The sequence below is a fragment of the Microbacterium alcoholitolerans genome (genome assembly GCF_050408615.1).
GTDB lineage: Bacteria > Actinomycetota > Actinomycetes > Actinomycetales > Microbacteriaceae > Microbacterium.
Map to the genome: position 1 here is coordinate 168,061 of NZ_JBNTKD010000002.1, position 45,048 is coordinate 213,108.

Here is a 45,048-nt window from a genome sequence, read left to right on the forward strand (position 1 = left end):
GACGCAGGTCGCCAGCCTCTCCAACGGCCTGCAGGATGCCGCGATGAACGCGGGCGCCGGCATCCCGATGCTCGTCAGCACCGATCAGGAGCAGGGGCTGGTGACGCGCATCGCCTCGCCGGCCACCCTCTTCCCGGGAAACATGGCCCTGGGCGCCGGACGCAGCGCGAAGGACGCCCGCAAGGCCGCGGCCATCACCGGCCAGGAGCTGCTGGCGATGGGCATCCACCAGAACAACGCACCCGTCGCCGACGTGAACGTCAATCCCGACAACCCGGTGATCGGCGTGCGCAGCTTCTCGTCCGACCCGGCGCTCGTCGCAGAGCTCACCGCGGCTTCCGTGAAGGGCTACCAGAAGGATGCCGGAATCGTCGCCACGGCCAAGCACTTCCCCGGGCACGGCGACACGGCCACCGACTCGCACACCGGTCTTCCGGTGATCACCCACACGCTCGAGGAATGGCAGCAGATCGACGCGCCGCCGTTCGAGGCGGCGATCGCGGCAGGTGTGGATTCGATCATGACCGCCCACATCGTGGTGCCGGCACTCGATGACAGCGGCGATCCCGCGACCCTGTCGCACGAGATCATCACCGGTCAGCTGCGCGAGGCGCTCGGGTTCGATGGCGTCATCGTCACCGACGGACTCGAGATGGCGGCGGTCCGCCAGGAGTACGGCGACGGCGAGGTCGCCGTCCGCGCTCTGGAAGCCGGCGTCGACCAGCTGCTGCTGCCTGCAGACCCGCAGGAGGCGTACGAGGCGATCGACGTGGCGCTCGACTCCGGACGGCTCACCGAGGAGCGCATCGATGAGTCCGTCGAGCGGATCCTGAAGATGAAGTACCACCAGGGCGTGATCAAGCACCCGACCGTCTCGGTCGACAAGGTCATGAAGACGGTCGGCAAGAAGTCGAACCTCCGCGCCGCCGAGAAGATCACCGACCGGACCACCACTCTGATCCGCAACGATGCCGGGGCTCTCCCCGTCGCGGTGGACGGCAAGAAGGTGCTGGTCACGGGCTACGGCGAGGTCACCGGTCGCACTCTGGCCGCCGAGCTGACGGCCAGAGGCGCCGAGGTGACGGCACTTCCCACCGGCACGTCCCCGTCCGCTGCCGCGATCGCGCAGGCGACCGCCGCCGCGACCGCGAGCGATGTCACCGTCGTGCTCACCAACGGCGTCACCGCCACCAGCCCTCAGAAGGGCCTCGTCGCGGCGTTGAATGCCACGAGCACCCACCTCGTGGTCGCCGGCGTCCGCAACCCGTACGACATCAACCAGCTGCCCGGGGTCGACAACTTCATCGCGACGTACTCGTACGCGACCCCCGCGCTGCAGTCGCTCGCCAAGGTCATCACCGGCGAGATCACCCCGCAGGGTGCGCTGCCGGTCGACATCTACACCGGCGATGACTCGGGCGAGATCCTCTACCCCTTCGGCCACGGACTGGGGTGGTGAGGTCATGAGCATCAGCAGAAGAGGAGTCTTCCGCGCGGCCGGTGTGGCCGCCGCCACGGCCGCCGGTGTCGCCGCGAGCGGAGGCGCCGCCTTCGCGGGCGGTGGGATCGCAGCATCCGGTGGTCGGGGCCGCAGCCTGCGCACCGGCGCCGACATCGCCGCTGCAGACGGCTGGCGCATGTTCGCCGGGCGCAAGGTCGGTGTCATCACCAACCCCACCGGCGTGCTGCACGACTTCACCAGCATCGTCGATGACATGCATGCGAAGGGCGTCGGCCTCGCGGCGGTGTTCGGTCCGGAGCATGGCTTCCGCGGCACCGCGCAGGCCGGCGAGGCCGAGGAGACGTTCACCGACCCGCGCACTGGCGTGACCGTGTACGACGCTTACGGTGCGAACGTGGCGAAGATGGCCGGGTTCTTCACGACCGCCGGCGTCGACACGATCGTGTTCGACATCCGGGATGTCGGCGTGCGCTTCTACACCTACATCTGGACGATGTGGACCGCGATGCAGGCGGCGGCTCAGGTCGGCGATCTGCGCTTCGTGGTTCTCGATCGTCCGAACCCGCTCGGCGGCCGCGCCCGCGGCCCCGTGCTGCAGCAGGGGTACACATCAGGTGTCGGGCTGCTGGAGATCTCGCAGCAGCACGGCATGACCGTGGGTGAGCTGGCGCGATTCTTCAACGCGACGTTCATGGAGCGCGCGGGGCAGCAGAAGCTCAGCGATCTGCAGGTCGTGCAGGTCAAGGGATGGCGGCGCGAGATGGTCGGACCGGACCAGGCCGACCGGTGGATCCCGCCGTCGCCGAACATGCCGACGCCGCAGACGGCGGTCCTGTACCCGGGCACCGGCCTGGTCGAGGCGACGGACTGGTCGGAGGGGCGCGGAACCACTCGCCCGTTCGAGCTGATCGGCGCGCCGTATCTCGATCACCGATGGGCTGAGGCGCTCAACGCGAAGAAGCTCGCGGGAGTGGAGTTCCGCGAGGCGTACTTCACACCGACGTTCTCGAAGAACGCCGGCGAGGTCTGCGCGGGCGTCCAGGTGCACATCATGGATGCGGAGAAGGTCGACGCCATCGAGGTCGCCACGCACATGCTCGTGGAGGCGCGCAGGATCTATCCCGAGTTCTCCTGGCGTGGCGACGGCGGGCGCTGGATCGGGCTTCTGACCGGCTCCGGCCGGTTCCAGGAGCAGCTCGAGGCGGGCGTGTCCGCCGAGGAGATCATCGCGGCGTGGCAGCCCGAGTTGAAGAAGTTCGTGCGCGATACCCGCCCGCACCTGCTATACGGCGGACCCCGGCAGTGAGTGCCGTGCGGGCGCCGGTCGGATCGCCGGCGCCCGCACGAAGCCTCACTGGTTGCTGAAGGCTGCGTCGAAGGACGCCGCAGGTGCCGGCCACAGCAGCGACCGCACGTACGTCACGGCCTCGGCGGCGCCGTGCAGCCGGTCCATGCCGGCATCCTCCCACTCGATCGAGATGGGGCCGGCGTATCCGATCGCGTCCAGGGCGCGGAAGGCGTCCTCCCAGGGCACGTCGCCGTGCCCCGTCGAGACGAAGTCCCAGCCGCGCCGAGGGTCTCCCCAGGGCAGGTGGGAGCCGAGCACCCCGGCCCGGCCGTTCTGCGGGCGCATCCGGGTGTCCTTGCAATCCACGTGATAGATGCGGTCCTTGAAGTCCCAGATGAACCCCACCGGATCGATGTTCTGCCACATCATGTGCGAGGGGTCCCAATTGAATCCGAACGCCTCGCGGTGGTCGACGGCCTCCAGCGCGCGCACCGAGCTCCAGTAGTCGTAGGCGATCTCGCTGGGATGCACCTCGTGCGCGAAGCGCACACCCTCGCCGTCGAACACGTCGAGGATCGGGTTCCAGCGTGCGGCGAAGTCCTCGAAGCCGGCCTCGATCACCGAGGCCGGCACCGGCGGGAACATCGCGACGTACTGCCAGATCGACGACCCGGTGAAGCCGACGACGGTGTCGACGCCGAGCTTGCGGGCGACGCGTGCGGCGCGCTTCATGTCGTCAGCGGCACGCCCCCGCACTCCCTCGGCGTCGCCGTCGCCCCACACGTAGTCGCGCAGGATCGCCTGGTGCCGGAAATCGATCGGGGCATCGCATACGGCTTGGCCGGCGAGGTGGTTCGAGATCGCGAAGATCTGCAGACCGTGCCGGTCGAGGATCTCCTTGCGGGATGCCAGATAGGCGTCGTCCTCGTCGGCGCGGCGCAGGTCGAGATGGTCGCCCGATGCGGCGATCTCGAGGCCGTCGTAGCCCCAGGAGGCCGCGAGTCGCGCAACCTCCTCGAAGGGCAGATCGGCCCACTGGCCGGTGAACAGGGTGACGGGGTGGTGTGCCATGTCGCTCCTTCGTCGGGGTGCGGGGTCAGGCGCCGAAGGCGCGCAGGGCTCGGATGCTGCGCTCGGCCAGTTCGTCTTGAGAGGCGGCCAGCGGTCGCCACACCGAAGCAGCGACGGCGATGGTCGCGTTCTCGCCGGTGAAGCTCTCCAGGCCGAGTATGCCGGTGTAGCCCGCGTCGTCCAAGGCTCGCAGCATCGTCGGCCAGTCGGTGTGATCATCGCCGACCGCGCCGCGGTCGCTGCCGCACACCTGCACGTGGGCGATGGCAGCCCCGGCGGCGCGCACGGCATCGGCCGGGCTCTTCTCCTCGATGTTCAGATGGTAAGTATCCAGCGCCAGGCCGAGGCCGGCGCCCAGCAGCGGATCGAGCGCCTCCAGGCACTGCTCGACCGTGTTGATCAGGCTGGTCTCGTAGCGGTTCAGGGGCTCGACGGCGAGCGCGATCCCGCGGTGCGACGCTGCGTCGACCAGCGGCGCGAGATTCTCGCGCAGCTCGCTGATCGCTGCGATGCGCTCGGCGGCATCCATGCGCCAGGTGGTGCCGGTCGGGGCGTAGAAGGGACCTGCGACGACCGGTGATCCCACGACCTCCGCGGCGGCGATGCACGCGCGCAGGTAGTCCTGTGTCGCGGCGATGTCGCCGGCCCGTGCGACCAGCGATCGCCCTGGACCCATCGCGCCCACCACGACCGCCTGCAGGCCGTGCGCGTCGAGCACATCGCGCGTACGCGCTGGGTCCCAGTCGCCGACGCTCTCCAGCGGCAACTCCAGGGCGTCGTACCCCATGCCGGCCGCCTTGCGGGCCAGCGGTTCCAGCGATTCGTCGGTCAGCGGCGAGGTCCACACCCAGGTGTTGACGGCCAGCGCGTGCATCGGAACTGCTCTCCTGTCAGGTGACGGTCGGGGTCGCACCGGTCCGGCAGCCGCTCCCCTGTGCTGCCGGACCGGTGCGGCAGGTCACGGGATGACCCGGTCCTGCCAGACCTGCGGGTAGCCGGGCAGGTTCTCTCCGCCGAACTTCGCGTAGTGGCCGTCGGGCATGCCCTCGTTGGCGGCGAGGTAATCGTCGAGCTCGGCCGCGGTGATGGGCGTCTGCGGCAGCACCCACTCCTTCGGGATCTCCTCGCCGGCGAAGATCTTCTGCGCGGCGAGCAGCGGCGTGCGCCACTGGAAGTTCGAGTACACCGGCGCGAGCGCGGTCATCCCGGTCTCCTTCCACTTGCGCAGGAAGCTCATCTCGTCTTCACCGGTCATCACCGGGTAGTCGACGCCCGCGTCCTCGAATGCCTCGATGGCGGCGACGGCGCCGTCACCGGCATCCATCCACACGCCGTCGACGTCGCCCTTGGCGAGCTCGTCGGTGATGATGTTCTTGATCTCGGCCGGGTCGGCACCGGTGAAGTGGTCGACGGCCTCGATGCCCGCCTCGGCGAACAGCTTCTTCGCGCCGGCCCAGCGGTGCTCGAGCACGTCGACACCGGGCAGGATGCGCAGCGCCACGACCTTGTCGCCCTCCTCGAGGTTGTCGATGAGGAACTCGGCGGTGTCGATGCCCCAGGCGAAGCCGCCGATCGGGTGGATGAACGTCACCTGGCAGTCGGTGTTCACACCGCGGTCGAAGACGATCACCGGCTTGCCGGTCTCGCAGGCGCGCTCGACGGCCGGGGTCATGGCCGCCGTGCTGTTGGGCGAGATCAGGAAGACGTCGCAGCCGCCTTCGGCGATGAAGTAGTCGATGTCGGCGATCTGGGTGTCATCGGAGTCCTGCGCATCGCGGGTCTCCATCTCGCTGATGACGCCGTCCTCCTGCAGTACCTTGAGCTGCTCGTTCATCGTGATCCAGCCGGTCTGGCGCCACGGGTTCGAGATCGACGCGTTCGCGAAGCATGCCTTCTTCGCGCCCTCGCTCGCGAACTCCGAGGTGTCGACCATCTCGGCGTTGATGTGCTGCAGGTACGGCTCGGTACTCGGGCCCTCGGGCTGCACATCGCGCTCGGCGAACTGCTTGTCGAACAGGGCCTGGTCGAACCATTCATCGTTCGACTCGGGCGCTTCGGACTCCTCGGTCTCGGGCGGCGCGACAGACGGGTCGGTGGTGCACCCGGCCAACGCGATGAGACCGAAGACGGCCACCGTGGCGGTGGCGATCTTCATTGATCGACGCATTACTGTTCTCCTCTGATCTGTGTGGCGCCCTCCGTGGCGAGAGCAGGTGTCGCGGACTGGCGAGCCGGGTCGTCGGGAGACGGATCCGGCTCCTTCCCCTGGTCGGGAGAAGACGGTGCGGCCGGACCGTTCCGGCGGCGCGCCCGGAAGGCGACCGCGGAGTAGGCGACGGCGGCGATGATGATGACGCCCTGCACGGCGTCGCGCAGTGTCGATGGGACGCCGAGGATGTTCAGCAGCATGAACAGCGCCTCGAGCACGAAGGCGCCCGCGACGGCGGCGACCACCCAGCCGCGTCCGCCGCCGAGCACCACGCCGCCGAGGACCACGGCGGTGATCGAGATGAACTCGTAGCCCTGGCCGACCGAGGGATGCACGCCCGCGTAGCCCACCAGCAGCACAGCCGAGAGGGTGGCGGAGACCGACGAGATCACGAAGGCCTGCGTGGTGACCCAGGCCCGCCGTCCGCCGGCGTAGTCGACCGACCGGGCGTTGTCGCCGATCGCGATGAGCAGCTTGCCCAGCGGGCGCTTGGTCACCCAGATCGCCAGTGCCAGCCAACCGATCAGGATCAGCGACGACCATGGGATGAAGTCGAGCACCGGCACGTCGCGGATACCGCCGCGTCCGATCTGCCGGAAGCTGTCGGCGGGGTTGCCGGTGGCTGCCCCGCCCGTCCACCACATCGCGCCGCCGAGCAGCGCGAGCATCATGCCCAGCGTCACGATGAAAGAGGGCACCTTGAGCAGGGTGGTGAGGATGCCGTTGGCCAGGCCGACCAGGATGCCGAACGCCAGCATGAGCAGCAGTACCGGCACCGTCTTCGCGTCGTCGTTCCCGACGAGGTTGCCGGCGATGATGACCTGAGCGGTGATGAGCGAGCCCTGGGAGAGGTCGAACTCGCCGGCGACGATGACGAAGTACTGGCCGATGGCCACGATCGCGATCGGGGCGACGCGCTGGATGAAGCGCATCAGCTGGCCCGGTTCGGCGAAGTTCGGGTTCATGATCATCACGGCGATCAGCAGCAGCACGAGCAGCAGGAAAACCGCACCGCGGGGGCTCACCAGAGTGCGCAGAAAGCTCATCGTGCGCCTCCTTCCGTGGTGTCATTCGCAAGGTCCGCCGCGGCAGCGGCCATCGCCGGCTCGGCGGCGCGCGCGTCGGCATCCGAGCTGCTGCGTATGCCGCCGGGGCCGAAGCGGGTGCGCCGCCGGATGACTGCCCGACGGCTGTACACGGCGACGGCGGCGATGATGACGATGCCGCGCACCACGTCCTTCAGGAACGGGTTGACCTGCATCACGCTCATCACGCTGTCGACGACCGCGAGGATCGCGACGCCGCCGATGCTGCCCCAGATCGAGCCGCGACCGCCCAGCAGCAGCGTGCCGCCGAGCACCACGGCCGCGATCGAGAGCAGGTCGTAACCGCCCTGCTGACCGACGGTCGGCGTGCCCACGCCCAGCCGGCTGGCCAGCAGCAGGCCCGCGAGCCCGGCGAACAGCGAGCACAGGGTATGCGCCACGATCAGCGGTGGTCGAGTGCGCACGCCCGAGAGCCGGGCGATCTCGGGATCGCCTCCGACAGCGAAGAGGTGGGCGCCGGTGCGCGTGCGTCCGAGCAGGAACCACACCGCCGCGGCGAGCGCGATCATGATCACGGTCGACAGCGGCACGGGGCCGATCCCCGTCGCACCGAGCAGCTGGAACTCCCACGGCACCTTGCCTGCCGAGCCCTGGAACCCCGTGTTCAGGATGCCCTGCAGGATGAGTCCGACGCCGAGTGTGGTGATGAAGCCGTTGACCTTCAGCACGGTGACGATCAGGCCGTTGACCAGGCCGATGCCCGCGCACACGAGCAGCGTCAGCGCCACGGCGTAGGGGATGTTGGCGGGGTTTCCGTCCATGGTGATCGCGGCGATGAGACTCGCCATGCTCACCACGTAGACGACCGAGAGGTCGAGCGAGGCGCCGACGATCACCAGCGTCTGGCCGATGGCGACCAGTCCCAGCACGCTCATGCCGGTGAGGATGTCGCGGATGCTGCCGTCGCTGAAGAAGTTGCGGCCGACGCTCGCGGTGAGCACGGCGCCGACGATGAGCACGAGCACGAGGATCGCGAGCACGATGATGGGTGCGTCGATGCGGATCTTCTTCATCGGGTCCCTCCCGTGGCCGGGTCCTGCTGCGGTGCGCCGGTCGCGGCGGCGAGGATCTCGTGCTCGGCCGACCCCGCGGGCAGCTCCGCGGTGAGCTCGCCGTCGTGCATGACGAGGATGCGGTCGCTCATGCCGATCACCTCGGGCAGCTCGCTGGAGACCATCAGCACGGCCTTGCCTTCGGCCGCGAGCTGGCGCATCAGGGTGTAGACGGCGTACTTCGCGCCGACGTCGATCCCTCTGGTGGGCTCGTCGAACAGCACGATCTGGGGCTCGGTGAGCAGCCACTTGGCCAGCACGACCTTCTGCTGGTTGCCGCCGGAGAGGAATCGCACCTCCTGAGCGGTGCCGCGCGAGCTGATCTCGAGAGCACTGAGGATGCCGGGTGCGCGCGATGCCGCGCCGCGGGTCCGCCCGGCGAAGACGCTGCGCATCACGAGCAGCGTGTTGTCGAGCACCGACTGGCCGAGGGCGAGCCCCTGTGCCTTGCGGTCTTCGGTGACCAGGGCGAGCCCCGCCCGCACGGCCGCGCGGGCGCTGCGGAAGCGCACAGTGTCTCCGTCGATGCGCATCGCTCCGCGGGTGAACGGCTGCACGCCGAAGATGCCCTCGACCAGCTCGGTGCGTCCGGAGCCCTGAAGCCCTGCCACACCGACGATCTCACCGGCGCGCAGGGTCAGCGAGACGCCGTCGACGAAGGCATTGCCGCTGCCGTCGAGCTCGAGCCGCGCGGCGCCCGGGCGGGCGCCGTCGACAGGCTCGGGGAAGTACGACTGGATGGGTCTGCCGACCATGCGGCGCACCAGTTCGTCGGTGGTCAGGTCGTCAGCGGCACCGGTCGACACGCGCCGGCCGTCCTTGAGGATGGTGATGCGGTCGCAGAGGTCGAAGATCTCCTTGAGACGGTGCGAGACGTAGATCACGGCGACGCCGCGAGAGGTGAGCCGTCGAACGATGGCGTAGAGCAGCTCGACCTCGCGATCGCTGAGAGCGGCGGTCGGCTCGTCCATCGAGATCACCTGGGCGTCGAACGAAAGCGCCTTGACGATCTCGACGATCTGCTGCTCGGCGACGGTGAGCGAGCGCACGCGCTCCTGCGGGTCGATGAAGTCGACGCCGAGCTCCTCGAGCAGCTCCCTGGTGCGGGCCGCCATGGCGCGGTTGTCGATGAAGCCGCCGCGTCGCGGCTCGCGGCCGAGGAACACGTTCTGCGCGACCGTGCGCTCAGGCAGCAGCGTGAACTCCTGGAAGACGGTCACGATGCCGGCATCCATCGCCTGCCTCGGGTGCGAGTAGTGCACCTCGCGCCCGCCGTACTCGATCTCACCGGCATCCGGCGGCTGCACCCCGGCGATGATCTTCATGAGCGTGGACTTGCCGGCGCCGTTCTCGCCGACGAGCCCATGCACCTCGCCGCGACGCACATCGAAGTCGATGCCTTCGAGCACGTCCACGCCGAAGAACGACTTGCCCACGCCGCGCACGACCAGCACCTGCTCGCCGATCTCGCCCTCGGCCTCGGTGGTCGCATCCAGCGCCTCGCTCACGCCGCCACCTCCACCCAGCGTCCGTCTTCGGCGGCCGAGCGCAGCACCGCATCGGTGAGCACGGCGGCACGCAGCCCGTCAGCGAAGGTGGGCAGCCCTTCCGGCTGCTCCCCCGCGATCGCCGCATGCACATCGGCGACAAAGGCGTCGAACGCGTCCTGGTAGCCCATCGGATGCCCGGCGGGCACCCGCTGCAGCCGCGCGGAATCCGGCGCTGCGGTGGCCGGGTCGCGGGCGAGCATCCTGGATGCCTCGCGTGCCCCCAGCCACAGCTCGTCCGGCCGTTCCTGCTCGAAGCGCAGGGCCTGATGCGATCCATGCAGCTCGATCACGAGCGCGTTCTTCCGGCCCGCGGCCATCTGCGAGATCAGCAGGGTGCCCAGCGCCCCCGACTCGGTCTCGACGAGCAGCGCCGCGATGTCCTCGTTGTCCACGGCGTGTCCGGCACGCTCGTCGTACACGGTGCGGGTGCGGGCACTCAGGCGCCACATGCGCTCGCCGGTGATGAACTCGATCAAGTCGCACAGGTGCGATCCGATGTCGGCGAAGGCGCGCGACCCGCCGCCCGCTGACGTGGTCCGCCAGTCGTCGTCGCTGGGCAGCAGCATCCAGTCCTGCAGGTATGAGCAGTCCAGGGTGAGCAGCGCGCCGAGCTCGCCGCGCTGCACCCTGGCGCGCGCTTCGCGCACCATCGGGTGGTAGCGGTAGACGAACGGCACCGCCGCGATGAGATCGGATGCTGCCGCCAGCGCGGCCAGCTCACGGGCGTCTCCGACGTTGGTCGCCAGCGGCTTCTCGCACACGACGTGCTTGCCGGCGCGCAGTGCGTCCAGCGCGAGCGACGCGTGACTGTCGTTGGGAGTGCAGATGTGCACCAGGTCGACGTCGTCGGTCTGCAGCAGCGTGTCCGCGTCGGGTGCCGAGCGCTCGGCCCCCAGGGCGACGGCGGCGCGCTCGGAGCCCGCGGCGGTCGATGTCGCCACGGCGACCAGCCGCCCGCCCGCGTCGCGGGACGCTGCGCGGTGCACGCGCGCCATGAATCCTCCGCCGAGGATGCCGGTTCGGATCGTTCCGATGCCGGTGTGAGTGACATCCGTTGTCATGTCGGTGAGTCTGACACAGTTTCGCGACTTCTGCCACTGTTTAAGCAAAAGCTTTGTGCTGCACGCGCAGAAGATGTTTGGTGATGCACTGAAAGGGTGTGCTTTACTGGCGAAATGGTCGATGTGATGCGCTCCGCCCCAGCGAGCACGGCGGGCGCCGGGGAGATCTTCCAGCTCTTCCTCGACGGTCGCGCGCGCACCAAGGCCGAGATCGCCGCCTCCACGGGGCTGTCGCGGTCGACGGTGGCCGCGCGCATCGACGCACTGCTCGCCGCGGGACTGATCCAGGGCGCCGGAGAGGCGGTCTCCACCGGCGGGCGCCCTCCCGCGCGGCTCGCGTTCAATCCGCACGCCGGCGTCACACTGGCGATCGACCTGGGCGCGACGCACGCCACCGTCGCGATCGCCGATCTCGCCGGCAGCATCCTCGACGCTCTCACCCGGCGCATCGACATCGGCGACGGCCCCGAGCCGCTGCTGGATCGACTGCTCGATGACGGGGGCGCACTGCTCGCCGGCACAGGACTGCCGCTGCTCGGCGTCGGGATCGGGGTCCCCGGGCCGGTCGAGCACTCCACCGGCCGCCCCACGAACCCGCCGATCATGCCCGGGTGGGACCGCTTCGACGTGCCAGGCTACGTGCAGCGCCGCTTCGATGTTCCTGTGCTCGTCGACAACGATGTGAACATCCTCGCCGTCGGCGAGCAGGCCACGTCGTGGCCGCACACCCGCGATCTGATCTTCATCAAGGTCGCCACCGGCATCGGCGCCGGCCTGATCAGCGGCGGACAGCTGCAGCGCGGCGCCCAGGGATCAGCGGGCGATCTGGGTCACGTGCAGGTGCCCCGGTCCGCCGACAGCGCGCGTCCCCTCGACGACGACCGTGACCTGGAGGCGATCGCGAGCGGCACGGCGATCGCCGCCGTGCTGCGCGCACAGGGCATCGAGGCCGCCGGAAGCGCCGACGTCGCCGACCTCGTCCGCGCCGGCAACCCTGCCGCGATCGAGGCGACCAGGCAGGCGGGACGCGATGTCGGCGAGGTGCTCGCGACGGTCGTGAACCTGCTGAACCCGTCGGTCATCGTACTGGGCGGCATCGTGGCACGTGCCGGAGAGCATCTTCTCGCCGGCGTGCGAGAAGTCGTCTACCGTCGCTCCATCCCCCTGGCCACGCAGCATCTGACCATCGTGCAGAGCCAGGCCGGTGAGCACTCCGGCGTGCTGGGCGCCGCGATCATGGTCGCGCGCCACGTGCTCTCGCCCGCGAGTGTCGACGCGCGCATCGCCGCCGTCGGCTGAGCCGACGGCCGCGGCCGCAGTGACGACAGCGCTTCGGGGATAGTCTCGAAGTGTGGAACACGTCCCGCATTCCCCCTATCTGAGAGCGCTGGGCGGACAGCGCGCACAGCTGCATCCGGCACTGCGCACCTACTTCTCGGCCGTGCCCTCCGGGCAGGTGGGCGTCGGCGAGGGCACCTTCTCACGCATCGGCACGCCGCGCCGCTGGCTGTGGCCGGTGCTGCGGTGGCTGCAGAAACACGGCGTCGTGTACGCGGGCTGGCATGAGAACGTGCCGTTCACCGTGCGCAACGTCAGCGTCGCGAGCCGCGTGATCGGCGAGCGCACCCTGCATCTGCCCGACGAGGATTGGACGATGCGCGACTCGGCGGGCTCCACCGCACACGGCCGCGTGCTCGATCAGCTCGGAGAGCCGGTCACCGTCGCCGTCGTCTTCGACGTCACCGTCGACGGCGACGCGCTCGCTCTGCGCAGCAGATCGGTGGGCATCCGCCTGGGCCGCTTCAGGCTCCTGGTGCCGCGGCCGCTCGCACCCATCGTGCGGCTGTGCGAGAGCGCCGAAAGGCAGGCCGGCCGTCAGCGTGTGGCGCTCACGATCGATGTTCCGCTGCTCGGGCGCGTCTACGAGTACGAGGGCGTGTTCACCTACCGGCTGGAAGACGTGTCGTGAGCCGGGTCGTGATCGGCGGATCGACCGGGTTCATCGGACGCCACCTGCAGCGGAAGTATCTCGCCGAAGGGCGGGAGGTGGTCACGATCTCGCGCTCGGATGCCGACCTGGGCTGGCACGAGCAGTCCGGCATAGATGCGGCCGTCGACGGCGCGGCGCTGGTCGTGGGCCTGGCGGGAAAGAGCGTCAACTGCCGCTACACGCGGGCGAACCGTGCCGAGATCTTCCGTTCGCGGCTGGAGACCACGGCGGCACTGAGCGCGGCCATTGCCCGGGCATCCTCTCCCCCGCCGCTGTGGATCAACTCCTCGACCGCGACCATCTACGGGCACGCCGAGGATCACCCCATGACCGAGACCGCGGGCGAGATCGGCACCGGTTTCTCCGTGGAGGTCGCCAAGGCGTGGGAGCGCGCGCTGTACGAACCCGACCTGCCGCACACCCGCCGCGTCGCCCTGCGCACGGCCATCGTGCTCGGCGATGCCGGGGTGCTCGGCCCGCTGCGCACGCTCGCGAGGCTGGGGCTCGGCGGAACGCAGCTCGACGGCCGCTGGCCGGTGTCGGCTGCGCGGCGTGCCGCGGGAACCGCGCACCTGCCGGGAGCCCGGGGCGGACGTCAGCGTTTCAGCTGGATCTACGTCGACGACGTGCTCGGCATCATCGACTTCCTCGAGCGGCATCCGCATCTTGAGGGCCCGATAAACGCCGCCGCACCGAACCCCGTCGACAACCGCACGTTCATGGCGGCGGTGCGACGCGCTCTGGGCGTGCGGTTCGGCCCGCCGACACCGCGATGGATGCTCGAGATCGGCGCCATGGGAATCCGCACCGAGACCGAGCTGATTCTGAAGAGCAGATGGGTGCTGCCCGAACGGCTCGTCGACGCGGGGTACGAGTTCCAGCATCCGGAGCTCGAGGAGGCGCTGCGCGCCGCGTTCACGGAGCCGGCCACGGCCTGATCGCGCCGCTCAGGACGTCGCGACGGCCTCGCCGCCGCGCTCCTGCTTCAGCGCGGGCAGGTAGCCGAGTGCACCGACGATGCTGAACGCTCCCGCCGCGACCATCGCGACGACCGGGCTCGTGACCTGGGCGAGCGGCATGAGCACGAGCAGCCCGAGGCTGTACGCGCCCCCGGCGATCATCGAGTTCATCGACAGCACCATGGCCCTCGTCTCCGAGCCGCTCTGCCGGTGCAGCAGCGCGTTGTGCACCGGGCCGGCGGCGCCATGCGTGAGATAGGCGAGGCCATAGCCGATCAGCAGCCCGACGGGGCCGGCGGCCAGCCCCATGAGCACGACGAACACGCCGTTCACCACCCGCATCGCGATCGCTGCGCCCGCGGTGCCCAGTCGTCTGCGCAGCAGGGACACCGACGAGGATCCGACGGCGAACAGGCCCCACGCGACGGCCGATGCCGGCCCGAACACGGCTGCTGCCGCACTCTCCGTGCCGAGCTGCTCGGCGAGGCGGATGGGAGTCAGCGACTCGAAGGCGATCATCGCGACGCTCCAGAACACCTCCACCGTCACCAGCGCGCGCAGCGCTCCTGAGCGTCTCAGCAGTCGAAGGCCGCCCCTCACTGCGAGCGGTGTCTCGCGCACGGCGAACGCGAGAGTGACGCGTCCCCTGGCCGGCTCGCGCACGAGTGCGGCCACGAGCACTCCGGACACCGCGTACAGCGTGGCCGCGAGGATGAAGGGCAGCACGAGTGCCGACATTCCCTCGATCGGATGCCAGGCGACCAGCCCACCGCCGGCCGCAGCTCCCGCGGCGATCGCGATACCCAGGGCGGCCGCGGCCCTCCCGAGCGGCACGTCCAAGGGCGCGTCGGGATCATCCGCGAGCGCGACGTCGACGAACCAGGCCTCCAGCGGACCGGAGTCCAGCGCGCGGAACACTCCCTGCAACACGAGCGCGAGCGCGAAGACCGCGAACGACTCGGCTGTCAGGAACACGATCGTCGATGCCACGGCGAGCGCGGATGCCGCCAGCAGCAGCGGGCGCCGGCCGATGGCGTCGGCCAGACCGCCGGTGGGCAGCTCCAGCCCGAGCACGACGAAGCCCTGCACCGAGAGCAGCACGCCGATCTCGGCGAGACTCAGGCCGCGCTCGAGTGGCAGCAGCACCGTCATGCCGATGGTGAGACCGACCGGCAGCCACCGCACGACTGAGAGCAGCACGAAGCGCCGCTCGGCCTGGCGCCTGGTGAGGGGTGGCCTGTTCATGCGCTCGGGCGCGGGTCGGACACACCTGCCGGAGGGGCGGGGGTGGTCAGGGACAGCGGCGCTGCGTGTGTCGTGACGTGCAGACGCACCGCGTCGGGGGAACCGGCTCCGACATGCCGATACCGCTCGAAGAGCGCCTCCATCTCGTCTCGCAGCGCCCGCGCCTGTGCCGGCGTCACCTCGACGAAGGTGTCGCTGAGGCCGAGATCGTCGCGCCAGGACTTCGGCCACTGCGGCGCGGCATCCTCCCATCGCTCTGCGCGCTCGACGAACTCGCGCAGGTAGGCACGCTGCAGCCAGCCCACGGCGGCGGCCGCGTCAGGGCGGTCGTCGAAGTCGGAGGGCACCCACGAATGGAATTCGCTGCTGGCCCGCCACTCGCGGCGCCGTCCGACTCCCTCACCGGTGTCGGTGACCAGGCCCACCTCGGCGAGCTGTCGCAGATGGTAGCTCGTCGCACCCGAGTTCGTGTCGAGCAGGCGGGCGAGGTCGGTGGCCGTCGCGGGACCGCCGATGCGCAGCAGCCCAGGGATGCGGGCGCGCATGGGGTGCGCGAGCACCCGAAGCTGGCGTTCATCGAGCCTGATCCCCTGGGGCTCCTTCTCGGTCATGTGCACCAGCGTGGCACGCCGATCGGGTATGCACAAGTCCTTTGCATAGATATTGTGCACACTGTGACGACCGCTGCTGTTCCGCGTCAGTCGTCGTAGCTGAGAGGTGAATTCGAGCAGGCTCGACTCCCACGGCAGCGAGCCGCCGGAGCCCGGCAACGGTTGCCGTCGGCGCGGGTCTTACTCGTCCTGCGCGCCCGCGCCCGCCGAAGGGCCCTCGCGCTCCTGCTTGCGCTTCTCGATCTCCTGCCGCAGACGCCACTCTTCGATCTCGCGATCGAGGTCGGCGATCTGCTCCTCGGTGGTGCGCGTGTCGAGCGGGACGACGGGTGTCACCGGCACCGAGGATCGGGGTCCCGTGGAGGCCGCGCGCGGCGTTCGTCCCAGCGTGATGCCGCCCTCCGGATACACCCGGCCGAGCGCGAACCACAGCACGCTGCCGAGGAGCGGGATGATGATGACGAGGAACAGCCACACGATTCTCGGCAGATAGCGGACCTGCGAATCATCGCGCCGGATGATGTCCACGACGGCGAACACCATCAGTCCGATGATGAGCAGCGTGAACAGGAATGGCATGTTCTCAGGGTAACCGGATCGTCGACTGCGGCGGCGGATCGTTTCTCAGTCGTCACCGGTCGCGATGGGGCGTCCGCGGGTGTTCGACCATGAGCTCCACGACCCGGGGAACACTGTGACGTCGCGGCCGATGATCGCGCCCGCCAGCGCGAACTGCGCTGCGGTGATGCCCGACCCGCAGTAGGCCGCGATCGGGGTTTCGCCGGTGGCGCCGACGGCGTCGAATGCGGCAGCGATGTCGGATGCCGGTGCGAAGCGCCCCTCGGCCGTGACGACCTCGGCGATGGGAAGGTTCCTCGCCCCCGGCACGTGGCCTGCGACCGGGTCGATCGGTTCGCTCTCGCCGCGGTAGCGCTCGGCGGTGCGCACATCGACGAGGACCCCGGTGCCGGGCCAGGCCGCAGCCGCGTCGATGTCGATGATGCCCTCGCCAGCGGGTGAGCCGAGTGCGACGTCGCCGGGTGCGACAGCGACGTCGCCCGTCTCTGACGCACCACCGGCCGCCAGCCACGCGCGCCAGCCGCCGTCGAGCACCCGCACGTCCGCGAGACCGGCACGACGCAGCGCCCACCAGGCGCGGGAGGCGGACGACATCCGCGCATCGTCGTAGATCACCACCGGATCACCGGTTCGGATGCCCCAGCGTCGCGCGGCCTCGGCCAGCGACTCATCGCCGGGAAGCGGATGCCGGCCCTCGTGCAGCTCGCCGTGACGGCTCAGCTCGCCCTCGACGTCGACGAACACGGCACCGGGGATGTGCCCGGCCAGGTACTGTTCACGGCCGTCATCATGGCCGAGACGCCAGCGCGCGTCCAGGACGTGCACCTCGTCGAGGCGGTCGCGCAGCTCGTCGACGGAGATCAGCGGGTTCTCGGATGCACTCGACATGCGCTCACGCTACCGCGCAACACCCCGCACCGGCATCCGTCGCTGGCGCTAACGTGGGGATATGACAGCGCCGATCGATCCCACCACCACTGCCGCCTGGGCCGAGCTCACCGCGATCCGCGACGCGTTCTCCCCCGACCTGCGCGGCTGGTTCGCCGCAGATGCCGGACGCGTCGAGCGCCTGTCGCTGCCGCTCGCCGATCTGCACGTGGATCTGTCGAAGAACCTCGTCACCGATGAGGTCGTAGCATCCCTCGTGCGCCTGGCCGAGCAGACCGGCGTCGCCGAGCGCTACGCCGCCATGCTCGCGGGCGAGCACATCAACACCACAGAGGATCGCGCGGTGCTGCACACCGCGCTGCGGCGCCCGGCCGACGCGTCGCCGGAGCTGGTCGTCGACGGCCAGGACATCGACCACGACGTGCACGAGGTGCTCGATGCTCTGGCAGCGTTCGCCGAGCGCGTCCGCTCGCGCGAGTGGCGCGGCGTGACGGGAAAGAAGGTCACCCACGTCGTCAACATCGGCATCGGCGGCTCGGACCTCGGACCGGTGATGGTCTACGAGGCACTCAAGCCGTATGCGGATGCGGGGATCGAAGCGCGCTTCGTGTCGAACATCGATCCCACGGACATCGCGCAGAAGACCGCGGACCTCGATCCCGAGACGACGCTGTTCATCGTGGCATCCAAGACCTTCACCACGCTCGAGACCCTCACCAACGCGCGCCTCGCGCGCGAATGGCTGTGGGCAGGTCTCGGTGCATCCGGCGTCGTGGATGGCGACGACGAGAGCCGGACGGATGCTGTCGCCCACCACTTCGTCGCTGTCTCGACCGCGCTCGACAAGGTTGCCGAGTTCGGAATCGACCCCGCCAACGCCTTCGGGTTCTGGGACTGGGTCGGCGGACGCTACTCGGTCGACTCGGCGATCGGACTGTCGCTGGCGATCACCCTCGGCCCGGATGCGTTCCGCGAGCTGCTGGCGGGCTTCCACGCCGTCGACGAGCACGTGCGCACCACTGCCCTGGATCGGAATGTGCCGGTGCTGATGGGGCTGCTCAACGTCTGGTACACGAACTTCCTCGATGCGCAGACCCACGCGGTGCTGCCCTACGCCCAGCAGCTGAGCCGCTTCCCCGCGTATCTGCAGCAGCTCACGATGGAGTCGAACGGCAAGTCGGTGCGGTGGGATGGAACGCCCGTCACCACTGAGACCGGCGAGGTGTTCTGGGGCGAGCCCGGCACCAACGGCCAGCACGCCTTCTACCAGCTGATCCACCAGGGCACGCGGTTGATCCCGGCGGACTTCATCGCCTTCGTGAACCCGTCATATCCGCTCAGCGACGACGGTCAGGACGTCCATGCGCTGTTCCTGGCGAACTTCCTCGCTCAGACGAAGGCGCTCGCGTTCGGCAAGACAGCCGAAGAGGTCGAAGTCGAGGGCACGACCGGCGCGCTCGTCGCCGCGCGCACCTTCAGCGGCAATCGCCCGACGACCTCGATCTTCGCGCCTGCACTGACCCCTGCGGTGCTGGGTCAGCTCATCGCGCTGTACGAGCACATCACCTTCACCCAGGGCACGATCTGGGGCATCAACTCGTTCGACCAGTGGGGCGTGGAGCTCGGCAAGCAGCTCGCACTGCAGATCGCGCCCGCGATCGACGGGGACGCGGATGCTGTCGCTGCGCAGGACGCGTCAACCCGGGCACTGCTGGCGTACTACCAGGAGCACCGCAGCTGATCTGCGGCGCTCCTCTGGCTGACGCGTCGGGTGCGACCGGAAGCGCTTCAGGCGCGGCGGTACTGCGCCGTGATCGGGCAGTCGAACGGGTCGCGCGCGGCGAGTCCTACGCGGTTCAGGTAGTCGATGACGATGCGGTAGGAGCGCAGCAGAGTCGTCTCGGTGTACGGGACGTTGTTCGCCGTGCAGTAGTCGCGCACGATCTCGCGCGCTCGTGAGAGGTGCAGTCTCGACATGCTCGGGAACAGGTGGTGCTCCACCTGGTAGTTCAGTCCGCCGAACATCCAGGTCGCCCACCAGCCACCACGGATGTTGCGCGAGGTGCGCACCTGCTTCGAGAAGAAGTCCAGACGCGCCCCGGGGGCGATGATCGGCATCCCCTTGTGGTTGGGAGCGAAGGATGCCCCCATGTAGACGCCGAACACGGCGACCATCACGCCGAAGAAGGCGAAGGCCATCCCGAGAGGCAGCAGCAGGAACAGCGGTACGAGCAGCACGGCGAAGCGCACGGTGATGATGCTGAGCTCGGTCCAGCGTCCCTTGACCTTCTCGCGCGAGAACAGGTGGGCGAAGCTCAGACGGTGCAGGTTCAGGCCCTCGAGCGTCAGCAGCGGGAAGAACAGCCAGCCCTGTCGCTGCGTGATCCAGCGCACCACTCCGCGCGAGCGCGCGGCGTCCTCGTCGAGGAACGAGATCGTGTCGACCTCGATGTCGGGGTCGCTGCCGACCTTGTTCGGGTTGCCATGGTGACGGGTGTGCTTCGAATCCCACCAGGAGTAGCTCATGCCGACGATGCCGGCCAGAATTCTCGCCAGGCGGAAGTTCGCGGGCCCCGAACTGAGGATCTGGCGGTGCGCCGCTTCGTGGGCGAGGAAGGCCACCTGGGTGAACAGGATGCCGAGCGCCGCCGCGATCAGCAGCTGGAACCAGCTGTCGCCGAGAAGGATGAAGCCGGCGATAGCCCCGCCGAAGCCGAGCAGGATCGCCGTGCCGACCAGCGAGTAGAACACCGGAGTGCGGCCCAGCAGACCCGTCTCCTTCACGACGTGCAGGACGTCTTTGTAGGCCCTCGCCATCGGCGGGAACTCCGCGTTCCCGGAATAGGTCTGGCGGATCGCGCCTGCGGTCTCTGTCTTTACGTCTTCGTAGGTGAGAGAGATGATTTTCCCCTGCCGATCGAGAAGCCCTTGAGCCATGGAAGCCAAGGGCATCTGCCGATCGCTGTCTTCAGGCTACGCGGGACGGTATGCGACCGGAGGCATACGTCAAGACGACCGGAAGCCGGTGGATCGACCGATGCGGTGGTCACCGAGAGGTAGCCAGTCAAGGGGGTACCCGGGTTTGCTGTTCGCATCCAGAGTCGACGTGACTTTCGGCGAGGAGTGAGGATGACATGAACGAAGCGATCTCCGGCAGCAACGGATACGGCCGTGGCGGTCGACCTCGACTTGTGCGCAACATCGTGCCCGGTGTCCATCTTCTGCAACACGCGTACGTGAACTGCTATCTCCTTGAGGAGGACGGCGCGCTCACGATCGTCGACACCGCCCACCCGAAGACCTGGCCGGTGCTGGATGCCGCGATCCATGCCATCGGACGAACCCCGGCCGATGTGCGCGCGGTCGTTCTCACCCACGCGCACTTCGACCACCTGGGCTTCGCCCATCGGGCCCAAGACGAATGGAACGTCCCGGTGCACGGGCACGTGAAGGAGCAGTACATCGCCGCGCATCCCTACCGGTACGCGCACGAGAACCCGCGGCTCATCTATCCGATCCGGCATCCGAAGGCGATACCGGCACTGTTCGGGATGCTTCGGGCTGGAGCGCTCGGTGTGCGCGGCATCGTCGGGCTCGTGCCCATCGTGCCCGGCGAGGTCCTCGACGCGCCGGGGCGTCCTCGGGTCGTGTTCACACCCGGCCACACATTCGGGCACTGCGCCCTGCATCTGCCAGACGCCGACGCCGTGTTCAGCGGCGATGCACTCGTAACGTACAACCCCTACACCGGAGCAACCGGACCGCAGATCGTCTCGGGTGCCGCGACCGCCGACAGCCGCCAGGCGCTCTCGTCACTCACCTCTCTCTCCGACACCGGAGCCTCGCTCGTGCTGCCCGGCCACGGCGAGCCGTGGTGGGACGGCGCCGCCTCGGCCGTCGCGGCGGCCCGCGCTGCAGGGCCATCGTGACCGTCGACGGGATGAGCGCACCAGAGCAGGGCGCGAACGAGCCATTGCCGTCGGGCGCGAAAGGCGGACGCAGCGCCTTCTGGGTGATCCTGCTCGTCCTCCTCGGTGGTTATGCTCTCTGGCAGGTCTGGGGTCTTGTGACCACCAAGGACGCGGTGCCGCCGGCGTGGGTGATCACCGTGCCGGCAGACGCAGCGCTTGTCGAAGAACCTCGCATCAGTTACGCGAACTTCAGGGTGACGACATATATGACGATTCGCCCGACCGACGGCCGCACGGCTGCGGATTTGCTTGACGAGATGGGATTGTCTGGGCAACCTACTCAGATCGGTCCCACGCCTTTGGATTGGCGCCCGCTATGGGTGTACGCCAGGCCGGTGCAGGACGGCGTCGAGCTGCGGCTCGTGTACCGACAGGACTTGCACGACGGCCCTGCACCGTAAGCGCGACCCGCTTGGTCAGGCCTCGAGCAACCGATTGATCGCGACAACACTGATAAAGGCCCGGACCCGCAGAAACCTGCGGGCCCGGGCCTCAGATCGCCCCATATGGGGTGAGGAGGAGAGTCAGAAGTCCCAGTCGTCGTCCTCGGTGGCTTCCGCCTTGCCGATGACGTAGGACGAGCCCGAGCCTGAGAAGAAGTCGTGGTTCTCGTCGGAGTTCGGCGACAGAGCCGACAGGATCGCCGGGTTCACGTTCGTGACGGTCGACGGGAACATCGCCTCGTAGCCCAGGTTCATCAGGGCCTTGTTGGCGTTGTAGTGCAGGAACTTCTTGACGTCCTCGGTCAGCCCGACGCCGTCGTAGAGGTCCTGCGTGTACTGCACCTCGTTCTCGTAGAGCTCGTAGAGCAGCGAGAAGGTGTAGTCCTTCAGCTCCTCGCGGCGCTCTGCTGTCTCGGTCTCGAGCCCGCGCTGGTACTTGTAGCCGATGTAATAGCCGTGCACGGCCTCGTCGCGGATGATCAGGCGGATGAGGTCGGCGGTGTTCGTCAGCTTCGCCTTCGACGACCAGTAGATCGGCAGGTAGAAGCCCGAGTAGAACAGGAACGACTCGAGCAGCGTCGAGGCGACCTTGCGCTTGAGCGGGTCGTCGCCACGGTAGTAGTCGACGATGATCTGAGCCTTCTTCTGAAGGTTCTGGTTCTCGACCGACCAGCGGAACGCCTCATCGATCTCCTTCGTCGACGCGAGGGTCGAGAAGATCGAGGAGTAGCTCTTCGCGTGCACCGACTCCATGAAGGCGATGTTGGTGTACACGGCCTCCTCGTGCGGAGTCAGCGCGTCAGGGATCAGCGAGACGGCGCCAACCGTGCCCTGGATGGTGTCCAGCAGAGTGAGGCCGGTGAACACGCGCATCGTCATCAGCTGCTCATCGGGCGTGAGGGTGTTCCACGACTGCACATCGTTCGACAGCGGCACCTTCTCAGGCAGCCAGAAATTGCCGGTCAATCGATTCCAGACCTCGAGGTCCTTATCGTCCTCGATACGGTTCCAGTTGATCGCCTGCACGTGGTCGACCAGCGTGAGCTTCGGAGAGGGAGTCATCTTGCAGTTCCTGTTCTAGAAATCGCGGGTCAGCGGGTCAGAGCGTGCAAGACACGCACGTGTCGAGCTCGGTCCCCTCGAGGGCCATCTGGCGCAGGCGGATGTAGTAGATCGTCTTGATGCCCTTGCGCCAGGCGTAGATCTGCGCCCGGTTGATGTCGCGCGTAGTGGCGGTGTCCTTGAAGAACAGTGTCAGCGACAGGCCCTGGTCGACGTGCTGCGTGGCGGCGGCGTACGTGTCGATGACCTTCTCGTAGCCGATCTCGTACGCGTCCTCGTAGTACTCCAGGTTGTCGTTCGTCATGAACGGCGCCGGATAGTACACGCGACCGAGCTTGCCCTCCTTGCGGATCTCGACCTTCGACGCGATCGGGTGGATCGACGACGTCGAGTTGTTGATGTACGAGATCGAGCCGGTCGGCGGAACCGCCTGCAGGTTCTGGTTGAAGATGCCGTGCTGCTGGATGCTGTCCTTCAGCTCCACCCAATCCTGCTGAGTGGGGATGCTGTGACCGGCGAAGAGCTCCTTGACCTTGTCGGTCTCAGGCGCCCATGCCTGCTCGATGTACTTGTCGAAGAACTCACCCGAGGCGTACTTGGAATCCTCGAAGCCTTCGAACGACTCGCCGCGCTCGATGGCGAGCTTGTTCGACGCCTTCAGCGCGTGGAAGAGCACCGTGTAGAAGTAGATGTTCGTGAAGTCGATGCCCTCTTCCGACCCGTAGAACACCCGCTCGCGCGCCAGGTAGCCGTGCAGGTTCATCTGACCGAGGCCGATCGCGTGGGTGCGGTCGTTGCCGTCCTCGATCGAGCGCACCGAGTTGATGTGGCTCTGCGTGCTGACCGCGGTCAGCGCGCGGATCGCCGTCTCTACCGTCTTGCCCAGGTCATCGGCGTCCATCGCCAGCGCGATGTTCATCGAGCCGAGGTTGCACGAGATGTCCTTGCCGATCTGGTCGTATGACAGATCGGTGTTGTACGTCGTCGGCGTGTTCACCTGCAAGATCTCGCTGCACAGGTTCGACATGTTGATGCGGCCCTTGATCGGGTTGGCCTTGTTCACCGTGTCCTCGAACATGATGTACGGGTAACCCGACTCGAACTGGATCTCGGCGAGAGTCTGGAAGAACTCGCGTGCGTTGATCTTGGTCTTCTTGATGCGCGAGTCGTCCACCATCTCGTGGTACTTCTCGGTCACCGAGATGTCGCCGAACGGCACCCCGTAGACCTTCTCGACGTCGTACGGCGAGAACAGGTACATGTCCTCGCCCTTCTTGGCGAGCTCGAACGTGATGTCCGGCACGACGACGCCCAGAGAGAGCGTCTTGATGCGGATCTTCTCGTCGGCGTTCTCGCGCTTGGTGTCGAGGAAGCGCATGATGTCGGGGTGGTGTGCGTTGAGATACACGGCACCCGCGCCCTGACGTGCGCCAAGCTGATTGGCGTAGCTGAAGCTGTCTTCGAGAAGCTTCATCACGGGGATGATGCCGGAGGACTGGTTCTCGATCTGCTTGATCGGCGCGCCCGACTCGCGGATGTTGCTCAGCAGCAGCGCCACGCCGCCACCGCGCTTGCTCAGCTGCAGCGAGGAGTTGATGCCGCGCGCGATCGACTCCATGTTGTCTTCGATGCGCAGCAGGAAGCAGCTGACGAGCTCGCCGCGCTGCGCCTTGCCCGCGTTGAGGAACGTCGGGGTCGCCGGCTGGAAGCGGCCCGAGATGATCTCGTCGACGAGGTCGATCGCGACCTGCTCGTCGCCCTCGGCGAGCGCGAGAGCGGTCATCACGACGCGGTCCTCGAAGCGCTCGAGGTAGCGCTTGCCGTCGAAGGTCTTCAGCGTGTAGCTGGTGTAGTACTTGAACGCGCCGAGGAAGGTCTCGAAGCGGAACTTCTTCGAGTACGCGAAGTTGTTGAGCTTCTCGATGAACTCGAACGAGTACTGATCCAGGACGGCGCCCTCGTAGTACTCCTTCTCAACCAGGTAGTCCAGGCGCTCCTTGAGCGAATGGAAGAACACCGTGTTCTGGTTGACGTGCTGCAGGAAGTACTCGCGTGCTGCCCGCTTGTCGGCATCGAACTGGATCTTGCCGTTCGCGTCGTACAGGTTCAGCATCGCGTTGAGGGCGTGATAGTCCATGCCCTCGAACGCGGGGTTCGCCTTGAACTCGACTGCGTCTGTCACTGTAGCTTCCACCATCGTTCCAATCCGTCGCTCACGCGATCGACATCGTCCTGCGTGCCGAATACCTCGAACCGATACAAGTGCGGCACGCTGCACTTACGGCTGATGATCTCGCCGGCGAGGCAGAACGCCTCGCCGAAGTTCGTGTTGCCTGCGGAGATCACTCCGCGGATCTGCTGCCGGTTCCGTTCGTCATTGAGGAACCGGATGACCTGCTTGGGGACCGCGCCCTTCTCCTCGCCTCGCCCCTGCCCGCCCCCGTATGTCGGGGTGACGAGGACGAACGGCTCGTCGATGACGAGCGGCTCATCCGCGCGGTACAGCGGGATGCGACGCGAAGGCAGGCCGAGCTTCTCGATGAACCGCGCGGTGTTACCCGAGATGCTCGAGAAGTACACCAGCAGCGGCACCTCTGTGGCGACCGCGCTCATGATCCACCCGCTTCATCCGCGCTCAGACGAGACGAGCTGCGAGCTCGTCGATCTTGTCGGGACGGAAGCCCGACCAGTGCCCCTCGTCGGTGACGACGACGGGTGCCGACATGTACCCGAGAGCCTTGACCTGCTCAAGCGCAGTGGCGTCCTCGGACAGGTCGTGGATCTCGTATTCGATGCCCTTGGCGTCGAGGGCCCGGTAGGTGGCGTTGCACTGAACGCAGGAAGGCTTGGTGTAGACCGTGATCGACATGATGACGACTGAAATCCCCTCTAATCCGATGTTCTCCGACAGACCCCCGCCGGGAGTACCAATACTACATATGGGGACGGACATTGGGGGTGACCACAAGGGATAGTAGTTACATCCGTGTAGTTTTCCACCGTCCTCCCCAGATACAACACAGCTTGTCCACGCTTTCTTCCACAGGCCGAGCCTTCTCGGAAGAGCCTCGGAACCGCGGATTCCTGCGGTTCGCGAGACCCCCTTCGGAATCCATCCACAGGCAGCACGTTAGAGCCGCCCACCGACATCGGATTTCCTGTGGAGAGCGCCCCTCGGCGTGTCGCGGCGTGTCGCGGATATCCTCGACTGGTGGCGGGATATCGGGACATTCTTCGCACGCCCGGTGTGGCGCGGATGATCTTCGCGCAGCTGGTGGCGCGCTTCCCCAACGGGATGATGAGTCTGGCGATCCTGCTGCACGTCGAGCAGCAGACCGGATCGTACGGCGCCGCCGGCGTCGTGCTCGCCGCGGCATCCGTCGGGCAGGCGGTCGCCGGCCCCGTGACCAGCCGCTGGATGGGCGCCTGGGGGATGCGGCGGGTCCTCACCCTCACTCTCGTCGTCTGCGCGAGCGCGGTGCTCGCCTTGGCGCTGCTGCCGCTCGCCCTCCCCGGCTACATCGCATTGGCGCTGATCGCAGGCCTTGCCACCCCTCCTGTGCAGTCGGCCGTGCGCACCATCTACCCGAAGCTCGTGAACTCCGGCCAGCTGACCCCGCTCTTCTCGCTCGACGCCTCGCTGCAGGAGATCATCTGGATCGCCGCCCCTGTCGTGATCACAGTGGTGTCCACGCAGGTGGGCACGATGCACGGCCTCCTGCTGGTGGCGACGATCCTCGTCGTCGGCGGCGCGTGGTTCATCCTGTCTCCCGAGGTCGGCCGGGTGCGCATCCCGCGCAGCCGCCGCGCCTTCGGACGCGTGGTGCTGAAGCCGCCGATCATGCTCGCGACGATCATCGGCTTCCTGCTGATCGGCGCATGCTCCGCCGTCGAGGTCGGCGTGGTCGCGACATTCGGCCACGGCGGGCTCGAGGCCGGCCTCGTCCTGGCAGTGTTCGCGGTGGGCAGCCTCGCGGGCGGACTGGCCTTCGGACACCTGCCGATCGGCCCATGGGCGATGGCCCGACGGCTGCTGATCGTCACCGTGGGCCTCTCACTGACGATGGTGTCCCTGAACCTCTTCTGGATCGGCGGAACGCTGCTCCTGGCCGGCATCGGCATCGCCCCCGCCCTCGCTGTGCTGTTCGCCATCACCACCGCGAGCGTGAAGTTCAGCGAGACCGCCGAGGCCTTCGGATGGGCGGGCACCGGCCAGCTGATCGGCGCGGCCGCCGGGTCCGCCGTCGCGGGCATCCTGATCGACCAGGGCGGCCCCTCAGGCGCCTACCTGGCCGGCGTCATCTTCGCCGTGGCGGGGCTGATCGTCTCGGTCGCGTTCGTACGAGCTTTCCCTGATCTGCGTGACCGCGATCCGTCACCGCACCCCGACACCGAGCCGATCACGACGGCGCGGCTCTGACGCGGTGATCTGGGCTGTCGCACTGATCTGCGCTGACGCGCGCGCCGGGCCAACCCGTCCTACGCTGGAGCCAGGAGGCCCGACATGCCAGAGTTCGATCCGATCCACCACCTGCCCGACGCGCTTCTCGAGCGCATCCGCGAGCGCGCGGCCGTCCACGACCGCGAGAACACCTTCCCGCAGGACGACCTCGACGAGCTGCGCGAGGCCGGATATCTCTCGATCCTCGTCCCTTCCGAGCTCGGCGGCGCCGGACTCGGGCTCGAGCAGGCCGCGATCCTGCAGCAGCGCCTCGCGACGGCATCCCCCGCCACTGCCCTGTCGATCAACATGCACCTGGTGTGGACGGGCGTCGCCAAAGTGTTCAGCGACCGCGGAGTGCCAGGCCTCGAATTCGTGCAGCGCGGCGCGGCCGCGGGCGAGCTGTTCGCCTTCGGCATCAGCGAGGGCGGCAACGACCTGGTGCTGTTCGGGAGCGACACCGATGCCGCACCCCGCCCGGACGGCGGCTACGCCTTCACCGGCACGAAGATCTTCACCTCCCTCGCGCCGGTGTGGACCCAGCTCGGACTGCACGGCCTCGACACGACGAGCGAGGATGCCCCGAAGCTGGTCTTCGCCTTCATCGACCGCACGGATGCCGTCGTCACCAGCGACGACTGGGACACGCTCGGCATGCGCGGGACGCAGAGTCGCACCACCCGTCTGAACGGCGCCATCGCGAAGCCGGAGCACGTCGTGCGGCGCATCGACCCCGGGCCCAATCCCGACCCGGTCGTGTTCGGCATCTTCAGCGTGTTCGAGATCCTGCTGGCCTCGGTCTATACGGGCATCGCCCGCCGCGGTCTCGAGCTGGCGGTCGCGGCGGCGCGGAAGCGCACCTCGAAGAAGAGCGGCAAGACGTACAGCCAGGATCCGGACATCCGCTGGCGGATCGCCGAGATGGCCCTCGCCTACGACGCGCTGCCGCCGCAGATCGCCTCCCTCGCCCGCGACGTCGATGAGCGCGCCGACCACGGCGTGCGCTGGTTCACCCTGCTGTCGGGAGTGAAGCACCGCGCGGTCGTGATGGCCAAGCAGGTCGTCGATGAGGCGATGCTGGTCGCCGGCGGGGGCTCGTACTTCTCCTCGAACGAGCTGTCGCGACTGTACCGCGATGTGCTGGCCGGGATGTTCCATCCTTCCGACCCCGAGTCCGCGCACGCCACGACGGCGAGCGCGTGGCTCGGTCCGATCGAGAGCTGATCCAGACAGCCGGATGCTGAATCCGCAGCATCCGCGCGTCTATCCTTCGAATTCTGTTGCCAAAGCGACATTTCGCTGTCAGCATCGACATATGAACTCTGATCTGCAGCAGAAAGCGAAGGACCACCTCTGGATGCACTTCACCCGCCAGTCGACGATGGAGTCGCACGGTGTGCCGGTGATCGTCAAAGGTGAGGGCCACCACATCTGGGATGCCGAGGGCCGCAAGTACATCGACGGCCTGGCCGGACTGTTCGTCGTCAACGCCGGACATGGTCGACGGCGCCTCGCCGAGGCGGCCGCGAAGCAGGCCGGGGAGCTGGCGTTCTTCCCGCTCTGGTCGTACGCGCACCCGGCCGCGATCGAGCTCGCCGACCGACTGGCCGACCACGCCCCCGGCGACCTGAACCGCGTGTTCTTCAGCACCGGCGGCGGTGAGGCGGTCGAGACGGCCTTCAAACTGGCGAAGCAGTTCTGGAAGCTGCAGGGTCGCCCTGCCAAGCACAAGGTCATCTCGCGCTCCGTCGCGTACCACGGCACACCGCAGGGCGCGCTGGCGATCACGGGCATCCCGGCGATGAAGGAGATGTTCGAGCCGATCACCCCCGGCGGCTTCCGGGTGCCGAACACGAACTTCTACCGTGCCGACGAGATGGGCGGTCCGACGGGAGACGCCGAGGCGTTCGGGCGCTGGGCGGCCGACCGCATCGAGGAGATGATCCAGTTCGAGGGGCCAGAGACGGTCGCCGCCGTGTTCCTCGAGCCGGTGCAGAACTCCGGCGGGTGCTTCCCGCCGCCGACCGGCTACTTCCAGCGCGTCCGCGAGATCTGCGACAGATACGACGTGCTGCTCGTCTCGGACGAGGTCATCTGCGCGTTCGGCCGCGTCGGGCACATGTTCGCGTGCGATGCGTATGGGTACGTGCCCGACATGATCACGTGCGCGAAGGGGATGACGAGCGGATACTCCCCCATCGGCGCCACGATCATCTCCGACCGCATCTACAAGCCGTTCTCGAAGGGGCAGACCTACTTCCCGCACGGGTACACCTTCGGCGGGCATCCGGTGTCCGCCGCGGTGGCTCTCGAGAATCTGGCAATCTTCGACGAAGAGGGGCTCAATGCCCACGTGCGGGAGAACTCCCCGCTGTTTCGCGCCGAACTCGAGGCGCTGCTCGACCTGCCCATCGTCGGGGATGTCCGCGGCGACGGGTACTTCTTCGGCATCGAACTGGTCAAGGACAAGTCCACCAAGCAGACCTTCGACGAGGACGAGTCCGAGCGGCTGCTGCGCGGATTCCTCTCCAGGGCGCTGTATGACGCTGGCCTGTACTGCCGCGCCGACGACCGCGGCGACCCGGTCATCCAGCTGGCCCCTCCGCTGACCATCGGGCCTTCCGAGTTCCGCGAGATAGGCGGCATCCTGCGAGGCGTCCTCTCGGAGGCCTCCCGGATCCTCTGACGCCGAGGCCGAGATCAGGCTTCGTAGACCCGCACGCCCTCGACCCAGGTGCCGAGCACCCGAGTGTCGCCGATCTCGTCGGCCGGACCTTCGAACGGGTCCCGGTCGAGCAGGGCGAGATCGGCCAGCATCCCGACGCGGATCGTGCCCGTCTCGGGCAGGGAGTTCACCCGTGCCGATCCGGCCGTGTACGCGTGCAGCGCAGTGCCGAGGTCGATCGCCTGCTCGGGCAGGAACGGCGGGTAGTCGCCCTCCCACTCCGAGGGCGCGGAGCGCCGGTTCACGGCCGTGTGGATGGCCGCCATCGGATCCGGCGTCGACACCGACCAGTCGCTGCCGGCGGCGAGCGCAGCGCCGGCGCGCAGCAGATCCCCGAACGGATACTGCCAGCTCGAGCGCTCCTCACCGAGGAACGGCAGGGTGAGGTCGACCATCTGCGGCTCGAGCGTCGCCCACAGCATCTGCATGTTCGCGGTGACGCCGAGCCTGCGGAACCGCGGCACGTCGTCCGGGTGGATCACCTGGATGTGCGAGATGTGGTGCGGGTTGCCACGCGGGCCGTTGCGCTTCAGCGCCGTCTCGACCGCGTCGAGGCACTCGCGCACTGCGCGATCGCCGATGGCGTGGAAGTGCAGGGTGAAGCCGAGCGCGTCCAGACGCGTGGCGGCCTCGTTCAGCACGTCGGGTGCGACGAAGGAGATCCCGGCATTCTCGGTCGGATGCCCGTGGCCGTCGCAGTACGGCTCGAGCATGGATGCCGTGAAGTTCTCGGCCACGCCGTCCTGCATGATCTTGATGCTGGTCGCGGCGAATCGTCCGACCCGGCCGCTTTCGCGACGCGCCACGAGATCATCGATCTGCTCCAGCCCTCGCGTGCGGTCCCACCACAGCGAGCCGACGACCCGGCCGGTGAGCTCCCCGGCCGCGGCTGCCGCTGTGTACACCGGCAGCGGGTCGCCCGCGTCGCTGTACTGCGTGCCGACGATGGCGTCCTGCCAGGCGGTGATCCCGAACGAGTGCAGGTAGCGCTGTCCGACGGCGAGCGCCTCGCGCAGCCGCTCATGCGGCTCTTCCGGCAGCAGACGATTCACGAGCGTCATCGCACCCTCGTGCAGCGTGCCGCTCGGGTTGCCGTCGACATCCCGCTCGATGCGGCCGTCGTCGGGATCAGGGGTGTCGCGGGTGATGCCGGCCATTTCCAGCGCACGCGAGTTCACCCACGCGCCGTGTCCGTCGCGGTTCGGAAGGAACGCCGGCCGGTCGTCGACCACACCATCCAGCGCCGCCGCGGTCGGCGTCCCGCCCGGGAAGGCCGACATCTGCCAGCCGCCGCCGAGCACCCACTCCTCGTCGCGGTGCTCAGCGGCATAGGCGCGGATGCGATCGAGGTACTCGTCCTGAGTGGCGAGGTCTGCGAGGTCGCAGCGGAGCATGTCCAGCCCGCCCCAGAGCGGATGCACGTGGGCGTCCTGAAACCCGGGGATCAGCATCCGGCCGTCGAGGTCGATGATCTCGGTCGCCGGACCGATCAGCTCGGCGGCATCCGATCCGACGGCGACGATGCGCCCGCCGGACACGGCGACGGCGTCGGCGCGGCACCTGCTGGCATCCGAGAGGAACACCCGGCCGCCGTACGGGCCGCCGGCGAACACGAGATCCGCGTAGGTCATCTCCACCACTCTCTCTTCCACTCAGCCGCCGGCCATGGTGCGCGCGATCTCGGTCGTCGAGTCGCCCGCGCGCTTGAGCACCACGGCGACGAGCGCCAGCGACGCGAGCGTCAGCACGAGCATCACCGTCGACACGGCCGCGATCTCCGGCCGCAGGCCGCTGCGCAGCGAGCTGAGCACGTACACCGGCCACGGGGTCGTGCCCGACACCTGCACGAACGACGCGACGATCGTGTTGTCGAGGCTGAGAGTGAACGACAGCAGGAATCCTGCCAGCACTGCGGGCATCGCCAGCGGCAGGGTGACGCGCAGGAACGTGCGAAGCGGCGTCGCGTAGAGGTCCGCCGATGCCTCCTCGAGTCGTGCGTCCAGCCCGACCAGCCGGGCGCGCACGATGTACGAGACCACGGCGACCGAGAACAGCGAATGCCCGATCACGAGCCGCGCGGTGCCGTCATTGAACAGCGCGAGTCCGAGGTCCTGACCGAGGAAGACCAGCCACGGCAGAAGGGCGACGGCGTCGACGATCTCGGGCGTCACCGAGACCAGCAGCAGCAGGCCGAGGAACCACCAGGTCCATCGCCCCGGACGGCGCGCCATCGCGATGCCGGCCAGCGTGCCGAGCACGGAGGCGAGCAGGGCCGCGATGAGTCCGGTGCGCAGCGACACCATCACGGCGTCGCGGATCACCGGCTTCTCGACGAGCGCCGCGAACGGCTCGAGACTGAAGCTCTCCCAGGCGACCAGCAGCCGACCCGAGTTGAACGACGCCAGGATGATGACGACGATCGGCAGGAACAGGAACGCGAAGACGAGCACCGACCAGGCGCCGAGCAGACGGTCGCCGGCTGCGCCACCGCGTCGATGCGTGCGTGCGAAGCTCATGAGGCCTCCCCGAGGACGAGACGGTTTCGGTTGCGGAACGGCATCGAGATGAGCCACAGCAGTGCACCGGCCACGGCGATCGTGAGCATGATGATGAGGATGAGCATGACGGCCATCGCCGAGCCCAGCGCCCAGTTCTGCGCGGTTCCGAACTGGCTGGCGACGAGTTGACCGACCATGTTGCCCTGTGCCCCGCCCAGCACCGTGGCAGTGATGTAGTCGCCCATCAACGGGATGAACACGAGCAGGATGCCCGCGATGAGACCGGGCTGCGCGAGCGGCACGGTCACCCGCAGGAATGTGCGCATCGAGCTCGCTCCGAGGTCCTTGCTCGCTTCTCGCAGCGGAGTGCCGACCCGGTCGAAGGCCACGTACGCCGGCAGGATCATCAGCGGCAGGTAGTTGTACACGACGCCGATCAGCACCGCTCCACGCGAGTACAGGATGTCGAGCGGTCCGTCCAGCACGCCGATTCCCTGCAGCAGCGATGACAGCCAGCCCTCGGGAGCGAGGATGACCTGCCAGCCGAGCGTGCGCACGAGGAAGTTCGTCCAGAACGGCACCATCACCAGGGCGATCAGCAGCCCCCGGCGCGACGGCGGCGCCTTGACCGCCATCCAGTACGCCACGGGAGCCCCGATCACCAGACACAGCAGCGTGCCGAGCACACCGACCCACAGGGTGTTCTGGAACGTCGAGAAGAACGTCGGCGACATGGCCTCGGCATACCTGTCGAGTGAGAGCACGTCGTTGGCGTGGGTTCCGAAGATCCCCGGCTTGTAGCCGAAGCTGAACCACACCACCATCGCGATGGGGGCGATGAAGAAGATGGCGAGCCACGCCCAGGCGGGCACGGCCATGCCGAACCGCGGACTACGCACCGGCAGCGGCCTTGGTCTTGTTCCAGATCTCGACGATGCGGCCCTGCGCCTCGGTCACTTCGCCTTCGTGCATGGTCGCGACCTGCTCCGGTTCGAAGAAGACCATGTCGAGCATCTCGAGGCCGGCCTCCTCGGCGGCGGCGCGGATGTCCTTCGCGCCGGTGTCGTAGCCGATGTAGTCGACCTGCGCGAGCTGGTTCTCCGGTGTGAGGATGAAGTTGAGGAACGCGTGCGCGGCCTCGGGATGCGGGGCGCCGACGGCCAGTGCCCAGTTGTCCATCCACAGCTCGGTGTCCGGTGCGCCGAGCACCCACTGCCAGCGATCCGGGTCGGGCGACTCCTGGATGCCGATGCGGGCGTCCCCGTTCCACACCTGCATGAGCACGTGCGACGCCTGCGGGATGGCGGCGCCACCCGGGTACGAGTCGAATGCGGAGATGTGCGGTGCAAGCTCTTCGACGAGGAACTTCTCGCATGCGTCGAGGTGTGCAGGATCGGTGGTGTTCCAGTCGATGCCGTTGGCCCAGTAGTAGATGCCGCCGAGCGGGGCCGGGTCATCGAGCACCGACGTCTTCCCGGATGCCTCGTTCTGCGCGGCATCGATGAAGTCGTTCCAGGTCTTCAGTTCGCGCGTGATGACCGTCTTGTCGTACACGAACCCGGTGGTTCCCCACGCCTTGCAGATCGAGTACTCGTTGTTCGGGTCCCACGCGCGCCCGAGGAAGTCGGGGTCCATGTGCTCGATGTTCGGAATGAGGTCGAGGTTGAGCTTGGCGAGCAGTCCGTTCTCGATCATCTGCGGGATGAACACGCCCGTCGGCACGACCAGGTCGTATCCGCTGGTGCCCTTGGCTGCGACGAGCTTGGCGATCATCTCCTCGTTGGAGGCGAAGGTGTCCATGATGACTTTCGGCCCGAACTCACTCGTGAACGCGTCGACCACCTCGGGGGCGTCGTACTCTCCCCAGCTGTAGACCGACAGCTCACCCTCGACCTCGCCACCCGTGGCGCCCGGCGCCGGCGCGCTGGAGCCGCCGGGAGAGCATGCAGTGAGGATTCCGGCGGCGCCCAGCGCCGCGATCGTCCCCATGAACCCGCGACGGGTGAGCTGGCGACGGACCAGAGGTGCGACCGAGGTGTCGGCAAGGATGCGGATGCTGTTGCTGTCGTTCATGAGAGGCACTCCTTCGTGCGTTCGGGTGGGTGCTTTCTGGCTTCAGGGTCTGCGCGGTTCGGGTGCTGTGCGGTTCAGGCGCGGGCGCGATCGGGCAGGTTGATCACGTGCGTCGCCGCGGTCGGGGCTCCTTCTGCGGCGAACAGGCGGACATCCGCGGGCGACCATGCGCAGCGCACGTCGTCGTCCACGGCGACCGCCGGGGCGGTGGGTGCGGGGGTGCGCACCAGCATGGTGAGATCTCCCGGCAGTCCGACGACGACCTGAAGGGTCTCACCCAGGTACGAGACGCTGAGCACGCGACCGTCGACTCCGGTGCCGGCGGTCCCGCCGGGCTCCAGACTGATGAACTCGGGGCGGATCGCAGCGACCGCCGCCTCGCTCGGTGACACGGGATCCGCACCCCAGTCGCCGGCGATCACGCCGACCGGCGTGTCGATCGCGGCGCCATCCGCGGTGACGCTTCCCTGCAGGAAGTTCTGCTGGCCGATGAAAGAGGCGACGTACGCCGAGGCCGGCGCCGCGTAGATCTGGTTCGGCGCGTCGAGCTGCTCGATGCGGCCGGCGCGCATGACGGCGATCCGGTCGCTCATCGAAAGGGCCTCACCCTGGTCGTGGGTGACGAACACGAACGTCGTGCCCAGGCGTCCCTGCAGCAGCTTCAGTTCGACCTGCATCTCCTCACGCAGCTGCCGGTCGAGGGCAGCGAGCGGCTCGTCGAGCAGCAGGACGCTGGGCCGGTTGATCAGCGCGCGCGAGAGAGCGATGCGCTGCTGCTGACCGCCGGAGAGCATCGTGGGCTTGCGGTCGGCGAACCGGCGCAGCTGCACCATGTCGAGGGCCGCGCTGACGCGTTCGCGCTGTTCTGTCTTCGGCACGCGGCGCTGCTGCAGACCGTAGGCGACGTTCTCGGCGACCGTCATGTGAGGAAAGAGCGCGTACGCCTGGAAGACCGTGTTGACCTCCCGCTTGTGCGGCGGCAGACCGAGAACGCTGCGCCCGGAGATGCGGATGTCGCCGCTGTCGGGATGTTCGAAGCCGGCGATCATGCGCAGCGTCGTGGTCTTGCCGCAGCCGGAAGGGCCGAGCAGCGACAGGAACTCTCCGGGCTGGATCGACAGCGACAGATCGTCCACGGCGACGGCTTCTCCGTAGCTCTTGGTGACGCCGCTGATCTCGACCCCGCCGGGCGATGCGCCGGAGTCGGATGCGGTCGCCGCGGGTGCGGAATCGGCCATGGAACCTCCACATTGAGTTCTGACTGCCGTCAGTCAACCACAGGAACACGAGGAGGTACAGCGAAAAGCGAAGATTGAGATGAAGTATGCGACGATATCCGTTGTCAAATTGATGCTTGACAACGGATATGCACCTACTTCCGATCGAAGTCGAACGCCTTCAGCAGTTCGTCGACCGCTTGGTCGCGCTGCTCGCCGCCCTCTTCGAACATGTGGGTCACGTGGGTGCGGAGGTGATTCTCGAGCAGAAGCCGGTTCAGCGATTCGAGGGAGCGCTGGATGGCGCGCGACTGCGTGATGATGTCCATGCAGTACTCCTCTCCCTCGATCATCCGCGCGACACCGCGCAGCTGCCCCTCGAGGATGCTGGTGCGGTGCAGAGCGCGCTTCTTGATGTCTTCGATCACCCTTCGAGCGTAGCCCGCGAACCTGCGTCCTCGCCCGCCTCGCGGCGACGCCCGCGGCGATCGGTCTTCACCCGTGAAAAGATGACGTCATGCCTCGAACACCGATGGCGCTGCTCTCGCCGGCCGACCAGGAGCGTCTGCGCGGCCTGCGCCGCATGAAGGCGGTCGCGCTGGGCGCGCTGCTGTTCATGGCAGTGGTCTTCGTGATCGCGTTCGCCCTGCAGGCCCGCTATCCGTGGCTCGGCTATGTTCGCGCCGCCGCCGAGGGAGGCATGGTCGGCGCGCTGGCCGACTGGTTCGCGGTGACGGCGCTGTTCCGCCGGCCGATGGGCCTGCCGATCCCGCACACCGCGATCATCCCGAACCGCAAGGATGAGATCGGTCGCACCCTGGGCGAGTTCGTCGAGACGAACTTCCTCTCCGCAGAGGTCGTGCGCGAGAAGGTCTCGACGACGGCCGTCGCCCAGCGCCTCGGCGACTGGCTCGAGCAGCCGACGCACGCCGAGCGCGTCGCAGCCGAGGGGTCGACGATCGCAGCGGCCGTGCTTCGTGCGCTCAGCGACGACGATGTGCGCGACCTCATCGCCGATCTGGCCCGCGATCACCTCGTCGAGCCGGAGTGGGGTCCGCCCGCGGGCGCATGGCTCGAGAAGATCGTCCAGGCGGACGCCCACCGCGGTGCTGTCGATCTGGCGGTGGACAGCATCGGCGGATGGCTCGACACGAACGCCGTGGCGTTCCAGGGGCTCATCTCGCGTCGCCTGCCCTCGTGGGTGCCGCGCCTGGCGCACCGCTTCGTGGACGAGACGGCCTACAGCGAGGCGGTGAAGTTCATCCGCGCGGTGCAGACCGATCCGCAGCATCCGGCCCGCCTGGCACTCGACGGCTACCTCACCCGCCTCGCCGACGGTCTGCAGCACGACCCCGCGATGCGCGCCCGTCTGGAGGGCGCGAAGGTCAACCTGTTCGACAGCCCGCGCGTGGCCGAACTAGCCGCCCAAGCGTGGAACACCGCGAAGACCGGTCTGCTCACCGCCCTCGCCGATCCGCAGAGCGGACTGCGCGTCCGCGCGGCGAGCGCGCTCGAAGACATCGGGCACCGCCTGACCACGGATGCCGCCTTGCAGACGCGCGTCGACGGCTGGGCCACCGAGGCAGCGGTCTTCCTCGTCGACCGCTACCGGCACGACATCGCCTCGATCATCACCGACACCGTGGAGCGCTGGGACCCGGCCGAGACGACCGAGAAGATCGAGCTGATGGTCGGCCGTGACCTCCAGTACATCCGTCTGAACGGCACCGTCGTCGGCGCCCTCGCCGGTGTCGCCATCTTCACCATCGCCCACGCCCTGATCCCCGGAGTGTGACATGATCTCCTCATCCGGCGCACCGCTGGCGCACGATCCGTCCTGGCCGCGCGCCGGCGGCTGGCCGGCCTTCGACGGCGCGCGCGTGGATGCGGCGCTTGTCGGCGTCCCGGCCTGGAGCACGTCGCTCTCCCCCACCGGCGCGCACGCGACGCCTGCGGCCGTGCGCGAGGCGCTCGCCCGGTTCAGCCCGACGCTGATGGGGCCGCCGGCGGTCGATCTCGGCGATGCGCTGCGCATCGCGGATGCCGGCGACATCGACGACCCTGATTCTCCCGAGGGCACCGAGCGCACCGCCGCCAGAGTGGCCGAGCTTGCAGCATCCGCTCGCCGCATCATCGCGCTGGGCGGCGACAACTCGCTCACCTACTCCGTCGCCCGCGGCGCATCCGCATCCGGGCTGATCACGTTCGATGCGCATTTCGACCTCCGAGACGGCGTCTCCAACGGCAGCCCGGTGCGCCGGCTCGTCGAGGACGCGCCCGACGGGCAGCGCATCGATCCACGCCGCATCGTGCAGATCGGCATCGCCGATTTCGCGAACTCCGCCTTCTACGCGCGGCGCGCAGCCGACTGGGGCATCCGGGTGATCACGATCGACGAGCTGCGTCGTCGCGGCATCGATGACGTCGTCGCCGAGGCGCTTGAGATCGCCGGGGCGGGATCGGATGCTGACGCCACGGCTCGAATCCATCTCGACATCGATGTGGACGTGTGTGACCGTTCGGTCGCACCCGGGTGCCCGGCCAGTGTGCCGGGCGGCCTCGCAGCGTGGGAACTCCGTGCGCTGACCCGCGCCACCGCCTCGGATGCGCGCATCGTCAGCGCCGACATCGCCGAGGTGGATGCCACGGCCGACGCTCCGGACGGACGCACGATCCGCCTGGCCGCGCTGTGCGTGCTGGAGTTGCTGGCCGGGCTGGTCGCAAGCGCCTGACGGGGCCGAAAGGCCAGCCCGCGGACAGCGTACGTCCGAACACCCCGCGACGCCACCCCCTGTGCCGATGCCCCGACCGGGCTCATCCTTGAATGTTCACGAGAGGAGACTCCCATGAGCATCGCACCGGTGGAGGGCACCCAGACCGCGGTCTGCGACGTCTGCGGCAACACCTACGACAAGTCGTTCACGATCAGCCGCGGCGGCCAGGTGAAGACCTTCGACAGCTTCGAGTGCGCCATCCATGCCATGGCCCCACGATGCGCGCACTGCCAGTGCACGATCATCGGCCACGGCGTCGAGGCCGACGGCGCGACCTACTGCTGCGCGAACTGCGCACGCGAGAGCGGTGAGAGCGAGCTGGTCGACCGGGCCTGAACGTCGACCGGGCCTGAACGTCGACCGGGCCTGCACAGGGTCCACCCCGGCGCGCCGTGCTCACGCTCGGATCGCCTCTGCGATCGGCGTGCCGCCGTCGTTGAACCGGATGGTCCGCCCGATCGTCGAAGGGTCATGCAGGGCCGCGGCGATGACCATGGCGACATTGGCGCGCGACACGCGGCCGGACGACTCCGCGGCCGCGTCGATGAGTCCGGTCGGCGGGTCCAGCGTGAGCGCGCTCGGCCCGAGCACGGTCCAGTCCAGGTCGGCGTCCCGCAGAGCGGCATCGGCTGCGGCCTTCGCCTCGGCGTAGGCGAAGAAGGGGTTCTCCGGGTCGATGCCGTGATCCGCCGACGCGTTGAAGTACGACACCATCACGTAGCGGCGCACCCCGGCATCCGCTGCCGCGTCCATCGAGCGCACGGCGGCGTCGTGATCGACGGCCCTGGTGCGCTGCGGATTTCCGCCGCCGGCGCCGGCCGACCACACCACCGCGTCATGCCCTGCGATGATGCCCGCGAGCGCCTCGCGGCCCTCCGTCTCGACGTCGAAAACCAGTGGGTTCGCGCCAGTGGCTCGCACATCGTCGGCGTGATCCGGGTTGCGGATCACCGAGGTCACCTCGTCGCCTCGGGCGGTGAGCAGAGGAGCGAGAAGCAGTGCGACCTTGCCGTGGCCGCCGACGATGATGATTCGAGCCATGCCTCCCACGGTACCCGTGTGTGCGCCGGCCGAGGCCGCTATCCGTCAGCGCACCTGCACGCCGTCCTTCCAGACGTGCTTGATCAGCGGCACCCCCGGTCGGTACGCGAGATGCACGCGCGAGGGAGCATCGAGCAGCACGAGGTCGGCTCTCTTGCCCACGGCGATCACGCCGATGTCATCGCGGCGCAGCGCCTGCGCTCCCCCGGCGGTCGCCGCCCAGACCGCCTCGGCCGTGGTCATGCCCATATCGCGCACGGCGAGTGCGATGCAGAACGACATCGATGAGGTGAAGCTCGAACCGGGATTCGTGTCGCATGCGAGGGCGACCGTCACTCCGCCGTCGATCAGCGCGCGGGCATCCGGATAGGGCTGTCGCGTCGAGAACTCGACGCCGGGCAGCAGCGTGAGGACCGTATCGGATGCGGCGAGTGCGGCGACGTCCGCATCGGTCAGATACGTGCCGTGGTCGACGGAGGCCGCGCCCAGCTCCACGGCGAGCCGCACACCGTCGCCGGGCCCGAGCTGGCTCGCGTGCACGCGCGGTCGAAGGCCGCGGGCGAGGCCCGCCTCGAGGATGCGTCGCGACTGCGGCAAGGTGAATGCGCCCGTCTCGCAGAACACATCGATCCACTTGGCGTGCGGCGCACAGGCATCCAGCATCTCGCCGATCACGAGGTCCACGTACTCGTCACCACGATCGGCATACTCGGCCGGCACCACGTGCGCGCCGAGAAAGGTGACCTCCTCGGTCACCTCCGCGGCCAGACGCACCAGGCGTTTCTCCGTCTCGACATCGAGACCGTAGCCGCTCTTGATCTCGACGGTCGTCGTGCCCTGCGCGAGCATCTCGTCGAGAAGCCGCCGCGTTCCGGCACGCAGCTCGTCGTCACTCGCAGCGCGCGTCGCGGCGACGGTGGATCGGATGCCACCGGCCGCGTACTTCTGCCCGGCCATCCGCGCCTCGAACTCGGCGGACCGGTCGCCGCCGAAGACGATGTGGCTGTGACTGTCGACGAACCCGGGGATGACGGCGCGGCCGCGCGCGTCCACCTCCTCGCACCCCTCGGGGTCGGCGGGCACGTCGTCGGCCGGGCCCACCCACTCGATGCGTCCGTGGTCGATGAGCACCGCCGCGTCCGCCAGGTCTCCCGAGCCGGCGTTGGTGGTGAGCTCACCGATGTTCGTGATGAGGGTGCGCATGTGCTGATCCTCTCAGAGCATCGGGATGCTGAGGCCGCGCTCGCGGGCGATCTGCCTGGCATGCTCGTAGCCTGCGTCGACGTGGCGCATCACCCCGGTGCCCGGGTCGTTGGTCAGCACCCGCTCCAGCTTCTGCGCGGCGAGGGCGGTGCCGTCGGCGACAGTGACCTGGCCGGCGTGGATCGATCGCCCGATGCCGACGCCGCCGCCGTGGTGCAGCGAGACCCAGGATGCTCCGGATGCCGTGTTCAACAGCGCGTTCAGCAGGGGCCAGTCTGCGATGGCATCCGAACCGTCTCTCATCGCCTCGGTCTCCCGGTACGGCGAGGCGACCGAACCCGAGTCGAGGTGGTCGCGACCGATCACGATCGGCGCCTTCAGCTCGCCGGAGGCGACCATTTCGTTGAACCTGAGTCCGGCGAGGTGGCGCTCCTTGTAGCCTAGCCAGCAGATCCGGGCGGGAAGGCCTTCGAAGTGCACCTTCTCGCCCGCCTTCTGGAGCCAGCGGTGCAGCGCCTTGTCGTCGGGGAAGAGCTCGGCGATCGCGCGGTCGGTGGCGTAGATGTCCTCCGGGTCTCCGGACAGCGCGGCCCAGCGGAACGGCCCGCGGCCCTCTTCGAACTGCGGGCGGATATACGCCGGTACGAATCCGGGGAACTCGAAGGCGCGCTCGAATCCGCCGAGCTTCGCCTCGGCGCGGATGGAGTTGCCGTAGTCGAACACCGCGGCTCCGGCTTCCTGGAAGGCGACCATCGCCGCCACGTGCGCGGCCATCGACTCGCGGGAGCGCGTCGTGAACGCCTCGGGATCGCGCTCGGCCTCGGACTTCCAGTCCTCGAACGCGATGCCGATGGGCAGATAGGCGAGCGGGTCGTGCGCGCTCGTCTGATCGGTGACGACGTCGATCGGCACACCTCGACGCAGCAGCTCGGGGAACACCTCTGCGGCGTTGCCGACGACGCCGACCGAGAGCGCCTCGCCGGCATCCTTCGCGGCCACCGCACGGGCCACCGCCGTATCGAGATCGGCGTGATACTCGTCGAGGTATCCGCGCTGCACGCGCCGCGACAGGCGCGACTCGTCGACGTCGACTATGAGCACGGCGCCCTCGTTGAGGGTGACCGCGAGCGGCTGGGCGCCGCCCATTCCGCCCGCGCCCGCGGTGAGCGTCAGCGTACCCTTCAGCGAGTGGGTATCCGCGCCCAGCGAGCGTGCGACGGCGGCGAAGGTCTCGTAGGTGCCCTGCAGGATGCCCTGGGTGCCGATGTAGATCCACGACCCGGCGGTCATCTGGCCGTACATCGTCAGCCCGAGCGATTCGAGCCGACGGAACTCCGGCCAGGTCGCCCAGTCGCCGACCAGGTTCGAGTTGGCGATGAGCACGCGCGGAGCCCACTCATGGGTGCGGAACACGCCGACCGGCTTGCCGGACTGCACGAGCAGCGTCTCATCGGGCTCGAGCTCGTCGAGGGTCCGCACGATCGCGTCGTACGCCTCCCAGCTGCGGGCGGCGCGGCCGGTGCCGCCGTAGACCACGAGATCCTCGGGATGCTCGGCGACCTCGGGGTCGAGATTGTTCATCAGCATCCGCTTGGCGGCCTCGGCGCCCCAGCTCTTCGCGGTGCGCACGTTGCCGCGGGCGGCGCGGACGGTGCGGCTGTCGTCATGCACGGTGTTCTCAGACATTCGTGTGCTCCTTCGCAGTGCGGACGACCGCACCCGAGCGCACGAGCTCGGTGACGGCCTCCATGTCGGGTGAGAGGAAGTGGTCGGGGCCCGGGCCCGCGGCGACGGTGCGGACGAGGTCGCGCACGGCGCCGGTTGCAGGGCCGGGCTGCAGCGGCGCGCGCAGGTCGAGAGCGCGGGCGCCGGTGAGGATCTCGATGGCGAGAACTCGGGTGAGTCCGTCGATCGCACGGCGCAGCTTGCGCGCGCCGGCCCATCCCATCGACACGTGATCCTCCTGCATGGCCGAGGACGGAATGGAGTCGACGGATGCGGGGACGGCGAGGCGCTTGAGTTCGGAGACGATTCCGGCCGCCGCGTACTGCGCGATCATCAGTCCCGAGTCGACGCCGACCTCGTGGGCGAGGAACGGCGGGAGCCCGTGGCTGCGTGCCGGGTCGAGGGCGCGATCGGTGCGACGCTCCGCGACCGAGGCGAGATCGGCGACCGAGATGGCCAGGAAGTCCAGTACGGCGGCGATGGGTGCACCGTGGAAGTTCCCGTTGGACTCGATGCGCCCGTCCGCGGTGACGACGGGGTTGTCGACGACGGATGCCAGTTCGCGATCGGCAATCAGAGCGGCGTGCGCCATGGTGTCTCGGACAGTGCCGTGCACCTGCGGCGAACAGCGCAGCGAATACGCGTCCTGCACACGGCCGTCGTCGGGGCCCTTGTGGCTGTGCACCATGGGCGAATCGGCGAGGAAGGTGCGCAGGTTCGCCGCGGATACCGCCTGCCCGAGCTGCGGACGCAGCGCCATCAGGTCGGCCGCGAACACGGCATCCGTGCCGAGCTGCGACTCGATCGACATCGCCGCGGAGAGATCCGCGGTGGTGACGAGCGTCTCAAGGTCGTGCAGCGCGAGCAGCAGCATACCGAGCATCCCGTCGGTGCCGTTGATGAGGGCGAGGCCCTCCTTCTCCACCAGCACCAGCGGATCGATGGATGCCGCGGCGAGGGCATCGGCGGCGGGCGTGGTCTCAGTCTCTGCGCCTGTCGTCGAGCGCCACATCCGCACGTCCCCCTCGCCCATCGCCGCCAGGGCCACGTGTGCGAGCGGTGCGAGGTCGCCGGAGCACCCGAGCGAGCCGTACTCACGCACCACGGGCGTGATTCCGGCGTTGAGCATGGCCGCGTAGGTGTCGACCACAAGCGGCCGCACGCCGGTGCGGCCTGAGGCGAGGGTCTGCAGACGCAGCAGCTGCAGTGCGCGCACGACCTCCGTCTCGACCTCCGCACCGGTGCCGGCGGCATGCGAGCGGATGAGGCTGATCTGCAGCTGGCGACGCCTCTCCGGAGCGATGAAGGTGGTGGCCAGGGCGCCGAATCCGGTCGAGACGCCGTAGTGCGGGTTCGGATCGGCGGCGCGTCCGTCGATCACGGCGCGTGCGGCACCGACCCGCATCCGCGCGGAGTCGCTGATCTCGACGGCCGCGCCGTGGCGTGCGACGGAGACGACCTCGGACGCGGCGAGCGGACGGTCGCCGATGATGACGGAAGAGGGATGCTGCATGTCTCGATTCCACACCTGTTGGTGCCTGGAGAACGGCATTCCTGGCAGACTTTGTCTGTGATCCCAGACAACCCGGAGAGCAACGCGAGCCGCCCTCAGGTGCCCGCGGCGGACCAGACGCTGCGCATCCTGCGCCAACTCGCCCGCCGTCCCGCTCCGATCGCCGCGTCAGCGCTCGCGCGGGATCTCAGCATCCCTCGGTCGACCGTCTACCACCTGCTGCGCACGCTCGAGTCGCATGGCTTCGTGGTGCATCTTCCCCAGGAGCGACGGTGGGGCCTGGGCACCAGCGCGTTCGAGCTCGCCGGTGGCTACGCCAGACAGCAGCCGTTAGCCCGATTGGGTCGGCCAGTGATCGCGGCCCTCGCTGACCGCGTCGGTGAGAGCGCGCACCTTGCGGTGATGAGCGGACGCGATGTGCTGTACATCGTCGAGGAGCGCGCTGCGCGCAGACCTGCGCTGGTGACGGAGGTGGGCGTGCGCCTTCCGGCGCACCTCACCGCCACGGGACGCGCAATGCTCAGCACGCTGCCGCGCAGCCAGGTGCGCGCACTGTATCCGGATGCCGCCGCGTTCACGCATCGCACCGGGCGGGGACCATCACGGCCTTCTGAGCTGCGTGAGGTGCTGCGCGAAGCACGGCAGCGCGGCGCGGCGCAGGAAGATGGCGAAGTCACCGAGGGTTTCCGCTCGGTCGCCGTTGCGGTGCGAGATCACGCCGGATGGCCGGCGGCAGCTGTGGCAGTGACGTGGCAGCAGGAGCCGGACTCAGATCCGACGGATGCTGTGCGCGAGGCGGCCGGAGTGCTGGAGTCCAGGCTCGGCTACACCTCGCGTTGAAAAGTGAAGGGCGTCATCCCAGCCGCAGAATGCGGACCAGGTGACGCCCCGGGTGGGTCGGATCTGTTCAGCTGCTCGCGCCCTTGCGAGTCTTGATGAACGTCTCCGGCTCCCGCTTTGCGCGCTTTTCGGCTCTCTTCTCCTTGAGTGAGAGCTTCGGCGCCTTCTTACCTGCTCGTGATTGCGGTGTCTTTCCAGACATTTACTCGCTTCCCCTTCTTTCGGCTGGCGGGCTTGTACCCTGACCATAGCCCGCCTGCAGGGGAAGTCAAATCGCAGGCGCCTTAACGCAAAAGAGCCACCCATCAATGGGTGGCTCTTTCACAGAAGAAGTCCGGCGGTGTCCTACTCTCCCACAGGGTCCCCCCTGCAGTACCATCGGCGCTGTGAGGCTTAGCTTCCGGGTTCGGAATGTGACCGGGCGTTTCCCTCACGCTATGGCCGCCGTAAC

41 protein-coding genes and 1 rRNA gene (1 of these 42 only partly in view) are annotated in these 45,048 nt (G+C 68.3%); 15 read left to right on the forward strand and 27 right to left on the reverse strand.

From position 1 onward, the window contains the following. Both ACQUSX_RS15055 and ACQUSX_RS15060 read left to right on the forward strand, forming a co-directional pair. Positions 1-1,459 carry the 3' portion of a glycoside hydrolase family 3 protein gene (locus ACQUSX_RS15055; protein WP_428907688.1) on the forward strand. Its footprint begins 329 nt before the window's first position, so 1,459 of the gene's 1,788 nt are visible here — the last part of the coding sequence; its start codon lies off the left edge, out of view; it ends in the stop codon at positions 1,457-1,459. 4 nt (positions 1,460-1,463) lie between these two features. Next, positions 1,464-2,768, forward strand: coding sequence for an exo-beta-N-acetylmuramidase NamZ family protein (locus ACQUSX_RS15060; RefSeq protein ID WP_428907687.1), 1,305 nt, complete (start codon positions 1,464-1,466; stop codon positions 2,766-2,768). Positions 2,769-2,813: 45 nt separating this feature from the next. Here ACQUSX_RS15060 and ACQUSX_RS15065 read toward each other — a convergent pair whose 3' ends face one another. From ACQUSX_RS15065 to ACQUSX_RS15095, 7 genes are all read right to left on the reverse strand, one after another. Beyond that, positions 2,814-3,821 (reverse strand): sugar phosphate isomerase/epimerase family protein, encoded by a 1,008-nt coding sequence (locus ACQUSX_RS15065; RefSeq protein WP_428907686.1) that lies wholly within the window; start codon positions 3,819-3,821, stop codon positions 2,814-2,816. A gap of 25 nt (positions 3,822-3,846) precedes the next feature. Beyond that, the gene (locus tag ACQUSX_RS15070; RefSeq protein ID WP_428907685.1) at positions 3,847-4,695 is read right to left on the reverse strand and encodes a sugar phosphate isomerase/epimerase family protein; all 849 of its coding nucleotides are present in this window, start codon (positions 4,693-4,695) and stop codon (positions 3,847-3,849) included. 84 nt (positions 4,696-4,779) lie between these two features. Then, the gene (locus ACQUSX_RS15075) at positions 4,780-5,988 is read right to left on the reverse strand and encodes a substrate-binding domain-containing protein (protein WP_428907684.1); all 1,209 of its coding nucleotides are present in this window, start codon (positions 5,986-5,988) and stop codon (positions 4,780-4,782) included. Next, positions 5,988-7,076, reverse strand: a complete 1,089-nt coding sequence (locus tag ACQUSX_RS15080; protein ID WP_428907683.1) for an ABC transporter permease — start codon at positions 7,074-7,076, stop codon at positions 5,988-5,990. The genes ACQUSX_RS15075 and ACQUSX_RS15080 overlap by 1 nt, the downstream gene beginning before the upstream one ends. Continuing rightward, positions 7,073-8,149 carry an ABC transporter permease gene (locus tag ACQUSX_RS15085; protein WP_428907682.1) on the reverse strand — a complete coding sequence of 359 codons (1,077 nt, stop codon included), beginning with the start codon at positions 8,147-8,149 and terminating at the stop codon, positions 7,073-7,075. Before ACQUSX_RS15085 ends, ACQUSX_RS15080 begins: the two co-directional genes overlap by 4 nt. Further along, on the reverse strand, positions 8,146-9,696 hold the full coding sequence (locus ACQUSX_RS15090) for a sugar ABC transporter ATP-binding protein (RefSeq protein ID WP_428907681.1): 1,551 nt from the start codon (positions 9,694-9,696) through the stop codon (positions 8,146-8,148). The genes ACQUSX_RS15085 and ACQUSX_RS15090 overlap by 4 nt, the downstream gene beginning before the upstream one ends. Then, a complete protein-coding gene (locus ACQUSX_RS15095; protein WP_428907680.1) occupies positions 9,693-10,799 on the reverse strand; it encodes a Gfo/Idh/MocA family protein in 1,107 nt (368 codons plus the stop codon). The genes ACQUSX_RS15090 and ACQUSX_RS15095 overlap by 4 nt, the downstream gene beginning before the upstream one ends. 114 nt (positions 10,800-10,913) lie before the next feature. Between ACQUSX_RS15095 and ACQUSX_RS15100 the strand changes: the two genes are divergently transcribed. The 3 genes from ACQUSX_RS15100 to ACQUSX_RS15110 are packed head-to-tail and all read left to right on the forward strand — an operon-like array spanning position 10,914 to position 13,727. After that, positions 10,914-12,098 carry an ROK family protein gene (locus ACQUSX_RS15100; protein ID WP_428907679.1) on the forward strand — a complete coding sequence of 395 codons (1,185 nt, stop codon included), beginning with the start codon at positions 10,914-10,916 and terminating at the stop codon, positions 12,096-12,098. 52 nt (positions 12,099-12,150) lie between these two features. Further along, the gene (locus ACQUSX_RS15105; RefSeq protein WP_428907678.1) at positions 12,151-12,768 is read left to right on the forward strand and encodes a DUF4166 domain-containing protein; all 618 of its coding nucleotides are present in this window, start codon (positions 12,151-12,153) and stop codon (positions 12,766-12,768) included. Further along, positions 12,765-13,727: an epimerase gene (locus ACQUSX_RS15110; protein WP_428907677.1), complete on the forward strand. Its 963-nt coding sequence runs from the start codon at positions 12,765-12,767 to the stop codon at positions 13,725-13,727. Before ACQUSX_RS15105 ends, ACQUSX_RS15110 begins: the two co-directional genes overlap by 4 nt. A 9-nt stretch (positions 13,728-13,736) precedes the next feature. On the opposite strand, the gene ACQUSX_RS15115 is transcribed toward ACQUSX_RS15110, so the two are convergent. The 4 genes from ACQUSX_RS15115 to ACQUSX_RS15130 form a co-directional block, all read right to left on the reverse strand. Next, complete coding sequence (locus ACQUSX_RS15115; protein ID WP_428907676.1) at positions 13,737-14,993, reverse strand: MFS transporter; 1,257 nt, start codon at positions 14,991-14,993, stop codon at positions 13,737-13,739. After that, positions 14,990-15,604 (reverse strand): winged helix-turn-helix domain-containing protein, encoded by a 615-nt coding sequence (locus ACQUSX_RS15120; RefSeq protein WP_428907675.1) that lies wholly within the window; start codon positions 15,602-15,604, stop codon positions 14,990-14,992. Before ACQUSX_RS15120 ends, ACQUSX_RS15115 begins: the two co-directional genes overlap by 4 nt. 180 nt (positions 15,605-15,784) lie before the next feature. After that, on the reverse strand, positions 15,785-16,183 hold the full coding sequence (locus ACQUSX_RS15125) for a PLDc N-terminal domain-containing protein (protein WP_428907674.1): 399 nt from the start codon (positions 16,181-16,183) through the stop codon (positions 15,785-15,787). Positions 16,184-16,228: 45 nt separating this feature from the next. Then, complete coding sequence (locus tag ACQUSX_RS15130; protein WP_428907673.1) at positions 16,229-17,071, reverse strand: sulfurtransferase; 843 nt, start codon at positions 17,069-17,071, stop codon at positions 16,229-16,231. Positions 17,072-17,132: 61 nt separating this feature from the next. Here ACQUSX_RS15130 and pgi point away from each other — a divergent pair, with 61 nt between their 5' ends. Next, complete coding sequence (gene pgi / locus ACQUSX_RS15135) at positions 17,133-18,812, forward strand: glucose-6-phosphate isomerase (protein WP_428907672.1); 1,680 nt, start codon at positions 17,133-17,135, stop codon at positions 18,810-18,812. Positions 18,813-18,859: 47 nt separating this feature from the next. Here the strand turns inward: pgi and ACQUSX_RS15140 are convergent, their stop codons facing one another. Continuing rightward, positions 18,860-20,023: a fatty acid desaturase family protein gene (locus ACQUSX_RS15140; protein WP_428907671.1), complete on the reverse strand. Its 1,164-nt coding sequence runs from the start codon at positions 20,021-20,023 to the stop codon at positions 18,860-18,862. A gap of 182 nt (positions 20,024-20,205) precedes the next feature. Here ACQUSX_RS15140 and ACQUSX_RS15145 point away from each other — a divergent pair, with 182 nt between their 5' ends. Next, on the forward strand, positions 20,206-21,000 hold the full coding sequence (locus ACQUSX_RS15145; protein ID WP_428907670.1) for an MBL fold metallo-hydrolase: 795 nt from the start codon (positions 20,206-20,208) through the stop codon (positions 20,998-21,000). A gap of 11 nt (positions 21,001-21,011) precedes the next feature. Beyond that, complete coding sequence (locus tag ACQUSX_RS15150; RefSeq protein ID WP_428907669.1) at positions 21,012-21,443, forward strand: hypothetical protein; 432 nt, start codon at positions 21,012-21,014, stop codon at positions 21,441-21,443. 123 nt (positions 21,444-21,566) lie between these two features. Here the strand turns inward: ACQUSX_RS15150 and nrdF are convergent, their stop codons facing one another. From nrdF to nrdH, 4 genes are read right to left on the reverse strand one after another with little or no spacing between them, the layout of a single operon-like run. Continuing rightward, complete coding sequence (nrdF, locus tag ACQUSX_RS15155; protein ID WP_337332150.1) at positions 21,567-22,547, reverse strand: class 1b ribonucleoside-diphosphate reductase subunit beta; 981 nt, start codon at positions 22,545-22,547, stop codon at positions 21,567-21,569. Between the two features lie 37 nt (positions 22,548-22,584). Next, positions 22,585-24,744 (reverse strand): class 1b ribonucleoside-diphosphate reductase subunit alpha, encoded by a 2,160-nt coding sequence (gene nrdE, locus ACQUSX_RS15160; RefSeq protein ID WP_428907668.1) that lies wholly within the window; start codon positions 24,742-24,744, stop codon positions 22,585-22,587. Continuing rightward, on the reverse strand, positions 24,726-25,160 hold the full coding sequence (nrdI, locus tag ACQUSX_RS15165; RefSeq protein ID WP_428907667.1) for a class Ib ribonucleoside-diphosphate reductase assembly flavoprotein NrdI: 435 nt from the start codon (positions 25,158-25,160) through the stop codon (positions 24,726-24,728). The genes nrdE and nrdI overlap by 19 nt, the downstream gene beginning before the upstream one ends. Positions 25,161-25,182: 22 nt before the next feature. Further along, entirely contained in the window at positions 25,183-25,416 is a 234-nt protein-coding gene (gene nrdH, locus ACQUSX_RS15170; RefSeq protein ID WP_428907666.1) for a glutaredoxin-like protein NrdH, read from the reverse strand. 342 nt (positions 25,417-25,758) lie between these two features. On the opposite strand from nrdH, the gene ACQUSX_RS15175 reads away from it, so the two are divergent. The 3 genes from ACQUSX_RS15175 to ACQUSX_RS15185 all read left to right on the forward strand — a co-directional run bounded on the left by ACQUSX_RS15175 (position 25,759) and on the right by ACQUSX_RS15185 (position 29,674). Next, the gene (locus ACQUSX_RS15175) at positions 25,759-26,967 is read left to right on the forward strand and encodes an MFS transporter (RefSeq protein ID WP_428907665.1); all 1,209 of its coding nucleotides are present in this window, start codon (positions 25,759-25,761) and stop codon (positions 26,965-26,967) included. Positions 26,968-27,051: 84 nt separating this feature from the next. Further along, on the forward strand, positions 27,052-28,212 hold the full coding sequence (locus ACQUSX_RS15180) for an acyl-CoA dehydrogenase family protein (protein ID WP_428907664.1): 1,161 nt from the start codon (positions 27,052-27,054) through the stop codon (positions 28,210-28,212). Between the two features lie 91 nt (positions 28,213-28,303). Beyond that, complete coding sequence (locus tag ACQUSX_RS15185) at positions 28,304-29,674, forward strand: aspartate aminotransferase family protein (protein WP_428907663.1); 1,371 nt, start codon at positions 28,304-28,306, stop codon at positions 29,672-29,674. A gap of 14 nt (positions 29,675-29,688) precedes the next feature. Here ACQUSX_RS15185 and ACQUSX_RS15190 read toward each other — a convergent pair whose 3' ends face one another. The 6 genes from ACQUSX_RS15190 to ACQUSX_RS15215 all read right to left on the reverse strand — a co-directional run bounded on the left by ACQUSX_RS15190 (position 29,689) and on the right by ACQUSX_RS15215 (position 35,929). Then, on the reverse strand, positions 29,689-31,344 hold the full coding sequence (locus ACQUSX_RS15190) for an amidohydrolase (RefSeq protein WP_428907662.1): 1,656 nt from the start codon (positions 31,342-31,344) through the stop codon (positions 29,689-29,691). A gap of 21 nt (positions 31,345-31,365) precedes the next feature. Then, positions 31,366-32,229, reverse strand: coding sequence for an ABC transporter permease (locus ACQUSX_RS15195; RefSeq protein WP_428907661.1), 864 nt, complete (start codon positions 32,227-32,229; stop codon positions 31,366-31,368). Beyond that, complete coding sequence (locus ACQUSX_RS15200) at positions 32,226-33,089, reverse strand: ABC transporter permease (RefSeq protein ID WP_428907839.1); 864 nt, start codon at positions 33,087-33,089, stop codon at positions 32,226-32,228. Before ACQUSX_RS15200 ends, ACQUSX_RS15195 begins: the two co-directional genes overlap by 4 nt. Positions 33,090-33,102: 13 nt before the next feature. Then, a complete protein-coding gene (locus ACQUSX_RS15205) occupies positions 33,103-34,284 on the reverse strand; it encodes a polyamine ABC transporter substrate-binding protein (protein ID WP_428907660.1) in 1,182 nt (393 codons plus the stop codon). A gap of 74 nt (positions 34,285-34,358) precedes the next feature. After that, complete coding sequence (locus ACQUSX_RS15210; protein WP_428907659.1) at positions 34,359-35,522, reverse strand: ABC transporter ATP-binding protein; 1,164 nt, start codon at positions 35,520-35,522, stop codon at positions 34,359-34,361. A 134-nt stretch (positions 35,523-35,656) separates the two neighbouring features. Continuing rightward, entirely contained in the window at positions 35,657-35,929 is a 273-nt protein-coding gene (locus ACQUSX_RS15215; protein WP_428907658.1) for a metal-sensitive transcriptional regulator, read from the reverse strand. Between the two features lie 89 nt (positions 35,930-36,018). Between ACQUSX_RS15215 and ACQUSX_RS15220 the strand changes: the two genes are divergently transcribed. From ACQUSX_RS15220 to ACQUSX_RS15230, 3 genes are all read left to right on the forward strand, one after another. Further along, positions 36,019-37,296 (forward strand): DUF445 domain-containing protein, encoded by a 1,278-nt coding sequence (locus ACQUSX_RS15220; RefSeq protein ID WP_428907657.1) that lies wholly within the window; start codon positions 36,019-36,021, stop codon positions 37,294-37,296. A 1-nt stretch (position 37,297) separates the two neighbouring features. Next, positions 37,298-38,233: an agmatinase family protein gene (locus ACQUSX_RS15225; RefSeq protein ID WP_428907656.1), complete on the forward strand. Its 936-nt coding sequence runs from the start codon at positions 37,298-37,300 to the stop codon at positions 38,231-38,233. 114 nt (positions 38,234-38,347) lie between these two features. After that, positions 38,348-38,611 carry a hypothetical protein gene (locus tag ACQUSX_RS15230; protein ID WP_428907655.1) on the forward strand — a complete coding sequence of 88 codons (264 nt, stop codon included), beginning with the start codon at positions 38,348-38,350 and terminating at the stop codon, positions 38,609-38,611. Between the two features lie 60 nt (positions 38,612-38,671). Here ACQUSX_RS15230 and ACQUSX_RS15235 read toward each other — a convergent pair whose 3' ends face one another. The 4 genes from ACQUSX_RS15235 to hutH are packed head-to-tail and all read right to left on the reverse strand — an operon-like array spanning position 38,672 to position 43,757. Further along, positions 38,672-39,316, reverse strand: coding sequence for an NAD(P)H-binding protein (locus ACQUSX_RS15235; protein WP_428907654.1), 645 nt, complete (start codon positions 39,314-39,316; stop codon positions 38,672-38,674). A 45-nt stretch (positions 39,317-39,361) separates the two neighbouring features. Next, positions 39,362-40,519, reverse strand: a complete 1,158-nt coding sequence (gene hutI, locus ACQUSX_RS15240) for an imidazolonepropionase (RefSeq protein WP_428907653.1) — start codon at positions 40,517-40,519, stop codon at positions 39,362-39,364. Positions 40,520-40,531: 12 nt separating this feature from the next. Further along, positions 40,532-42,205 carry a urocanate hydratase gene (gene hutU / locus ACQUSX_RS15245; protein WP_428907652.1) on the reverse strand — a complete coding sequence of 558 codons (1,674 nt, stop codon included), beginning with the start codon at positions 42,203-42,205 and terminating at the stop codon, positions 40,532-40,534. Further along, positions 42,198-43,757, reverse strand: a complete 1,560-nt coding sequence (gene hutH, locus ACQUSX_RS15250; RefSeq protein WP_428907651.1) for a histidine ammonia-lyase — start codon at positions 43,755-43,757, stop codon at positions 42,198-42,200. The genes hutU and hutH overlap by 8 nt, the downstream gene beginning before the upstream one ends. 51 nt (positions 43,758-43,808) lie before the next feature. On the opposite strand from hutH, the gene ACQUSX_RS15255 reads away from it, so the two are divergent. Continuing rightward, on the forward strand, positions 43,809-44,597 hold the full coding sequence (locus ACQUSX_RS15255; protein WP_428907650.1) for an IclR family transcriptional regulator: 789 nt from the start codon (positions 43,809-43,811) through the stop codon (positions 44,595-44,597). 332 nt (positions 44,598-44,929) lie between these two features. Here the strand turns inward: ACQUSX_RS15255 and rrf are convergent. Then, positions 44,930-45,046 (reverse strand): 5S ribosomal RNA (gene rrf, locus ACQUSX_RS15260). Positions 45,047-45,048: the final 2 nt, after the last annotated feature.

What these genes read in the sequence shown, in the direction of transcription:
- hutI (WP_428907653.1), bottom strand. Translation starts at nt 40,519, where the DNA reads ATGCGCACCCTCATCACGAACATCGGTGAGCTCACCACCAACGCCGGC.
- ACQUSX_RS15065 (WP_428907686.1), bottom strand. Translation starts at nt 3,821, where the DNA reads ATGGCACACCACCCCGTCACCCTGTTCACCGGCCAGTGGGCCGATCTG.
- nrdI (WP_428907667.1), bottom strand. Translation starts at nt 25,160, where the DNA reads ATGAGCGCGGTCGCCACAGAGGTGCCGCTGCTGGTGTACTTCTCGAGC.
- ACQUSX_RS15225 (WP_428907656.1), top strand. Translation starts at nt 37,298, where the DNA reads ATGATCTCCTCATCCGGCGCACCGCTGGCGCACGATCCGTCCTGGCCG.
- ACQUSX_RS15150 (WP_428907669.1), top strand. Translation starts at nt 21,012, where the DNA reads ATGAGCGCACCAGAGCAGGGCGCGAACGAGCCATTGCCGTCGGGCGCG.
- ACQUSX_RS15210 (WP_428907659.1), bottom strand. Translation starts at nt 35,522, where the DNA reads ATGGCCGATTCCGCACCCGCGGCGACCGCATCCGACTCCGGCGCATCG.
- ACQUSX_RS15080 (WP_428907683.1), bottom strand. Translation starts at nt 7,076, where the DNA reads ATGAGCTTTCTGCGCACTCTGGTGAGCCCCCGCGGTGCGGTTTTCCTG.
- ACQUSX_RS15145 (WP_428907670.1), top strand. Translation starts at nt 20,206, where the DNA reads ATGAACGAAGCGATCTCCGGCAGCAACGGATACGGCCGTGGCGGTCGA.
- ACQUSX_RS15180 (WP_428907664.1), top strand. Translation starts at nt 27,052, where the DNA reads ATGCCAGAGTTCGATCCGATCCACCACCTGCCCGACGCGCTTCTCGAG.
- ACQUSX_RS15190 (WP_428907662.1), bottom strand. Translation starts at nt 31,344, where the DNA reads ATGACCTACGCGGATCTCGTGTTCGCCGGCGGCCCGTACGGCGGCCGG.
- ACQUSX_RS15205 (WP_428907660.1), bottom strand. Translation starts at nt 34,284, where the DNA reads ATGAACGACAGCAACAGCATCCGCATCCTTGCCGACACCTCGGTCGCA.
- ACQUSX_RS15235 (WP_428907654.1), bottom strand. Translation starts at nt 39,316, where the DNA reads ATGGCTCGAATCATCATCGTCGGCGGCCACGGCAAGGTCGCACTGCTT.
- ACQUSX_RS15130 (WP_428907673.1), bottom strand. Translation starts at nt 17,071, where the DNA reads ATGTCGAGTGCATCCGAGAACCCGCTGATCTCCGTCGACGAGCTGCGC.
- ACQUSX_RS15075 (WP_428907684.1), bottom strand. Translation starts at nt 5,988, where the DNA reads ATGCGTCGATCAATGAAGATCGCCACCGCCACGGTGGCCGTCTTCGGT.
- ACQUSX_RS15100 (WP_428907679.1), top strand. Translation starts at nt 10,914, where the DNA reads ATGGTCGATGTGATGCGCTCCGCCCCAGCGAGCACGGCGGGCGCCGGG.
- hutU (WP_428907652.1), bottom strand. Translation starts at nt 42,205, where the DNA reads ATGTCTGAGAACACCGTGCATGACGACAGCCGCACCGTCCGCGCCGCC.
- ACQUSX_RS15195 (WP_428907661.1), bottom strand. Translation starts at nt 32,229, where the DNA reads ATGAGCTTCGCACGCACGCATCGACGCGGTGGCGCAGCCGGCGACCGT.
- pgi (WP_428907672.1), top strand. Translation starts at nt 17,133, where the DNA reads ATGACAGCGCCGATCGATCCCACCACCACTGCCGCCTGGGCCGAGCTC.
- ACQUSX_RS15230 (WP_428907655.1), top strand. Translation starts at nt 38,348, where the DNA reads ATGAGCATCGCACCGGTGGAGGGCACCCAGACCGCGGTCTGCGACGTC.
- ACQUSX_RS15115 (WP_428907676.1), bottom strand. Translation starts at nt 14,993, where the DNA reads ATGAACAGGCCACCCCTCACCAGGCGCCAGGCCGAGCGGCGCTTCGTG.
- ACQUSX_RS15200 (WP_428907839.1), bottom strand. Translation starts at nt 33,089, where the DNA reads ATGGCCGTGCCCGCCTGGGCGTGGCTCGCCATCTTCTTCATCGCCCCC.
- ACQUSX_RS15220 (WP_428907657.1), top strand. Translation starts at nt 36,019, where the DNA reads ATGCCTCGAACACCGATGGCGCTGCTCTCGCCGGCCGACCAGGAGCGT.
- nrdH (WP_428907666.1), bottom strand. Translation starts at nt 25,416, where the DNA reads ATGTCGATCACGGTCTACACCAAGCCTTCCTGCGTTCAGTGCAACGCC.
- ACQUSX_RS15070 (WP_428907685.1), bottom strand. Translation starts at nt 4,695, where the DNA reads ATGCACGCGCTGGCCGTCAACACCTGGGTGTGGACCTCGCCGCTGACC.
- ACQUSX_RS15185 (WP_428907663.1), top strand. Translation starts at nt 28,304, where the DNA reads ATGAACTCTGATCTGCAGCAGAAAGCGAAGGACCACCTCTGGATGCAC.
- hutH (WP_428907651.1), bottom strand. Translation starts at nt 43,757, where the DNA reads ATGCAGCATCCCTCTTCCGTCATCATCGGCGACCGTCCGCTCGCCGCG.
- ACQUSX_RS15140 (WP_428907671.1), bottom strand. Translation starts at nt 20,023, where the DNA reads ATGCCCTTGGCTTCCATGGCTCAAGGGCTTCTCGATCGGCAGGGGAAA.
- ACQUSX_RS15060 (WP_428907687.1), top strand. Translation starts at nt 1,464, where the DNA reads ATGAGCATCAGCAGAAGAGGAGTCTTCCGCGCGGCCGGTGTGGCCGCC.
- nrdE (WP_428907668.1), bottom strand. Translation starts at nt 24,744, where the DNA reads ATGGTGGAAGCTACAGTGACAGACGCAGTCGAGTTCAAGGCGAACCCC.
- nrdF (WP_337332150.1), bottom strand. Translation starts at nt 22,547, where the DNA reads ATGACTCCCTCTCCGAAGCTCACGCTGGTCGACCACGTGCAGGCGATC.
- ACQUSX_RS15085 (WP_428907682.1), bottom strand. Translation starts at nt 8,149, where the DNA reads ATGAAGAAGATCCGCATCGACGCACCCATCATCGTGCTCGCGATCCTC.
- ACQUSX_RS15095 (WP_428907680.1), bottom strand. Translation starts at nt 10,799, where the DNA reads ATGACAACGGATGTCACTCACACCGGCATCGGAACGATCCGAACCGGC.
- ACQUSX_RS15120 (WP_428907675.1), bottom strand. Translation starts at nt 15,604, where the DNA reads ATGACCGAGAAGGAGCCCCAGGGGATCAGGCTCGATGAACGCCAGCTT.
- ACQUSX_RS15125 (WP_428907674.1), bottom strand. Translation starts at nt 16,183, where the DNA reads ATGCCATTCCTGTTCACGCTGCTCATCATCGGACTGATGGTGTTCGCC.